This window comes from Moraxella atlantae NBRC 14588 (assembly GCF_001591265.1).
GTDB lineage: Bacteria > Pseudomonadota > Gammaproteobacteria > Pseudomonadales > Moraxellaceae > Faucicola > Faucicola atlantae.
The window spans coordinates 1-57,671 of the sequence record NZ_BCUL01000011.1; the positions used below are offsets into that span (position 1 = coordinate 1).

Below are 57,671 nucleotides of genomic sequence, written 5' to 3' on the forward strand. Positions count from 1 at the left end.
CACACGGTGGTTGATGGTTGGTGCTGGTTGCTGTTTGTTGGCTATATGTGCTGGACAGTGGCGTATGACACACAGTACGCCATGGCAGACCGTGAAGACGATTTAAAAATCGGTGTCAAATCAACGGCGATTTTATTTGGTAAATATGACGTTGCTATTATCAGCCTGCTGCAAGCGGTATTTGTGGCAAGTTTGGGCGCGGTGTTTGGGCATTATTTTGGCGGTATATCAGTGCTGCTACTGTTACCACTGATTGGTATGTTTTATCAGCAAAATCAAAAATGCTTGACCTATCAGCGCACGCTTTGCACAGAGGCATTTTTGGATAATGTGTGGATCGGGCGTTATTTATTTGTTTGTATTGTGGTGCTGACGGTATGGCAGTTTGGCGCATAACCGTAACCGTGTAACCGCCAAATTTTTATCATTCGTTGCCGTAAACCTGCGACTTCAGGCGGTGGATATAAGGCAATTGTTAAATGCGATGAGTTTTGCTATACTCATCTCACTATATTCAATGTCTTACATTCCACAGTTAAGTTAAGACTAAATTGCGAGTACGCAGTAACTTAACTGGTAAGACGTTTCCAAACACACACTTAAGCTAATTCGTGTCTATGACAATCCTAACGGTAGGATTAGCTTAAAATAAGAACCTAAGATGTACGGTGTGTCGTACGGGCGGTTGCCATTGTCTTAGGTTTGCGGTCGGGCTTGACCGTCTTGTAGAAGGAATCCCCTCACTTTAGGGAGGGGAGGAAGTCAAAGCGTTTAGTCCAACCACAATCGCAACGGCATTGGCAAACCTGATTGATTGATCAATGTACCGCTTTGCCATACCACTAGCCGCCGCGCAAATAAATTCACCACCAGTGGCAACAGCTGGTATTCTAAACCGTGCACGCGTTGTTGCAGCTGTTCGGCGTTTTCGTGAGGTGTGATGGCGGTGACGGCTTGCGCAATCACCCTACCTGCATCAAGCTCACTGGTTACCATATGTACGCTACAACCGTGAAATCGTTCACCCGTTTGTAGCACGCGTTGGTGGGTATTTACGCCCTTATACGCAGGCAAAAGCGAGGGGTGTAGATTAATCATCGGCGCGTTTAGCGTTTGGCTCACACCGTCAATGAATAACGGCGTTAAAATCCGCATAAAACCTGCCAACACCACCAAATCAGGCTGCCACTCACCCAAAACCGCAAGCGCGCGCTGCTCAAAGCCCACACGGCTATATTTTTTGCCGTTGTTATCGCGGTCGATGATGGCAGTTTGAATTGCGCTGTGGTGTTGCGCATTGGTCAAGCGGACACGCTCAAGCGCGTAGGCATCAGCTTTGTTGCTAATCACACCGACAAGCTTGATGGGTAGCGCATCTGCCAACATTTGGTCAATCAGCACTTGCAAATTACTGCCATTGCCTGAGACTAAGACAGCGATTTTTAGAGGTTGTTGGTTGGGCATATTCTTAAAATCTAATCAACCAAATTCATGGGATATTGAGCAATGCGTTCATCAACCGTTAATAACGTCAATAATAACGTCAAGTTTTCGGCCATGGCTTGTGAAATTAACAGACGGTCAAAAGGGTTGTTTGTCGTCAATCAATGGTATATCGCGCCGCTTGCTCAGCCAAAATTTTAGCGATACGTCACCGCGTCAGTATCGCGCGCAACGATCTCACCGAGTCTCCACGCGGTTTCGCCATTGTCATTAAGTAGCTTAATGGCTTGCTCAGCTTGGTCACTGGGTAAAATCACCACAAAACCCACCCCACAATTAAACGTGCGGTACATCTCGCTTAGCGCAATGTTGCCGTTGGTTTGTAGCCAATCAAATACGACAGGCATTGTCCAGCTTTGGGTATCAATGCTGGCGGCTAGATCATCGGGTAGCACGCGTGGTAGGTTTTCGGTCAGACCGCCGCCTGTGATATGCGCCATCGCATGAATATTGGCATTGCCCAAGGCGTTTTGTAAGGCTTGAATGGCTTTGACATAGATTTTGGTCGGCGCCATCAAGGCATCTTTGAGCGGCTTGTCGCCAAGCTGCGCGCTTGTCACATCAACACCACTCACCTCGATGACTTTACGCACCAGTGAATAACCATTGGAATGCACACCGCTTGAGGCAAGCCCGATGAGCACATCACCTTGCTGCACGTTTTTGCCTGTGATGACCTCAGATTCTTCGACCACACCAACGCAAAACCCTGCCAAGTCATAATCTTCATCTTGATACATGCCGGGCATCTCGGCAGTCTCGCCACCAATCAGCGCACAATTTGCCAGACGGCAACCTTCGCCAATACCTGCAATCACCGTCGCGGCGGTATCGACATCAAGTTTTCCCGTGGCATAATAGTCCAAGAAAAATAGTGGCTCTGCGCCACATACCAGCAAGTCATTGACACACATGGCTACCAAGTCTTGTCCGATGGTGTCGTGTTGGTTAAGCTGCAAGGCTAGTTTGAGCTTGGTGCCCACACCATCAGTACCTGAGACCAACAAGGGCGATTGATAGCCTGTAGGAATGCGGCACAAGGCACCAAAACCGCCCAAACCACCCACAACTTCGGCCCGGGTAGTGGCTTTGGCAACCGATTTGATCCGTTGTACCAAGGCGTCGCCTGCGTCGATATCAACACCTGCGTCTTTATAGCTCAATGAGGTTGGGGCAGAATTTGGTGTGTTGGGTGATTGGGTCATGGCAGGCTCGACTGGTTGGTTCAGAAAATAGGTAAAAAAGGCAGTTTGGCATGGGTAGCTACGTAACACAACACATGATTGCGCTACAAAGCCCATACGTTTAGGCAGATCGTGTACAAACCGCTAACACGGCGTTACGCTACCTAAAAAAATTGTTTATTACTTAACAAAAAAATCAGTACAATAACGCAAGTTTTATACCGCGATATCTGAGTGTTTTTGTCAAGCTTGAATGAGCGCATGCGCCGCGCTTGATCACTGCCGTTATGGCGTTATTCAGCACAGGCAATCTTGCGGCATTATACCCAAGTTTGTGGCAAAATACCAATCTTGCGCCTTCGTGTGATGGCGTATTTTAGCCATGTGTTAGCGGTCGCCTGTCTGCCCGTTATTCATCTGTCAAGGGGGGTTTATGCAAACTCATTACCGTTTTTCCCAAGACCCGTTTTTTAAGCGGCTGTTTTATCTGGCGGCAATTGTTGTTGCAGGTTATGTGCTGTATCAGCTACAAACCGTGATTATGCCGTTTGTGGTGGCATTTATACTGGCGTATTTGTTCAATCCACTGGTGCGCGGTCTGCAAAACAAGCTACATTTGCGCCGTTGGTTGGCAATTTTGCTGGTGTACTTGGGGGTGATTGGTGGGACAGTCGGTTTGTTGTGGTGGCTGCTACCGATTGTGTGGGAACAGTTACAGGCGATTTGGGATTTTGTTCCCAAAGGCATTGCTTATTACAACCACACTGTGCGCGATTGGGTAGCCAGCAATACGCCTCTGCGTTTGCCAGTGTTTCAGATGAAAGATATGTCACGCGGTGTGTTTAGCTACTTGCAAAATAACTACAATTTTTCTGATGCAAGCTCGCTTGCGCTTAGCGTGTATAGTTCAAGTATGAGCGTGATTAACATTGCAGGGCTTGCGGTGCTTGTGCCAATTTTGATGTTTTACTTTTTGTATAACTGGGATGAGCGTTTGCTTGAGTGGCAACATGCTATTCCTAATCGCTATTTAGGCAGCGTGTATACCATCGCTACCGAAAGCGATGAGGCGTTGATGTCGTTTGTCAAAGGTCAGCTGCTAGTGATGATTTTGCTGGGCATTGTGTATGCCGTGCAGCTACAGATGATTGGTCTGAAGGTCGGTCTGTTGATTGGTATGTTCGCAGGCTTGGCAAGCTTTGTGCCGTATATGGGCTTCGCCCTAGGCTTTATTGCCTCGATTGTGGCAGGGATTTTCCAATTTGGCTTTGACTGGTTGCATCTAGCGTTGATTGTCGGCGCGTTCATGGTTGGGCAAGTGGTTGAAGGCTATATTTTACAGCCATTGCTACTGGGCGATAAAATCGGACTGTCACCAATTTGGGTTATGTTTGCCGTATTGGCAGGCGCAGGGTTGTTTGGTTTTGCTGGTATGTTGGTCGCTTTGCCCGTAGCAGCGGTGCTCAATGTGTTTGCCCATCATGCCTACATGGCATATCGCAACAGCGAATTTTATCAAGGCAACCGCCAAATCCCACTGTTTGAACAACAAACTTTGGAGCAAGCCAAACGTAAACAGCGCATTAAAGCCGCTGATGAAGCCGCCGCCAAGAAAAAAGACAGTTGGCTTAGCAAGCTCAATATTTTTAGCGGTAAAAACAGCTAATCGGCTTTGTCATCGCCGCGCCAGACGCGCGTGCTGCCGCTCAATTTGTGTTAAAATAACGGTTTGTCCATCGCGGGCAAGCCGTTTTTGGTTGCCCGTTTACACGCGATTAGCCAAAAAGGTTGCCGATGTCTGAGTTTGTTACCACTGTGCCGCCGTCTGCCAAAACCCCTGAAACCCTGCCCACCCACGATGACGGGCTAAATTCTGTCCGCTTTCGTAAGCTACAAAAAAAGCTACGCAAATTGGTGTCGTGGGCGATTCGTGACTATAACATGATTGAAGATGGCGATATCGTCATGGTGTGTATATCTGGCGGCAAAGATAGCTTTACACTGCTGGATATCTTACTGTTTTTAAAGAAAATTGCGCCAATTCATTTTGATATTGTCGCGGTCAATCTTGACCAAAAACAACCAAATTTTCCTGCCGATGTATTGCCCAATTACCTCAACCAGCACGGCATTCCGTACTATATTTTGGAAAAAGACACCTACAGCATCGTCAAAAGCTTGGTACCAGAGGGTAAAACGTACTGTTCAGCGTGTTCGCGTTTGCGCCGTGGCTCGTTGTATGGCTTTGCCAAACAAATCGGCGCGACCAAAGTGGCATTGGGGCATCACCGTGATGACATCATGGCAACGTTTTTTCTCAACTTGTTTCATGGCGGTAGCCTCAAAGCCATGCCACCTAAGCTGTTGTCTGATGATGGGCAAAATGTTTTGATTCGCCCGTTGGCGTACGTCGAGGAAAAAGACATCATCAAATACGCGCGTTATAAGGATTTTCCGATTATTCCGTGCAACCTGTGCGGTAGCCAAGAAAACCTGCAACGCGCGGCGATTAACAATATGCTGCGTGAATGGGACGCGCAGTTTCCCAAACGCTTGGATTCGATTTTTGCCGCCTTACAAAATGTTGCGCCGTCACAACTGGCAGACCGTGAACTGTTTGATTTTGAGCACTTGAGCTTAGCGCGCGATGATAAAATTCGCGCGTTTGAAGGTGAGCACATTCAGGCAGGGCAGATTACGCCCGATTTACAACAAAAAGGTGTACCTCTTGCGCCAAAAGTGCAAACCTTTAATCCAAATACCAACGATGACAAGCCAAAAACCGTTAAAATTCCAACCATTAACCCGTTGGTTTAACGCGGCAAGATTGGTGTCAATTCTGCACTAACGGGGAGGTGATCGGACAGCACCGACCATGGCAAGCCTGTATGTACCCATGCATGGTGTACGGTGAGGTTACGCACAAAAATTCTGTCCAAACTCAACACGGGTAGGGCAGCAGGAAACGTTGGTGGCAGCCGCCCATGCGTTGCCAACAATGCCTCTTGCATGCCGAGTGTCTCACCAAGCCGCCCATCTGAGCGTTTACGCCAGTCATTAAAATCGCCTGCTAAAATCAACGGCTGCGCAGGGTCAATGCTATCTAGCACATACTGCGCAATCGCGTCGTATTGCTTAATGCGGTCATTTTCTAGCAAGTTTAAATGGGCACATAGCACCACAATCGGCATATCCCACCCTGTAGGCGTGACCTCACAATGCAGCACGCCACGCTGTTCCAAACGATTAACCGTGATATTGACATTGTGCTTGGGATCAAGCGGGTGACGGCTGAGCACTGCGTTGCCGTGGTGTCCGTGGCGGTATTCGGCGTTTTTGCCATAGCTGTGTTGGTACTGCAAAAATTCCCCAAACAGTTCATGTTGCGATTGGTCGGGAAATTCATTGAATTTGAGCACGCGCTTAAGATTTTGCCCTTGTACCTCTTGCAGGCACAAAATATCGGGATTGACTGCACGCAGCGCGTCGGCGATACCGCGCACCTTGACCAAACGATTAAGCGGTGACATACCCTTATGAATGTTGTAAGTGGTTACGGTGATGGGCGAGTAAGCTAAATTTGTACGCTGATTGGGCATAAGGTTGCCTCTGGTTAGAATCCATGCATGAGAGTAAACGTTGTGGCTATTGTAACGGTTTTGCACCAGAATTGGAAAACTGTCTTGGCTGGAATGTCAGCCAAACGATCGGGCATAAAAAAACACCCACCAAATCATGGATGGGTGCTTACCAAAGAACTTAGCATGTGCTAAATCTTATAATCGGCAGATCAAGCCAACGTTAATCAATAACGCGTGATCAGTATAACAGGTTCTTTATCCATGCGATCGGCAGGCATGAATACCACATTCGCGCCATTTTGTTTAGCAAGGTCAATGATTTCACCTACTGCGTCATCGGTAACATTGGGTAAATTTTCATCGCTTTGATCCACCACTTGCAACGTTTGCGCGGTCTCATCAATACGCGCAGGCACACGGTAACCTGTTTTGACCAACAAGGTTTGAGCATTGCCTTCAAACGCGGCACGATAAACTTCTTGCAAATCTGTGCGCAGCATGTTCTCATTACGCGCTTTTTCTAGCTCACCTTCGGCTGTGGTATAGCGTGCTTCGCGCTGCTGCTCAACCAGTGATTGCACCGCATCGATAAACGCTTGTGGATTGGCGTCGTTCATATGATCGATGTTATCAATTTTGCCTGCAATGATTGAGGGATTGTCACAAACTTGTTCATACACACCGATGTTTTGGCTATCTGCCATGACAAAAACAGGCTTAGGCGCAACCCCATGGATTTCTTGCATACTTTTATCCACGCGGTTAAAGAATTCTTTTAGATACTTGTCATCATCTGATGAACCTGTACGGTCTGCCTTGCTGTTGGTCGGCAAGGTGGTGTTGTGAATCGGGAAGGGAATATTTTTCATATTCTGTTGGCGCGCGCTGCCTTCTTTGATTTCTTTGACCAAACGGTCATCAACACCTTCAATCAAGCGCGCTGAATCATTGGTCACTGCCAACACATAATAGTTAAGCGATTGCGACAAATTGCGCATCAGATCACGGATGGCAAATTTGTCCCCAACGATGACGCGCTCAGGGGTATCAAACGGCAAACGCAACACTTGCGCACTATCAGGGGTAGCAAAAATGGCTAAAGTATCAAGGTTATAGTTGTGGTCAATATCAGCAATCTGCGCATCGATGGCATCAAGCATGGCTTGCGCTGTGCGTTTATCATACTCTTCACCAACGCGTTCTTCGACCACTTTAAGCTGATTTTTGAGCGCAATATGGTCTTGTTCATTATCGGGAAATGTGCGGTGCGTCGGTACAAACACACTGACAGCAGGATTACCTTGAGTTTGACGTAATTGTTGTAAGGTAGCTTGTAAGTCATCGACCATAAAATCTGCCATTGATTTTCTCCTTTTTAAAAATGCTAATTTAAAAATATCAAAATTTATCAACACTTATTTTTAAATCAAATAAAGTAAGTAGTTGACTTCCTCCCCTCCCTAAAGTGAGGGGATTCCTTCTGCAAGACGGTGAAGCCCCACCGCAAACCTAAGACAATGGCAACCGCCCGTACGACACACCGTACATCTTAGGTTCTTATTTTAAGCTAATCCTACCGTTAGGATTGTCATAGACACGAATTAGCTTAAGTGTGTGTTTGGAAACGTCTTACCAGTTAAGTTACTGCGTACTCGCAATTTAGTCTTAACTTAACTGTGGAATGTAAGACATTGAATATAGTGAGATGAGTATAGCAAAACTCATCGCATTTAACAATTGCCTTATATCCACCGCCTGAAGTCGCAGGTTTACGGCAACGAATGATAAAATATCGTTCTTGAAAACTGTCACCTCAACTATTACTGTATATAAACGAGATCACGCTGTTTAGGCAGTGATTGTTTAGAATGATTGTAATTTTACTATATGGTAGGCAATATGCGTTATCAATCTAGTCAAACCAAACGGCAATTTTTGGCAGGGGTAGCGTGCCCTAAATGCGGTGCAATCGATAAAGTGGTGCAAGTGCGTATATTTAGCCCCGATGTTGATGAATATATCGAATGTACAGCGTGTGGACACCAAGAGCGTCGTCCGACACGTGAGGATTTGGCAGCCTTAAACCAAGTAGTACCTACCGATGGCATAGGCGTAGGTGTGGTACGTTTTAAGACCTAAAAGCATACCGCTCATCCTAAAAGATCTGTGCTTGTCATTACCCGTTGTTTGCTTTTTTGTCAAGGTTTGTTATATTAGCCACAATCACGATTTCCACGCCAAATCCGCTTAGCTGTATTGGCATTTAAATTTGGCTAAACCAATCAGGCGGTATATCGTCTTGTGGTCATATTCTATGAAATGGTTAAAGCAGAAAAAAAAGCCCAGTTCGCCTGCACAAGTTTTATCAAGTACACCAAACACGGATACCAAAACCGTACTGTCCTCTACGCAAACACAGCCAAGCGCAGCCCACTCAAGCCAAGATGATAGGGCGGCTGATCATTTGCGTAAAGATGCACCAGCTGAGCAAATGGCGGCAGACATAGCAAAAGATTTAGAGTTTAAGAACCATGAGTCTGCAGACAGCTGCGCACCTACCAGTCCCAGTGCTGCTGCATCTGCAAAACGGCAAGACAGCCTACCTCAAACTGGAACAAACCCAAAAGCGGCTCCAATCAATAAAAAATCACCCTTTGATTTATCCAACATCGCACGAACCAAGGCAAGATCAGCGGATGTCCAATCTCATACAACCAAGACTTTTGATGCTGCGACATCGAACAGTCAGCTAACGTCTGCCAGATTTGGCTTGGGCAAACGCCAAAAGACTTCTGCCGAACCAACCGTGAGTACGACACAAACCAACATACAGCGCAAAGCACTGACAAAAATCGGTGGTCAATCAAACACCAACTCAGCGCTGTATGTGCTGTCTTTGTTATTGGTGATTGCTGGGCTATGGTATTGGTTCAATCGTGAGCCATCACAAGCACCTGCCGAGCCTACAACCGTTGCGTCTGTACCTGCTGCACCTGCTGCCCGCAATGCGATGGCACAAGCCCATGATAGCACTGATAGCACTAAGACCACTGATAGCACTGAGACTGGTGCAGCTGCAACCGCCAGTGCACCTGTACAAACTATGATAGTGCCGCGCGCAGCAGAGCAAGTGCCACAAGTGGCTAACGGAATCAACCTTATCACACCTGAAGAAATTCTTGCGCCTGAGCTGCCGCAAGATCCCGCACTTGCCAAAGAAGAGCTTGACCGCCTTGATGAACAAAGCAGCCAACTTGCCGACCAACAAGCAATGATGAATGAGCAGCTTGATATGATGCATGAACTAAGCAGCAAAAAAGCTGAGCGTATTCAGCTACTTGAGCAGCGCATTGCCGAGCTTGAGCGACAACAAGCTGCACCAAAGTCTGCACCTTAAACGACGAATGCGATGATTGAGCTGATCTCTAAAAACACCTTGTGGCAAGACCGTTATCAAGCCCTGATCCTACCTGTGCCAACGTCGGGCGTATTGCGTCATCGCGCGTTGCTCAAAAGCCAAGCGCTGTATCCTAGCCATGCTAGCCGTTACCGTACCGCTTGCCAACGTGGTGAGCTGGCATTAGGTGGTGTGTTAGTACACGATGTTGAGCGTGATTTGGCAGGCGTGGGGGTCAGCCCTGCGCTGTCTAAACCAAAATTTATTGTAGATGTGGCGGTGACGGAATTTGCCGAAAACGCGCCACATTTGAGCGCGATTGAGCAGGCATTGGCGACATTTGCACCGACATTGTACGATTGGGCGCGGTATGGTGGTGTGCGGCGCGTGGCATTACTTGCCAATGATGCGCTGATGTTACCTGCTAACACAACATTTGATGACACCATTTTGCCATTATTAGAAAAATACCTGCAGCCGACACGCACGCTAAATTTATGGGTATATCGATAAATTTTTTCGCGTTTAGGTGCAGCATATAAACCGTACCCGATAAAAAAACCAGTCACAAAGACTGGTTTTTTGTTGCTAAAGCGCGCATCACTCAGCACTGGTTGTGTCCGCCAATGGGCTTTGATCCACACCGCGCATGGTAAGCTTGATGCGTCCGCGGTTATCCACGTCTTGCACCAAAACATTGACGATTTGCCCTTCTTTTAGCACATCGCTGACATTGTCAATACGCTCATCTGAGATTTGCGAGATATGCACCAAACCATCAGTGTTTGGCAATACGGTAACGAATGCACCAAATTCTGCCAAACGCGCCACCTTGCCGCTATAGATTTTGCCAATTTCAACTTCAGCGGTGATGGCTTCAATTTTGGCAATCGCAGCACGGGTAGAGGCTTTGTTCTCACCAAAAATACGGATCGTACCATTGTCATCAATATCAATAACAGCGCCGGTTTCCTCAGTGATTTGGCGAATCGTTGCACCGCCTTTACCAATTACGTCACGGATTTTGTCTGGATCAATATCAATCACAGCGAAGTTAGGTGCATGCGCATTGATTTCTTTGCGGCTAGCTGCTAGCACTTCATTCATTGCATTTAAGATATGAATTCGCCCTGCGTGCGCTTGGTGTAGCGCTTGTTCCATGATGTCGGCAGTGATGCCTTCAATTTTAATATCCATTTGTAGCGCGGTCACGCCTTTGGCAGAGCCTGCCACCTTAAAGTCCATGTCACCCAAATGGTCTTCATCGCCCAAGATATCTGACAACACGGCAAAACGTTCACCTTCTTTGACCAAGCCCATGGCGATACCTGCCACGGGGGCTTTGAGCGGTACACCTGCGTCCATCAATGACAAACTTGCACCACACACCGATGCCATCGATGATGAACCATTTGATTCGGTGATATCTGATACCACACGGATCACATAAGGAAAACGCTCACTATCAGGCAACACGGCTTGCACACCACGCCGCGCTAGGCGACCGTGTCCAATTTCACGGCGTTTTGGCCCACTATCACGTCCTGTCTCACCCACCGAATAACTTGGGAAGTTATAATGCAGCATGAAGTGGTCTTGTTTGGTGCCTGCTAAGGTATCAATCAAATTGACATCACGAGTGTTACCCAACGTGGTGGTAACCAAAGCTTGCGTCTCACCACGGGTAAACAGGGCTGAGCCATGCGTATAAGGCAACACGCCAACTTGGATATCCAACGCACGTACAGTTTGTAAATCGCGGCCATCAATACGCGGTTTACCTGACAAAATATTATCACGCACGGTGCGGTATTTGAGCGTTTCGTACAATTCGCCGATTTGTTTGACGTTTGCCTCATAATCCGCGCTTTCGGCATCGCCTGCCAACGCGGTGATTGCCGCTTGCTCAATTTCTGCCAGACGCGCATAACGTTGTTGTTTGTGGCTGATGGTGTACGCCTGAGAAATCGCCTCGGCAAACTGATCTTGTAGCTGCTGTTGCAACGCTTCATTGACCGCAGGTGCTTCAAACGGCATTTTTTGTACACCAACGGCAGCAGCAAATTCGTTGATCGCGTCAATGACCACTTGCTGCTGTTGGTGCCCATACAGTACCGCACCTAGCATTTGGTCTTCACTCAATTCTTGCGCTTCAGACTCAACCATCAATACCGCAGATTTGGTACCTGCCACCACCAAGTCCAACGCGCTTTGCTTGAGCTCTTCATGGCTTGGGTTTAGCACATACGCATCGTTGATCAAACCGACACGAGCCGCGCCAATTGGACCACCAAACGGTGCATTAGAGATTGCCAACGCTGCCGACGTACCAATCATCGCCGCAATATCAGCATCATGCTGCTTGTCTGATGACAACACCGTTGCGGTCACTTGGATTTCATTGTAATAACCTTCGGGAAAAAGAGGGCGGATCGGGCGGTCAATCAAGCGTGAAGTTAAAGTCTCATGCTCGCTGGGGCGACCTTCGCGCTTGCCATAACCGCCAGGGATTTTACCTGCGGCGTACATTTTTTCTTGGTAGTTCACCGTCAAAGGAAAAAATGACTGCCCAGGTGCAGCTTCATCTTTTACCACCACCGCAACCAACACACTCACGCCGCCCATGTGCACCAACACCGAATTGGCCTGGCGGGCAATACGCCCTGTTTCAAGGGTCACCTGTTGGTTACCATATTGAAATTCTTTGGTAATCGTATTAAACATAATTTTCCTATATAAATTTTTAAAAATCCAGCAATCGTCATGCCTCTAATGCTTGCTTTCTGCCTACAAAAACCAAGCATTAGAAGCAGTTTTAACCATTGCTTTGGGTTGAGCGTTATCGTTTTTAACATCGTTGACCGCTCACGTTGACCGCTCACGCAGCCAATAACTACATATTTTAGCTTGTTTTGTGGCTAATAGCCATTACAAATTGTCAAGCATCCAAATGAGCAAGACTTATAATAAAAAAGTGACTATCCAAGCGGACAGCCACTTTTTATACAAACTCAGCAAGCAAGCCTGTTAACAGTGATTAGCGACGCAAGCCCAATTCGTTGATCAGTGCAGTGTAGCGATTGGCGTCTTTTTTCTTCAAATAGTCAAGTAGCTTACGGCGTGAGTTTACCATACGGATCAAGCCACGACGGCTGTGGTGGTCGCCTTTGTGGGCTTTGAAGTGTGGTTGTAAGTCGTTAATACGGGCAGTCAAAAGTGCGATTTGCACTTCAGGAGAGCCTGTATCGTTATCAGATTGCTTAAATTTTGCGATGATATCAGCGCGATCTTGATTGGTTAGCATAGCAGTTCCTATGAAAGAGAAGCGAACGGATATCAGGTTTACCACGCCTCTCAGGAGTAAACCTGTTTGTTGCTGCTATCTAAATGGGTATAGACCAGCACACAACAAAATTAAGGGCGTTATTTTAGCAGAATTTTTGCCATAAAAAAACCCCAATGCGTTATTGGGGTTTGGGTACCACTAAGCTTATTTAGGCATTGTGGCTATTGCCCACTGGCTGCTTTGGTGTGTCGCTGTCTAGCTGGTTAAGCTGTGCTTGCGGAGCAGTAACCACTTCATCGAGTGTATCGGGTTCAACCTCAGTGGTGGTAACAGATTCGCGGTTAAGCTCAGCATTTTCAACCAGTTGCTCAGCCCGATTTTGTAGCTCATGAATATCCATTGAAGTAGTAGGTTGCATAATAAAATCCTTTTTATAGTCGGTTATTTATAGTCGGTTAGCCAATCTAAAATTAAGCCTTAAGCGCGCTATCAATGGCGTCGGCAAAATCAGGGATGTCATCAGGTTGGCGGCTTGTGATGATATTGCCATCAACAACAACCGACTTGTCCTCAAAGTTTGCGCCTGCATTTTTCAAATCAATCGCAATGGTTTTATAAGCTGTCAGATGCTTACCGTCAGCAATTTTGGTATCCACAAAAATCCAAGGTGCGTGACAAATTGCCGCTACAGGCTTGCCACTGTCAACAAATTGTTTGACAAATTGCTGAGCAGAGTCTTTAAAACGCAAAGCATCGGCATTAGCACCACCACCTGGCAATACCAACGCGTCAAAATCGCTGACACTGGCATCACCAATCAACAAATCCGCGGTGAAATGATCGGCAGGGTCCGTGTGGTTTAATCCGCGCACTTGCTTGTTATCTTGGGTGGTAATCAACACGGTGTTGTGACCTTTTTGTTGTAGCAGATCACGTGGTTGGGTGTATTCGACTTGTTCAAAATCGGTATCAACTAAAAAAGCAATCTTCGCCATGGTTATTATCCTTATGTGATTAAAATATAGATAAATTTATTGGTTGATAAAGACTGGCAGCATAAAATTTAGCTGTATTTGCGTCTTCATTGTTATCATAGGCGATAATGCTGTTTTACAATACAGGCAAAGCGTGACAGTTTGTGTGGGAGTATAAAAACTTAGCCAAGATTGTAGTAAGTTGTTAAGCGAATGTAGCGCTAGGGCATACTAAGGCGTCAGTTGAACCAATTTAGTCGGCTGTAAGCGTCCGTGAGCGGCAAACTCACCCAACCCAAGAAAACACCCACCATAATACAAACGCACGACTTGTGGTGTATCGGTTGCGCGAGCTTGGCTAAAAATTCTAGCCAGTTGGTGGCGTTGATCGCTAAGATTTAGCCGCTGTCCATGTCGAATTCGAGCGGCTTGTTCATCTGTGAGCATTAAGACGGGCAAGGTCGCCACGCACGCATCGACGGGTAGCAATTTGGCTAGACGTTCAGATGAGCTCAGTGCCTCAAAATCTGCCAATGTAATGGCATGATCAAGCCTAAAATCACCCGTCGCCGTCCGCCGTAACGCCGTCAGATGTCCCACTGTGCCGAGCGCGTGCGCGATATCTTCACCCAACACACGCACATAAGTACCCTTGGAACACGTCACATTCAGCGTCAAGGTATCAGCGGTTGGCGCGTGCAAATCAAGCGCTTCGATGGTAATGCTGCGAGGTTCACGCGCAACTTCAATACCTTGACGAGCAAGCTCGTACAGCTTTTTGCCATCTTGCTTGAGCGCTGCGTACATCGGCGGTGTCTGTAATTGTTCACCACAAAAGCTTGCCGCCAAGGCTACCAAATCAACTTGACTTAAATCGGGTAGGGCAGCGCGTTCGGTAATCTGTCCGTCTGCGTCGCCTGTATCGGTCTTTGCGCCCAGTTGAATGGTCGCTTGGTAGGATTTGACAGCATTAAGCTGATAATGGCTAAATTTAGTCGCTTCACCCAAACAAATTGGTAGTAAGCCTGTCGCCATTGGATCAAGCGTGCCTGTGTGTCCTGCCTTACGACTGTCGTGCATGGGTGATTTGAGCAACCACTTAACGCGGCTAACGGCTTGCTGGGATGTCATGCCTTGTGGCTTGTCCAACAGCAGTACGCCATTGACAGGTGTTTTGGCGGTAGTGGTTGTTTGGGGGTTAAAAAAAGCGTGCGTCATTGACCAACCGTTTATCATTCGTTGCCGTAAAACCACCGACTTCAGGCGGTGGATATAAGGCAATTGTTAAATGCGATGAGTTTTGCTATACTCATCTCACTATATTCAATGTCTTACATTCCACAGTTAAGTTAAGACTAAATTGCGAGTACGCAGTAACTTAACTGGTAAGACGTTTCCAAACACACACTTAAGCTAATTCGTGTCTATGACAATCCTAACGGTAGGATTAGCTTAAAATAAGAACCTAAGATGTACGGTGTGTCGTACGGGCGGTTGCCATTGTCTTAGGTTTGCGGTGGGGCTTCACCGTCTTGCAGAAGGAATCCCCTCACTTTAGGGAGGGGAGGAAGTCAAGACTCATCAGACGTTTGGTTTTGCTCGCTGCTTTGCACGGCTTGCGAGATTAGATTTAGCATGTGGTTGGTGTTGGCAGTGATTTCATCGTAATGAAAACGTAAGCGCGGCGTGGTGCGTGTTTTTAGAATATGGCTGAGTTCGGTGCGCAAAAATCCTGCCGCGTTGTTGAGCACAGCCAGGCTTTCTTGGTGAAAATCTTTTGCCATCGCGTCGCTCATATCGCGCTCCATCACGGTAACATAAATATCCGCATAGCCCAAATCGGGGCTGATTTTGACGCTTGAGATGGTCACCAAACCTGTTAAACGTGGGTCATTGATTTCATCACGAATCAACACGGCAAGCTCGCGCTGAATTTGGTCGGCAAGGCGTTGTAAGCGTTGGTTCATGGTATTGTCCTTATCGTCTGGTAAATTGATTCAACGGGCTTAAAAGGTTACACAGCAGTTTGCCTACAGTACGATTTAATAGTGTAACCAACTTTGTCGCGCTAAACTGTAGCGTAACGTTAAGCCGATGTTTAAAGGGAAAAATAACGGGTAAAAAACAAAACGGTTTAAACCAGTACCAGCGTTTAAACCGTCTTCTTAAAGGCTAAACAAGCTTAGAGCGTGCGTTGAACCTCATGGATTTCAAACACTTCGATCAAGTCGCCGACCTGTACTTCATAGCCCTTAACCGCTAAACCGCATTCCATACCAGCGCGAACTTCATTGACATCGTCTTTAAAGCGGCGCAAAGATTGCAGCTGCCCTGTGAAGATAACTTGGTTATCGCGCAACACGCGGATTGGCTTGTTGCGTACAATGGTACCTTCGGTCACCATACAGCCTGCAGCCGCACCAAAACGGCTTGAGTGGAAGACCTCACGCACCTCAGCGATACCCAAGATCTGCTCACGGTGTTCAGGCGCAAGTAAGCCGCTCATGGCCGCCTTGACATCATCAATCAAGCCATAAATCACGCTGTAGTAGCGGATATCAATACCAGCCTCATCAGCTTTACGCTTAGCTGCGCTATCGGCGCGTACGTTAAAGCCTAAGAGTACCGCTTCGCTAGATTCTGCCAGCACCACGTCAGATTCAGAGATCGGACCGACACCTGATGAGATGACTTTAACTTTCACCTCATCGGTTGATAGCTCATCAAGCGCGCTAAGCAAGGCTTCAAGCGAACCGCGAACATCGGTTTTCAAAATCAAATTTACGCTTGGTAGCTTGGCTTCACTCATTTGGTCAAATAAGTTTTCTAAGCGCATTTTGGCCTGACGTTCAAGTACGCGTTCACGCTCACGCACGGCACGGTATTCAGCGACTTCACGTGCACGTTTTTCATCGCTCACCACCAAGAACTCACTACCTGCTGCAGGGGTATCGGGCAAGCCCAAGATCTCTACAGGAATTGATGGCCCAGCAGATTTGACTTTCTTACCGTTTTCATCGGTCATCGCGCGTACACGACCATAGAACTCACCTGCCAAGACCAAGTCACCTTGATTGAGCGTGCCTTGCTGCACCAGCAAGCTAACCACTGCACCACGTCCGCGCTCAAGGCGTGATTCGATCACCACCCCTTGCGCTGCGCCGTCGGTAGGTGCTTCAAGTTCCATGACTTCAGCTTGTAGCTCGATGGTTTCAAGCAAATCATCGATACCTTCACCAGTTAATGCCGATACGCGTACCACAGGGGTATCACCGCCCCATTCTTCAGGCACCACTTCTTTGGTGGTTAGTTCATTTAACACGCGGTCAGGGTCAGCGCTGTCTTTGTCAATTTTATTGATCGCGATAATCAGCGGTGTACCTGCGGCGCGCGCATGGTCAATTGCTTCAGCGGTTTGCGGCATCATGCCGTCATCGGCTGCCACCACTAGCACAACAATATCGGTTGCTTTGGCACCACGTGAGCGCATGGCGGTAAACGCCGCATGCCCAGGGGTATCCAAAAAGGTGATCACGCCGCGATCCGTTTCAACATGGTATGCACCAATATGCTGGGTAATCCCACCTGCCTCGCCTGAGGCAACCTTGGTTGAGCGGATTTTATCGAGTAAGGAGGTCTTACCGTGATCGACGTGACCCATGATAGTAACCACAGGCGGACGTTGTTGCACATTGCTGCTACGTTCATCCACGGCTTCACGCAATGAATCTTCAACTTGGGTTGAGCTTACCAAGATCGGATTATGTCCCATCTCCTCGACCAACAAGGCGGCAGTCTCTTGGTCAATGGTCTCATTTTCCCGTACCAATTCGCCCATTTTCATCAAAGTCTTGACGACTTCACGCGCTTTAATGGCCATTTTTTGCGCAAGGTCAGACACGATGATAGACTCGCCAATCTCAACATCATGCACAATGCGATCAACAGGTTTTTCAAATTTGTGGCGGTTTGCCTGTGATGATTTTAGCCCTCGGCTGCGGCTTCTGACTTCGTTTTCACCGTCATCATCACGGCGACGACGGCGATTACGGTTGGTATTACCTGAACTGCCGCGTTTGATTTCACGGCGTTCTTGCTCAAATGAGTCTTCTAACGCAGCACCCACCAAGCCTTCTGCTAATGGCTCATCTTTACGTACCACCGTGGTGGCAGCCACATCGTTGTCGGCATATTTGCTTGCCATTTGGCGCATTTGCTCAAGCGTGCGTTGTTGCGCTTCTTCAGCGGCTTTGCGGCGGTTTTCTTGCTCAATGTCGCGTAAGCGTTGCTCTTCGGCTTCGCGTGCACGGCGTTGGGCATCGGTTTCTTTTTTCGCTGCAGGTTTGCTGGTAGTAGAAGTTTTTTTGGCAGGCTTTTTCACCACGACCGCATCAGTGGCTGCGCTGCCTTTTTTCACCACCACACTGGCAGACTCAATAGCTGATTTTTGACCGTTGCTTGCGCCCGTATTGGCGCGCATAGCGGCTAATGTCGCCTGTTGGCGCGCTTCAGCTTCACGCTGTGCTTGCTCTTTGGCTGCTTTTTCTGCCGCCGCTTTTTCGGCAGCAATACGTGCTTTTTCTGCTGCTGCTTTGGCAGCTTGCTCGCGAGCGGCTAGCTCTTCAGCAATTTTTTGTGGATCAGGCTTGTCAAAGACCATTTTTTTACGCACTTCGACATTGACGTTTTTGGCTCTGCCTGAGGTACCTGTCACCTTAGCGGTGGTGGTGGTTTTGCTTTTTAGGCTAATACGGGATTTGTTTTTTTGCCCGTGACTTTGCTGCAAAAACGCAACCAACTGCTCTTGTTCTTGGTCGGTGACGATGTCGTTGTCGCCACGCGCAGACAGCCCTGCACTGACAAGCTGTTGTTTAAGATTGTCAGTGGTGGTTTTGGAAGCGGCTGCCAGTTGTTTGACGGTTTTATCTGCCATTCATTCACCTTTAATTTTTAAATGTGTTAAGCACGGTTATACGAATAAGTTGGTACTAAATGTTGTCTAGGTAGGTAAATTAAACCAAACTTTAGGTATACTTAATCAAACCAAGTTTCACGGGCTTTCATGATCAGCTCACCTGCAGTTTTTTCGTCCAAACCGTCGATATCATGTAAATCAAAAATTGCTTGTTCTGCCAAATCATCGACAGTAACAATGTCGCGCGCCGCCAGTTGAAACGCCCAAGCAGGGGTCATGCCTTCTAACGCCAACAACTCGGCACTTGGCTCTTTGATGGTTTGCTGCTTTTGCAATTCATCGGCAATCACCGCTTCTTTGGCGCGCTCTTGTATTGCGTCAATCGCCTCATCGTCTAGCCCGTCGATGTCATAAAATGTTTCGGCAGGTACATACGCCACTTCCTCAAGGGTTGTAAAACCGATATCTACCAATGCTTGCGCCAAGTCTTCATCAACTTCTAAGCGATTATAAAACAAATCGCGATACACCTTGGTTTCGTTTTCAATCTGTGCGTTGTACTCGTCTTCAAGCAGCATGTTGAGGCGATAGCCTGTTAGTTCAGAGGCTAGGCGCACGTTTTGCCCTTGCGAGCCAATTGCGCGTGCCAACTGGTCATTGGTGGCAAAGATGATATCCGCAGTTTTGGTGTCTTCGTCCAAAATAATGCGATCAACATCGGCAGGCTCTAAGGCACTGATGATGTATTGCACAGGATCATCTGACCACACAACAATATCAACACGCTCGCCTTCAAGCTCTTGTTGCACCGCTTGGATACGTGTACCACGCATACCGATACATGCACCAACAGGGTCAATACGGTGATCTTTGGTTTTGACAGATACTTTGGCACGTAGACCTGGTTGGCGTGCGACGTCTTTGATATCGATGATCTGTTCGGCAATCTCAGGCACTTCTTTTTGTAGCAGCGCGGTAAGCATTTGTGGCGCGGTGCGTGATAAAACCAATTGTGCACCACGGTTATCACGATTGACTTGGGTTAAAATAGCATTAACGCGCGATTTAGGGCGCAATACCTCACGCGGTAGGGTATTTTCTTTTGGCAAATAACCTTCAACATTCTCACCCAAATCAATGATATAACCGTCACGCGCAGGTTTTTTGACCTCACCGACAATCAGCTCACCGATACGTGGCTCAAATGCATCAGCAACCAAGGCACGCTCTGCTTCACGGATTTTTTGAATGATTACTTGTTTGGCTTGGGTGGCAGCAATTCGCCCAAAATCAATCGATTCGATTTGCTCTTCTTTGATATCGCCGATTTGCCATTCATTTGGATCAAGATCGCTGATGGCTAGCTGACAAGCAGGCATTTCGTGGTCTTCATCTGCCACTACAGTCCAATAGCGATAGGTGTCATAATCACCCGTTTTGCGATCAATGTGCACGCGTAGGGCAACCTCGGGCTGCTCACTGTAAATCTTTTTTTTGGTTGAAACTACCAGCGCCTGTTCAATCGCCTCAAAGATATCCTCAGGGCTTAGACCTTTTTCGTTACTGACGGTTTCTACAACCGTTAAAATTTCTCGATTCATATTGTCACCTATTGCCCAATGGCAGGTAGTATGGTCAGGTTTTGACACACTACCCACACAGGATGTAAACTTAAAACCAACAATCGCTTAACAAGCTATTAGTCATCAAAACTATATACCAAATTCGCTTTATCAATATTGTCAAGACGAATGGTATAATCATGCGGATTGGTATGGGGTTCAGCAGTCACGACCAAATCGTTCTCACCGATGCTTTTAAGCGCTCCTGTCACCTTACGGCGTTTATCGCTACCTGTACCAATCGCTTGGATTAAACGCAAGCTTAAAGTTTGCCCGATATAATCGTGCAACTGCTCGGCATAAAAAAAGCTGCGATCAAGCCCTGGTGAAGACACCTCAAGCAAGTATTCACCTGCAATGGGATCATGAACATCAAGTACACCGTTAATTTGGTGTGTGACCGCAGCGCAGTCCTCGATTGTCACGTGCTTGCCTTGTGCTTTGTCCTCAGGCATTGCCTCGATAAATACGCGCAGCAACGAGCGTCGCCCTTGTGGCAAAAACTCAATACCCCACAATGCAACATCACAAGCGTTTACCGCAGGTTCAATCAGTTCGGTCAATTCCGCAACTTTGCTTGATAGCTTCATAACTGTCAATAATACTGATAAAAATTAAAATGCAGTGTAGGTAAATCTACATGAAATCAACTGCCAACGCCAGAATTTACAATCGACAAATACAAAAAAACCCACAATCTGATGGGTGGGCTATAAAAAAATCCAGCGTCCAACTTCGCTTATGCCAACCTTATATTTTAAGGTAAAAATATAAGCTAAAAGTGGTAGCGGGGGCTGGATTTGAACCAACGACCTTCGGGTTATGAGCCCGACGAGCTACCAGACTGCTCCACCCCGCATCAATTTAGGTTGCCTATTATACGCATATAAATCGGCTTGTCAATACTTTTTGCTAAAAAATTCAGCAGCTAGTTAATAAAACACTTGGTGCGATTGGAGGGACTTGAACCCTCACGCATAAAGCACTACCCCCTCAAGATAGCGTGTCTACCAATTCCACCACAATCGCAGATCAAACAAGCCTAGCGTGCGCTAAGGCTGATCAAGTAGGCGAAGTATTTTAACAAAACTTTGTCAGAATGCAAGCAAAATATGCGCCGCTGTGTGATTAAGGTGCAGGCGATGGCGCAGTCGGTGCTGTTTTGGCAGGTGCCACACCACTGATATCAAGTGTACGGCTATTAAGTGCTTGTTGCTTAGCAAATACAGCAAGGGTAAGGCTGGTGATAAAGAAAATCGCCGTTAAAACCGCGGTGGTGCGGGTCAAAAAGTTTGCCGTACCTGCCGCTCCAAATACCGTACCTGACGCGCCACCGCCAAACGATGCACCGGCATCTGCGCCTTTGCCGTGTTGAATCAAAATCAAGCCAATCATGGCGATTGCCACAATGATATGAAGGGCTAAAATTGCATTGTACATCGCTGTTTAACTCGCCGTTGCTTTTTAAAAAGTTATTAGGGCGTATCCCTAATTAATTTAGAACAAAGTACTTTAATGGTCTAAAAATGCCCAAACTTGGCAAAATTGCTTGCTGATATTGCAATATCATCTACATAATTTGCCTTATTTTGCTGCTAATTTCGTCAATTTTTAGCCATATCATCCAAATCACATTATCCAAATAAGGACACGCCCAAGATAAAACGCATTATTATAGCTAAAATTTGCCGCAGATGCTAAGCGAATGCTTGGATAATCTGATAAAAACTTGCGGCATCCAGTGACGCACCACCGACCAGCACGCCAGCGACATTGGCCGCTTGGGCAAATGCTGCCGCGTTATCTGCTTTGACACTACCACCATATAAAATCGGCGTATCCGCTAGCGATTGGTCGTAACTGAGCAGTGTGTCATGGATAAAACTATGAATGGCGCTGGCTTGTTCGGGACTGGCAACCTGCCCGCTGCCAATCGCCCAAACAGGTTCATAGGCAATCAACAAGGACAAGTCATGGTTGTTTTGTACGCTGTCCTTTAGTACAGCAAGTTGCTCGGCAAGCACAGCATGAGTTTGTCCTGCTTCAAATTGCGCTTGTGTTTCACCAACGCACAGCACCACGCCCAAGCCTGCTTGTTGGGCATTGGCGATTTTTTGCGCCAAGATCGTGTTATTTTCACAGGCATATTCTCGGCGTTCAGAATGCCCGATAATCACCCATTTTACGCCAATATCGGCTAGCATTTGAGCCGATATATCACCTGTAAATGCCCCTGTATCTGCGCGGTGGGCACAGACATCTTGCGCTGCCAAGGCGAGCGGGCAGTGCTCAAGCTGCCGCCCAACTTGCGTTAAGTGAAGAAAGCTTGGCGCGATCACAACCTGCACATGATCAGGCAACGTATCGGCACGCTGGCAAAGTGTGTTGGCAAGGTTGGTTGCTGCTGTTTGGTTGGCAGGGTACATTTTCCAATTGGCAATGACCCAAGCAGTGGGTTGAATGGCAGAAATAGACATACAGACTCACTTGATGATGTATTTTAATTCGGCTTAAAATAAGAACAAGGTAAAAATAAGTAATGCTACGTGTGTTTGGCATATCGGCAACAGTAGCAGACAACGCATTGTAGCATTATTTGTCATCGGTATTGCAGAATTTATTTGCCTGATATATGCCAACAGGTTGTTCGACAAACTTTTATGCTAAAATAATGTATTCATGCGGTTTTTGCCGTGGGCGAGCTTTATTTACCCAAAATAGGTTGAATGTCCAAGCTGATGGCTGTGGTTTAACCATAAAATTCAAAAATCTACACAAGGGGGCAGTATGTCGGCTGCGTTTCCAAATTTTGGTGGTATCGCGCTGCGGTTGGTGCAAGAAGGGTTGGTCAAAGAAGCAGCCATGCAAACCGCGTTGGCACAAAGTCAGCAAGAGCGCGCAAATCTCATCGCCTATTTGGTCGATAACAAATTGGCGAACTCGTCACAAATCGCTTGGCTGATTGCGCGTGAGTTTGGCGATCCGCTGATTGATCTAGACGCCCTCAACCCCGATTATGTGCCCAAAGACGCGATTGAAGAAAAAATTATTCGCGAATTTATGGTGCTGCCGATTTTTGAGCGCGGTAATCGTTTATTTGTCGCGATGAGTGATCCAACGCGCGTCGATGCGCTCGATGCGTTGCGCTTTGCTACCCGTCAAACGGTTGAAACGGTTGTTGCTGAACATCACAAAATCAAAGCCATGATTGATAAGTTGTTTTCGTCGGCGATGGCAGATTTTGGTGAGGTTGGCGATTTAAATTTTGAAGATGAAACGCAAGCTGAAAATAGTATTGCTGAAACCACGCTTGATACCGCCGATGAAGCGCCTGTGGTCAAGTTTGTCAATAGCATGCTGATTAAAGCCATTACAATGGGCGCGTCGGATTTACACTTTGAGCCATATGAAAAATCCTACCGCGTGCGCTTTCGTATTGATGGCGTGTTGCAAAAAATTGCCAATCCGCCTGTGCAGCTAGCAGGCAAATTGGCAGCGCGACTTAAGGTGATGTCACAAATGGATATCTCTGAGCGTCGTGTACCGCAAGATGGACGTATCAAGCTTAAAATTTCCAAAGACCGTGCGATTGATTTTCGTGTCAATTCTATGCCAACGCTATTTGGCGAAAAAGTGGTGCTGCGTATTCTTGACCCATCGTCTGCGATGTTGGGGATCGACGCGCTTGGCTACGAGCCCGACCAAAAGGCACTGTTTATGCAAGCACTTGAAAAACCGCAAGGCATGCTGCTCATCACAGGCCCGACAGGTTCAGGTAAAACTGTATCGTTATACACGGGGTTAAATATTTTAAACACCGTTGAAACCAATATTTCAACCGCTGAAGATCCTGTAGAGATTAACCTTGAAGGGATCAATCAGGTTAACGTCAATAACAAAGTCGGCTTGACCTTCGCCAGCGCGCTGAAAGCCTTTTTGCGCCAAGACCCCGATGTGGTCATGGTCGGTGAGATTCGCGATCTAGAAACCGCCGAAATTGCCATCAAAGCGGCGCAAACAGGGCATATGGTGCTCTCAACGCTGCACACCAACTCTGCGCCCGAGACGCTAACGCGTCTGCGTAACATGGGCGTGGCATCGTTTAATATCGCAACTTCAGTCAACCTAGTTATCGCCCAGCGGCTGGCGCGGCGACTGTGCAAAGTGTGCAAAAAACCTGCTGATATTCCAGCACAAAGCTTACTTGAAATGGGCTTTACCCAAGAGGATTTGGATAATCCCGATAACGTGATTTATGAACCTGTAGGCTGTGCTGAGTGTCGTGAGGGCTACAAAGGACGGGTGGGTATTTATGAGGTCATGAAGGTTACACCCGAGATTTCACGCATCATCATGGAAGATGGCAACGCGATTCAGATCAAAGACGTTGCCATGACCCAAGGTTTTCGTGACCTGCGTCGTTCGGGCATCATGAAGGTGCTACAAGGTGTGACTAGTATCCAAGAGATGTACCGCGTCACCAGTGAATAATTGTAACCAGTCAATAACTTACTGACAAACTTAAAAGAGGCACCTGCATGGCAAAAGTACAAACCGAGATGTTGCTTGATTTTGTCTATGATGGCACCAACCGCCGCGGCGAGCGAGTAAAAGGCGAAACCACCAGTCGCAACATCGAGCTTGCTAGAGCGCAACTGCGCAAACAGGGCATTGCTGTCAAAACCATTAAGAAAAAACCCAAACCTTTGTTTGCCATGAAAAAGTCAATCAAACCGATTGACATTGCAATTTTTGTGCGCCAGCTGGCAACCATGATGAAAGCAGGCGTACCGCTGACTCAGTCATTTGAAATCGTTGCCGATGCGTTAGACAATCCTAGCATGAAGGATTTGGTGCTACAGATCAAAGCCGACATCGAGGCAGGCAGCACGTTTGAACAAGCCTTGCGCAAACACCCGCGTTATTTTGATGACCTATTTTGCTCATTGGTCGGCGCAGGCGAGCAGTCGGGCGCGTTAGAAACCATGCTTGAGCGCGTGGCGACTTACAAAGAAAAAAGCGAGCTTTTGAAAGCCAAAATCAAAAAAGCATTGAAATACCCGATTGCGGTCATCGTGGTGGCGGTCATCGTGACGGCAATTTTGCTGATCAAAGTGGTGCCTGTATTTGCCGATTTGTTTCATTCATTTGGCGCAGAACTGCCTGCTTTCACCCAAATGGTTGTCAATATGTCAGAATGGATGCAAAAATATTGGTGGATTTTATTATTCGGTATTGGTGGCGCAATCATCGCATTCTCAGAAGCCAAAAAACGCAGCAAAAAATTTCGCGATAGTTTGGACCGTCTGACGCTCAAAGTGCCAATTTTTGGTAATATTGCTTATCAAGCGATTATTGCGCGTTTTTCGCGTACGCTTTCGACCACATTTGCCGCAGGTGTGCCATTGATTGACGCGCTTGACTCGACGGCAGGGGCGACCAACAACGTGGTGTATTATAATGCCACCCAAAAAATCAAAAATGACGTTGCTACAGGGCAGCAGCTGCAGTTTTCGATGCGCTCTACCAATTTATTCCCCAGTATGGCGATTCAGATGGTGGGGATTGGTGAAGAAGCTGGTAGCCTTGAAGAAATGCTTGATAAAGTTGCCACTTATTATGAAAACGAGGTAGATAACGCGGTTGATGGCTTGACCAGTCTGATGGAGCCGATGATCATGGCGTTCTTGGGCATAGTGGTTGGTGGTTTGGTCATTGCCATGTACTTGCCAATCTTCCAGATGGGTAGTGTGGTCGGCTAATGACAATGTTAAATGATTGGGTTGAGCTGCTGCGCCAGCTGCCTGTGTTGGCGTATGTTTTGGCAGCTGTTTTGGGGCTGTGTGTTGGCAGTTTTTTAAATGTGGTGATTTATCGCCTGCCGCGTATGATGGAGCTACGTTTTCGGCAAGAATGTCAGTTGTTTTTAGCTGCCGATCAAGACGCGCCGACAGATGCACCAGATACGCCACCAAGTGTGCCTGTGATGACGCTCAGCCAACCTGCGTCAAGCTGTCCGCATTGCCATGCCAAGATTCGTTGGTACGACAATATTCCATTGATCAGCTGGCTTGCGCTGCGCGGACGTTGCCGACGTTGTGGTGCGTCCATCAGCGTGCGTTATCCCTTGGTTGAGCTTGCCACTGCCTTGTTATCGGTATTGGTGGTCTGGCAATTTGGCGTTGGGATACAAGCACTGACAGGACTGATGCTCACGTGGGTGTTGATTGCGCTGACAGGCATTGATTTTGATACCCAGTTGTTGCCCGATAGCTTAACCTTGCCACTGGCAGGCTTAGGCTTGTTTGTCAATGCGTTTGGTGTGTTTGTCTCGCCCGTGCAGGCGATTTTTGGCTATGTGGTTGGCTTTTTGTGCCTGTGGGTGGTGTACAAACTATTTTTGCTTGTTACAGGCAAAGAGGGCATGGGCTATGGCGATTTTAAATTGCTGGCTGCGCTGGGCGCGTGGCTGGGCGTAGCGATGTTGCCGCTAATCGTGTTTTTATCGGCGGTGGTGGGCTCAATCATCGGGGTGATTTTGCTCAAACGTGCAGGCGAGAGCCGCCCGTTCGCGTTTGGACCATTTATCGCGATTGCAGGTATGGTGGCGCTGTTGTTTGGACAGGATATTTTGCAGTGGTATTTGGGCGGCTGGCACTAGCCGCTTGACGTGTGTGACTAAAACAAAGACGGTTTAAACACTTTGGTGTTGGTCAGTCTTAAGATGGGGTGATGACGCGGTATGTTTGTTTTGGGTTTGACAGGTGGTATTGGTAGCGGTAAATCAAAAGTGAGCGAGTGGTTTACCAAACAAGGTGTGGTGGTGGTCGATGCCGATGTGCTGGCAAGACAGGTGGTGGCAGTGGGCTCAAAAACCTTGCGCCAAATTGTGACCAAATTTGGTGACTGGGTGTTGACGGCAGAAGGTGAGCTTGACCGCCGTGCGATGCGTGAGTATATCTTTGCACGTCCGCAGGCTTTGATGGATTTAGAACAAATTACCCATCCTGCCATTCGCCATGCCGCCAAGCAGCAAGTGGCTGCCGCCACCTCGCCGTACGTGGTCTTGGTTGCACCGCTTTTGCTTGAAGCCTCTGAGGCAGGCTTGGCAAATTTGTGCCAGCGCGTGTTGGTGATTGATAGCCGCGAAGATTTGCAGGTGGCGCGTGCCAGTACACGCGACGGGCAGACAGTTGCGTCCATTGAGCGTATCATGGCAAACCAGCTTTCGCGCGAGGCGCGACTTGCCCAAGCTGATGATGTGGTGACCAATAATGCCAGTCTTGCCGAGTTGTATGCTCAGCTTGAGCCGCTGCATCAGCGTTATTTAGCCATGGCGGCACAGATTGCCTAATTTTTATCCTAAAACTTACCAAATGTGGAATGTAGTTGTATGAATATGACGATGATTGCAGGCTTACCGTGGCTAACGGATTTTCAAACCACCAAACTATTAGCGCAGCTTAATGCTGTGTCGACGGATATCCAATTTGTCGGTATTAAGTGCCAGCAGGTGTATCTGGTTGCCCCTGCTTTGCACGAACATGATCTGCACAAAGCCGAGCAGCTACTCAATGATGGCAACGTGTGTACGCTCAATCAGCCCAACCATGACGCGCTACAAGTCTTTGTCAGCCCGCGTTTTGGTACAATCAGCCCATGGGCAAGTAAGGCGACGGATATTTTTAACAACTGCGGTATTGCCATAGAGCGCGTTGAGCGCGTGTTGGCGTATACCCTGTACACAGCAGCAGGGCAGCTTGCTAGCCCGTTGCCACAAGCGGTCGAACAGTGTCTGTATGACCGCATGACCCAAAGCGTATTTTATGATTTAGCGGCGGCGGAGCGTTTATTGCAAGATGCCGCGCCTGCGCCACTCAATCACATTGATGTCATCGGGCAAGGGCGTGAGGCACTAGAGCGCGCCAATCTTGAATTTGGCTTTGCATTATCAAGCCAAGATATCGATTATCTGATGGATGCGTATGTCAATCAGCTTCGGCGTAACCCCACCGATGTTGAGTTGATGATGTTTGCCCAAGCCAATAGTGAACATTGCCGCCACAAGATTTTTAACGCTGAGTGGACGATAGATGGTAACGTGCAGCCCAAGTCGCTGTTTGGCATGATTAAAAATACCTTCCAAAAAAATCCCAACCAAATTCTGTCAGCGTATAAAGACAACGCGGCGGTGATTGCAGGTTTTGATGGCTTGCGTTTTTATCCGCTGCCCAGTCAAGATGACGATGGCACAACTTACCAGCGTTATGGCTTTCATGATGAAATGATTGATATTTTGATGAAAGTTGAAACGCACAACCACCCAACAGCGATTGCACCCTATGCAGGCGCAGCGACAGGGTCAGGTGGGGAGATTCGCGACGAAGGTGCGACAGGACGTGGTGGTAAACCAAAAGCAGGGTTAGCAGGATATCATGTGTCGCATTTGCATCTGCCCAATATGCCTGAAAAATGGGAACAAAGCGGTCAGATAACAAGCGCGGCATATGGTAAGCCTGCGCGTATGGCATCGGCGTTACAAATCATGACAGACGCGCCGTTGGGTGCAGCTAACTACAGCAATGAATTTGGTCGCCCCAATTTGGTCGGTTATTTTCGATCGTTTCAGTTGGACACCTCAGCGGCGCAAGATGGCAGCCAAATACGCGGCTACCACAAGCCGATTATGATTGCAGGTGGCTATGGCAACATCAAACGCAATTTGATTGAAAAAAATGCCATTCAAGCAGGTGATCTGCTGATTGTCCTTGGTGGGCCCGCCATGCAGATTGGTTTGGGTGGCGGTGCAGCAAGCTCTGTCGATAGCGGTGCGTTGGATGCAGGCTTGGATTTTGCCTCGGTGCAACGCGACAACGCGGAGATGGAACGCCGCTGTCAAGAAGTCATTGACCGCTGTTGGGCATTAGCAGGCGCAGACGGTGATGGTAACCCGATTGTGTCGATTCATGATGTTGGGGCAGGTGGGCTGTCCAATGCCATGCCTGAATTGGTCAATGATCATGAGCTGGGCGCGCATCTCAACTTGCGCCAAGTGCCATCTTTAGAAAATGGCATGTCACCCATGGCGATTTGGTCAAATGAAGCGCAAGAACGCTATGTGTTGGCGATTCGTCCGCAAGATGCCGAACGCTTTGACGCGATTTGTGCGCGTGAGCGTTGCCCGTATGCGGTGCTTGGTACGGCGACCGAGGTGCGTCAGTTGGTGGTTGATGATGAGCTACTCAACCAAAACGGCGATGCCCAGCCTGTTGATATGCCCATGCAGGTACTGCTGGGCGGTACGCCACGCATGCAGCGCAGCTTTACGCGTAGCGCTCCGACATTGCGCGCGCTGGATTTGACCGATCTTGATCTTGAGCAAGCGGTGTATGATGTGTTACGCCATCCAACGGTTGCCAGTAAGTCATTTTTGATTAGCATTGGAGATCGCTCGATTACGGGTATGGTCGTGCGCGACCAATACGTCGGGCGTTATCAAGTACCCGTTGCTGATTGCGCAGTGACGGCAACCGCGTTGCTGCCGCATGAAGATAAACCGATGACAGGCGAGGCAATGAGTATGGGCGAGCGTACGCCTGTGGCATTGATTAGCCCTGCTGCGTCGGCACGGTTGGCAGTTGGTGAGGCGATTACCAATATCGCCAGCGCGCGCATTGACAAGCTTGCCGATATCACGCTATCAGCCAACTGGATGGCGGCGTGTGGTGAGGATAGCGAAGACCAAGCTTTATTTGACGCGGTGTATGCTGTCGGTGAAGCGTTATGCCCTGCCTTGGGTATCGCAATTCCTGTGGGCAAAGACTCGCTCTCTATGCGTGCTAACTGGACAGATAACGGCATAGCAAAGTCAGTGGTGTCACCGCTGTCGCTGATTATCACCGCGTTTGCTCCCGTGCAAGATGTTGCCAAAACCTTAACACCTGAATTGGTCAAGACCGACAGCGCGTTGTATCGTTTGGACTTATCGCGCGGACAATACCGCCTAGGTGGGTCAATCCTTGCGCAAACGCTGAGCCAATTAGGTGATCAATGCCCCGATTTGGATACGCCTGACGACTTACGCGCGCTGTTTGATTTTATCCAACAGGCCAACGCGCAAGGTTTAATTGCAGCTTATCACGACATCAGTGATGGCGGATTGGTTGCCACGGTGGCAGAGATGCAGTTTACCAGCCGTCAAGGCGTCAAACTGGTGCTCGATGATGCCAACTTGATGGGGCAATTATTTGCCGAAGAATTGGGCGCGGTGATACAGGTATTGCCCGAAAATGTTGCCGAACTGATGGCACTGGCTGAGCAAACAGGGGCAAGCGAACTGTTGGCATTGGTTGGACAAACCATCGATGAAGACAGCTTGCTGATTCAGACTGCTAGCCAAACGCTACGCTTTACCCGTGTCGCACTAGAGCAAGCGTGGAATAAAGTGGGCTATCATATTGCCATGGGGCGCGATAACCCCGATTGTGTGCAGCAGGCGTTTGATTTAATCGCCGATGATGCACATAGCGGCTTGATCGCACAGGCGCATTTTGACCTCAACCAAGCCATCGAAGCGCCGTATCTCAATAGCCGCACCGTCAAGCCAAAAGTCGCGATTTTACGCGAACAAGGTGTGAACGGACAGCTAGAAATGGCGGCAGGCTTTAGCCGTGCAGGGTTTGATGCGATCGATGTGCACATGAGCGACCTGATGAGCGGACGTGTCGATTTGCGTGACATGGACGGTCTGGTAGCGTGCGGTGGCTTTAGCTATGGTGACGTACTGGGCGCAGGCTCAGGTTGGGCAAAATCAATCTTGTTCCACGATGCCTTGCGTATGCAGTTTGTGCGCTTTTTTAATCGTCCCGAAACGTTTGCTTTAGGTGTATGTAATGGCTGTCAGATGATGGCACAGCTCAAAGACTTGATTCCAGGTGCAGAAAACTTCCCGCGCTTTATCGCCAACCGTTCGGGACGTTTTGAAGCACGCACGGTCAATGTTAAAGTCGAGCGCACCAAATCTGTTTTGCTCAAAGGCATGCAAGACAGCATTTTGCCGATTGCGGTGGCGCATGGTGAAGGCTTTGCTACCTTGAATGCTGATGACATTGCAGGCATGAGCGCGCACGGACAAATTGCGCTGCGCTATGTGGATAGCCACGGACAGCCAACCGAGCAGTATCCGCTTAACCCAAATGGTTCGGCTCAAGGCGTGACGGGTATTTGTAGCAACGATGGGCGCGTGACCTTGATGATGCCACACCCCGAGCGCACCTTGCTTGCGCACAACCACAGCTGGAAGCCTGATGAATGGCAGGGTGATGGCGCGTGGATGCGTTTATTCCGTAATGCGCGCGCATTTTTGCGCTAATTTGGAGGCGTTCAACCAAAAAATCGCCAGTAGTTACGATCATTGGCGGTTTTTTAACAACCGTTATGAACGATTTTTATTAAAAAATCTTATCAACAATCGTTGCCAAAAAAATTTAACTTAAAAGTAATACGCAAGCTTGATGAAATTTGCTAGACTAATGTTAGCATTTCATCAAAAAAGGAGTGTTTTAGATGCAAAAATTCAACAAAATCGCTGCCTTAGCCAGCGTATTGGTCTTCGGTACCGCCACCGCGCATGCCGAAACCTACCAAATCGACCCAAATCACGCCAACGTGTATTTTTCTATTGACCATTTTGGCACATCCACCAATCACGGTGCATTCACAGGGGTGAAGGGTACAGTGGATTTTGACCCTGCCAATCGCACAGGCAGTGTCGATATTGACATTCCCGTAACGAGCCTAGAGACGGGCAACGAACAATTTACCAATCACCTAAAAAGCGCGGAGATTTTTAACGTCGAGCAATATCCGAACGCGCATTTTAAATCGACCAAATTTTATTTCAATGGCAAAAATAAAGGCGGTGTCAATCGCGTCTCACGTGTTGATGGGCAGCTAACTTTGTTGGGTCAAACACACCCTGTGACCTTGACCGCAACCAAATTTAACTGCTATCAAAGCCCGAGGCTCAAGACGCAAGTATGCGGCGGTGATTTTGTCACCAGTATTGACCGCACGCGCTGGGGCTTGGATTATGGAACCAAAATGGGTATTTCTAAATACGTCAAACTCAATATCCAAATTGAAGCAGCAAAACCGCAAGTCAAATAACTTTGCCCCCTGCTGTACCTAAGCCTATTGCCTTGCAATGGGCTTTTTGTTGCGCAATGTATAGGCATTTAGACTATTGTTTGATCGAGGTAAAGATACAAACCACAAACGGCTTTACACATTTTTTAGCTTTACATTATACCAAAGCGTCGCCATAATCGCGCTAAAGGGTGATTAACTAAAGGAACTATCATGCAACACACAACGATGTCGAGCACAATCATGCCAACATTCAAAGCCGCGGTTTTGGGGCTGGTCTTGCTGACAGGTGGCGCAAACTTGACTGGCTGTAGCTACAACAAAATGCAAGCGCAAGACGAGCAGGTCAATGCGTCGTGGTCAGAGGTGGTAAACCAATACCAACGCCGCGCAGATTTGATCCCTAACCTTGTGCGCACTGTTGAGCGCTACACCCAGCACGAGCAAGATACCTTGACACAGGTGGCGCAGGCGCGTGCAGCGGCAACCTCGATGCAAGTCACGCCTGAGGTGCTCAACGACCCGCAAGCGTTTCAACGTTTTCAACAAACCCAAGACCAATTGGGCAGCGCATTGTCGCGTTTGATGGTGGTGTCAGAACGATATCCCGATTTGAAAGCCGACCGCCAGTTTCAAGAGCTGCAGGCGCAGCTAGAAGGCACAGAAAACCGCATCGCTGTTGCGCGCAAACGCTATATCGATGACGTGCAAACGTATAATACCACCGTGCGCTCATTCCCTGCCAATTTAGAAGCCAAAGCGTTTGGCATGAAGCCGCGTCCAAACTTTACAGTAGCTAACGAAGCGCAGATCTCAACCGCGCCAACGGTGGATTTTGGCAATGACCGCGCGCCAACCACCGCACCTGCGACCAATACCGCAACCGCGCAATAACTGTGCAATTATGCCACGTGGTGGTTAAAAAGCAAGTCAGTGACAGATAGGCAACGCGGTAGATAGGTTGGTCAATGAAACAACAAGTGTACATGGCAACACATGCAAAATGCTTACAAAGTGAGCGTAAAGGCAAATTTTTAGGCAGCCTGTTATTGGGTGGTTATTTGGCAATATCTGCCTTGCCTGCTGTTGCCGATCCTGCGGTCAATACCGACCCAAATCGCCAAAGCGGTGCGCTACCGACCTACAGCGTGGATGACATGGTATCCGCCGCGCAGGGCAGAGGGGCAAACACCATTGCCCCAACTCGTGATACACCAAACGCTATCAATCCCGATTACACAGGTGCTAATACAAATAGCATCAATGCAAATAATACCGCCACAGCCAGCGCGCCAACCACGGCAAACGCGCAAGCGGATGCCACCAGCGCGGTAACGGCTGACACCACGACCGCCACGCCGCGCACCTCCACGGCAAGCAACGTACCGCCCAACCAATTGGTGCTCAATAATCCCATCATTGACCAAGCAGATGTACTAAGCGCGAGCGAAAAACGTCAGCTTGAAACCAAGCTACGCGCTTTGTACCAAACGGGTATGGCGCAAATGGCGGTAGTCGTTGTGCCAAGTACCGATGGACAAGACACATTTGACTATGCCTTACAAGTTGCCGAGCGTTGGGGTCTGGGCAAAAAAGGCACAGACAACGGCATTTTGATGTTGGTGGCAGTCAATGACCGTAAAATGCAAATCCTCACAGGCTATGGTGTGGAGGGCGTGCTACCTGACGCCGCGCTCAAACGTATAATCATTGAGGACATCACGCCATATTTTAAAAAAGGTGATTATGCAGGCGGTATCACCGCAGGCATTAACCGCATTGAAGAACGTCTACAAGCCGACCCCGATGTGTTGCGTCAAGCTGATGCCGAGCGCGCGCGTAACGCCAATACCACCACAAATGCCAACGCTGTCTCAGGATTTGAAGCCATCATTCCGCTGCTGATTGTTGGGTTTATTTTTGGGCAATTTATATCGGCGATGGTTGGGCGGTTTATCGGCGCATTGCTAACATCCATTGGCGTGGCAACGTTTGGTTCTGCCATTGCTGGGGGTAGTGCGCTGGTTGCTGCATTTATCGTGTTCTTTTTGCTACTATTTTTTGGCGGCGGCGGTGGCGGTAGTCGAGGCGGACGCGGTCGCCGCGGCGGTGTGGTATTCTTCCCGATGGGCGGTGGTTTTAGTGGTGGCTCAAGCGGTGGTTTCGGTGGTGGCTTTGGCGGCGGCGGCTTTGGCGGCGGTGGTTTCGGTGGTGGTGGTGGCGGCTTTGGTGGTGGCGGTGCAGGTGGGTCGTGGTAATGCCAAAACAAATACCGCTGAATGATTAAAAGTCGATGACAAAAGGAAGTTTCATGACCGATTCAAACTTACCGCCTTCTTCATCTAGCCAAGTTTCTAACGCTCAGTCAAAACCCAGCTGGGCGCGTTGGTGGCGGCAGGTTGCGTTTGTACCCATGCGCCATAGCCATTGGCTACCCAAATCAGCGCAAGATGCCCTGACCCAAGCCGTTGCTCAAGCTGAGGCAGGGCATCGTGGTGAGATCGTCTTGGTGGTTGAAAATACCCTACCACTAAAAATGGCGCACCGCTATGACTGTTGGGATCGGGCATTAGAGCTGTTCGGGCGTTACCGTGTATGGGATACGGCGGATAACACAGGCGTGTTGGTGTATCTTAATGTCTGTGAGCGACGACTAGAAATTGTCGCTGATCGCGGTATCAGCCGTCATGTAGCAGACAGTACGTGGCAGGCGATGTGTGACCGCGCGATTAGCGGTATTCGCGCCAAACGCCAAGTCACCGCACTAACTGAGCTATTGCACAGTATCGGCGAGATACTGCGCCAACATTACCGCCTAGCCGATGATCCACAAGGCAACGAGCTGCCCGACACAGTCGTGTTTATCCGCTAAAGTTTGCCGTCTAATGTGCCAGATGGACACAAAAATCCGCCACACGCGCCTGTAAATCTTGCCATTGCGGCAGTTGGACAGCAGTGGATTGCAAATCACCCTGCCAAGCAGGTATCGCGCCTACCATACGGCATAAACGCTGCTGACTGGCTGGGCTTAGTAGCTTATGCGGTTGATCTAAATTCTGCTGGCGTAGACTATCGAGCGCCAACATTGCTGCCGCGCGGTCATTACATATCACGCCCATGTCACAGCCTGCGCCCAACGCTGCCGCTAATCGTGCGGCGGCATCACCTGCCACATGTGCCGCTTGCATCGACAAATCATCAGAAAACAGCACGCCATCAAAGTTTAACCGCTTGCGAATGATATCTTGCAACCATACCGCCGAGAAACCTGCAGGCTTGTCATCGACTTGGCTAAAAATCACATGGGCGGGCATCAGTGCGTCAAGTTGTGGCAAATTTTGTATAAACGGCAACATATCCTGCACCACAATTTCATCAAACGTGCGCGCGTCAACGGCCTGTGCCACGTGCGAATCGGGTGCGACCGAACCATGCCCTGGAAAATGCTTGCCTGTTGTCGCCATGCCAGCCGCGTGCATACCGTGCATAAACTGTGCCGATAACGCCGTCACCACCACAGGCGTGCTATGGAACGCACGGTCACCAATCACTTGGCTAATCCCATCGATATCCAGCACAGGCGCAAAACTAAAATCAATGCCAACCGCCAATACCTCTGCCGCCATGACATACCCACAAGCATACGCCAGTGACAATGCCTCAACGGGTGATTGTGTAAAATATGCCCCCAATCGTCCCATCGCAGGCAATGGAGTAAAACCTTGGCGCAAACGTGCTACCCGTCCGCCCTCTTGGTCTACTGCCAATAGGATATTGGGCTTGATCGCGCGTATACTATCGGTCAAAGCGCGGACTTGAGCAGGCGTCTCAACGTTACGTGCAAACAAAATCACGCCGCCCACATTGGGGTCGGCAAGTAGTTTGCGGTCAGCATCGGTCAGTGTGGTGCCTGCCACATCAAGCATGAGTTGCCCAAAGGATAAATCAGGTGGGACAGCGCGTGACGTGCGACGGCTTTGGATAACAAATGACATACGAATTCTCTGATCAAACTTGGATTACTGACGATTGAGCCGACTAGGCGCAGGCAATAGACTGCCATCACTTACCCGACACGGATTGATGTCAATCCCACCGCGGCGCGTGTACCATGCCCGCACCAACAACGACTTGGGCGCAAATGTTTGTGTCAAATCATTGAAAATTTGCTCGACACATTGCTCATGAAAGCCATTGTGCGTCCGAAAGCTTAAAATATAACGCAGCAAATCAGCAGGGACTAGTGGTGCGCTATCAATCTCAATCGCCACCGTACCCCAATCGGGCTGATTGGTTACAGGACAATTTGAGCGCAGCAAGTGCGAATAATACGCTTGTGGTTGGCTTGCTTGTACCAAATTTTTTGCAGTGTGTGTCGAACTGGCAGCGCGCAATAAACCAGCATCGACATCACTGACCAATGCTACTTTTTCATTAGGCGATAAATCATCTAAAGCATGATCGATACAAATCCCCTGTGGTGCGGACAACGGCAGCGAGTTTGGCGTATCGACCGCAAACAACTCCACCGTCACCGCCGCCTGCACGCATGCACCAACATCATGCGCAATGGTTGTAATCAGTGCATCATGATTGGCAAAAGTGGTGAAATTTAAACTATTTAAATACAGCTTAAGCGATTTTGATTCGACCAAATACGGTGAGTCGGCAGGTATGGTCAAACGCGCCATTGCTACCTGTGACACGCCTTGCGGATTAAGCCATGACACCTCAAACGCCTGCCACCAGTCTACGCCAATGCTTAGCTGCTTAACAGGCAACGTCAAATTTGCCCGACCCAACGCGCGCGTAATTGCATACAATACCTCGGGCGCATACGTTGTCGGATACACCGTGGTTTGTCCCAACGCGCTATTAAGCGGTGAATTTTGTGGTGAATGATCATCATTAACATCTGTCATAATCGCACCCGAGAACCGTCTTTTAACAAATAATACGCCACGCCATACAACAACGCAGTAAATCCTGCAATTGCCACCAACGCACCCCACACATCAACGTCCGAATGACCCAAAATACCATAACGAAACGCATTGACCATATATACAATCGGATTGAGTAGCGACACTTTTTGCCAAAACGGCGGCAAATCCTGCATCGAATAAAACACCCCACCCAAATACGTCAGCGGTGTAAGGACAAAACTTGGTACAATCGAAATATCATCAAACGAACGCGCAAACACCGCGTTGATCATGCCACCTAAAGAAAACAGCGCCGACGTCATTACCACCGTAAACACCGTGATAAACGCATGCACCAACGACAACTTGGTAAAAAATAGCGCAAGCAACGTGACAATCAGCCCAATTGCCAGCCCCCGAAACAGTCCGCCGACAATAAATCCAAGCAAAATTGCATGCTTAGAAATCGGACTCACCAACATCTCCTCAATACTACCATGAAATTTGGTGCTAAAAAAACTTGACACCACATTAGAGTAGCTATTGGTAATCACCGCCATCATAATCAGACCTGGCACGATAAACTGCATATAGCTGACGCCGCCCATCTCACCGACGCGCGCGCCAATCATTTTACCAAAAATGATAAAATACAGACTCATAGTAATGGCAGGCGGCAGCAACGTCTGCGGCCAAATACGCAAAATCCGCCGCACTTCTTTGATGGCTAAGGTGCTAAACGCTACCCATTGTTTTTGAAAATCCATGCTAAACTCTAATGCAAAATTAAATTGATCATTCGTGATCAACGAATAAAAAACAACACTGGCTAAAACTGATAAACCCCACTCCATTTTATGAATTGGTCAATTTTTGTGTCAAATTATGCTCAACCAAATTTAAAAACAACTCTTCTAAGCGGTTGGACTTATTGCGCATACTGGCAACCTCAATACCCAATGCCGATAGCTGATTAAACACCGCATTAAGGCTTTGTCCTTTTTTGAGCGTCACTGTAAGGCTGGTCGGGTCAGGCAGCTGCACATTTGCCACATCAGCCAACACAGGTGGGCTTGCCAATGGCGCAGATAAATCTAGCACAAATGTCTCAACATCAAGGCTTGCCAACAGGCTGCGCATATCGGTATTAACCACAATCTCGCCGTGATCAAGAATCGCGATATCGCGGCATAGCTGCTCGGCTTCTTCCAAATAATGCGTGGTCAAAATAATCGTCGTGCCTTCTTCTTCATTGATGGCACGCATAAAATCCCACATCGAACGGCGTAGCTCAATATCCACCCCTGCCGTTGGCTCATCCAAAATCAATAGCTTAGGGCGGTGCATCAGCGCGCGTGCAATCATTAGCCGCCGCTTCATCCCACCCGATAGCATGCGCGCCTTGTTTGCGCGTTTATCCCAAAGCCCTAACGCCTTGAGCAGCTGCTCGGCACGTGGACGCGCCTGCTTGGCAGGAATACCAAAATATCCTGCCTGCGTAATCAAGATATCCTCAACGCGCTCAAATTGCACAAAATTAAACTCTTGCGGTACCACGCCCAAATACTGCTTGGCAAGCTGTGGCTGGCGCAACAAATCCACCCCAAAAATCTTAATGTCACCTGTCGTTGGCGCAAACAGCGAGCTGATCATACCGATCGTTGTGGACTTGCCCGCACCATTTGCACCCAATAACGCAAAAAATCCGCCCTGTGGCACCACCAGATCAATGCCCTTAAGTGCGGTAAAGCCATTGGGATAAGTCTTTGACAGATCATGTAATGCTAGGGCAGGTACAAAGCTGGGCATGGTACTGGACATGGCAGACGGTATCGACATAACGTAAGTGTTCCGATTTTAAAATAAAGCAAATAAGCGCATCAACACAACGGCAAAAAAATACAGCCTATTGATGGCGACAAAATGGACAAATTTAAAGCCACGATTGGGTGTATCTGATGCCGCACGCTGGTGCACAGCCGCTTGGCATAAAAAAAGCCCAGCTAAACTGGACTTTTTGCGGCACACATCACGTCAGCCACTGCCGTAATTATTTGGAATTTTCTACCATATAATCCACCGCGTTGGTGACTTCAACGTCAAGCAAATCCGCGTTACCACCTTTGGCAGGCATAGCGTTAAAGCCGTGTAGCGCATGATCATGCAACGTGTTAATGCCCTTGGCAATACGCGGTGCCCAATCGGCTTTGTTACCAAATTTTGGCGCACCCAATAGCCCTGCTTCGTGACACGTGTGGCACACACCTTCAAAAATCGTCTTACCATCACGTGGGTTGTCTGCATCAGCAGCACCCAAAGCCGCGGTAATGCTGATATCACATTCCTGCCCTTCAAAACACACTTTGCCTTGCGGCGCAATGCGTGCAATGAGGTTTGGATAAAGCGCGATCAGCTTTTGCACTTGGGGTGGATCTTGAGGAATTTTAGGCTTGTCGTCTTTGTCGGCAGCGGCAGTAGAGGCAGCAGCACTTGCCGTCTCAGCCGACGCGCTGGCTGTTGCACTTACTGCACTGGCAGTAGCTGTGGCAGCGGTGGTTGATGCGGTGGTGCTGGCTGTATCAGCCGCTTGGCTGACCGTTACGCTGGCAAGCCCCAATAAGCTGGCAGCAGATAATACGATGGCTTGATGGATTCGGTTCATACGACCATTCTCTTTCATGCTCAATGAACACTTAATCGCCAAACACAGGCGCAAGTGTTTGTGTCAGGGTGGTACACGTTGGTACAACAAACGTTACGAAATCTTATTTTCCACACTATTATAAGGGAAAATCAAACAAAAAAGCTATCATTGAATCTGACTAAATGCGATTTGTCGAAGAATCTATGCCAGCGCTGGTGTGGTTGATTTTATCGGCTAAGTTTTGTAAACTATGCCGTCTTATCTTAAGGGTTATCTATTCATGCGCTAAAAATTTTAGCCGCATCGTCTATGCGTTCGTAGCTCAGTTGGATAGAGTATTGGTTTCCGAAGCCAAGGGTCGTGGGTTCGATTCCCGCCGAGCGCACCATTTTTTAAAATAAAATTCTAAAAAATCAGCCACTTCAAAACTATCAAAATGGCTGACTGCTACAAATGGTAAAGTAAACGTGCTAGGGCAGCCGCGCACAAACGACTGCCTTTGCTAGGTCTTAGCCTTACTAATCAATGATATGCACATTATCTACTTGCATGATTTTTTCGCCTTGATCTTGCCAAGCCTGTAGTTCTTCGGGCGTGGCTTTGGGTGAAAAAATTCCTGCAAAGGCATAGGTGATGCCCAAAATCGGCGCAATCCAACAGCCAAATGCCAAGGGAATGTACAATAGATTTTCCATATGCGTGCCATCGATAATCCCTAGACCTAAAGCCGTGATACAAAACGCGCCGCCTGCATTCCATGGGATCAGCGGACTCATGAGTGTGCCGCCTTCTTCTAAGGCGCGTCCAAGATTGAGCGTGGAGTAGCCCAACCCACGATACAATGGCGAATACATTCGACCAGGTAGCGCAATTGCAATATACGGGTCACCTGCAATGGCATTGGTCAAAAATGACGTACCAATCGCCGAGGTCTGCACCATGCCAAAACTTTTGACCTTGCTAACAATGGCATACACCACCGCCTCAAGACAGCCCGTTTTTTCTAGCGCACCGCCAAATCCCAATGCCAATAGCATTAAAGAGATGGTCCACATCATGGACTGAATACCGCCTTTATTAAGCAGATGATCAATATCTTCTACACCTGTCGAAATATTAAAGCCATTTTGCGCGTATTCAAATAAGTCACCAATGCCAACGTGCGGTTGGGTTAATAAACCAACAATGCCACCAACAAGCACGCCTGCAAACAACGAAGGAATCGGCGGTTTTTTGGTAACAGCCAGCGCCAACACCACAAGCGGCGGCAACAGCAGCCAAGGCGACAAATTAAAATTTGCCTCAAGCACCTGTGAAATCTGTTCAATCTCTGTCATAGAAACAGGCTGGTCACCTGCCAAGCGAAAGCCCATCACCGTATAAATAATCATCGCAATTAACATAGCAGGGATGGTCGTGGGCATCATGTTTTTGATATGATCAAACACATTGGTGCCTGTCACCGCAGGCGCAAGATTGGTCGTATCGGACAAAGGCGACACCTTGTCACCAAAAAACGCGCCCGAAATCACCGCGCCTGCCGTCCAATACATCGGGATATTAAACCCTGCACCGATGCCCATCAAGGCAAGCCCAACCGTACCCACAGCACCCCAACTGGTGCCCAGCGATACCGATACCACCGCACACACCAACATCGCGGTGAGCAAAAAATACTCAGGCTTAATCAAATTTAAACCATAATAAATCAATGACGGCACGGTTCCCGAGGCAATCCAAACCCCGATCAACATACCGACAATAATCAACACCGAAAGCGACGGCATTGACACATGAATCACATGAAAAATACCCTTACGTGTGCGCAGCCAAGGCACACCCGTAAAATAACCCATCGCCGCCGTAATCGCGATACCAAACACCAACGGCACATGTGGGGCAAAATGATCAAAAACAAACAATTGGGTCATTAAAATCGCCAACGTGAGCACAATCGGGGTCAGTGCTAGCCACAATGGCGGTAATTGTGTAGAAGTATTAGCTGCAGCTGAATCTGTCATAAGTCCATTGTTTAGAAAAATGAATTAAAATAATAACAAATTAAGCCTAAAAAATCAAACTAAAGTCAAGCTAGCGTAAGAAAATCTTACAAACCTTAAGATCATATCGCTGAATAACTAACTGCTATTGACAACAAATACTGACCAATAAAAACCATTTTAAAGGTTATTAAAGGTTACATAGGTGAGCGACACGGTCTTAAAGCCACTACGCCTCAGTAATCGCCAGACTCAATATAAAAAATCGGTCGAATCACCAATTTTGTGCTAGGTTTTTTGCCAAAGTGTGCTAGGATAAACGTTTGCTGACTTTGTTATAAACAAGTGATCGTCTGCCACTTATGCACCCAACCAAGCATCCCACCGCGATTAAATTTTGTGGCTTTACCCAAGCCGATGATATCCAAGCCGCCGTTGCCCTTGGCGTGGACGCGGTTGGATTGGTGTTTTATCCGCCAAGCCCACGGGCGGTGACGGTGGAGCAGGGGGCGGTACTTGCCCGACTTGTGCCACCGTTTGTCAGTGTGGTGGCATTGGTGGTCAATATACCCGAGCAAGAGCTGGTGTATTTGTCGCACCACGTTGGCTTTGATATCGTGCAATTTCATGGTGACGAATCAGCATTAGCGTGTCAGTTGATGGCAAACCGTGTAGGCAAGCGTTGGATCAAAGCATTGCGTGTGCGCGAAAATGACACAGCCGAAACGATCGCTGCACAAATTGCTGAGTACCATGCGTATGGTGCCAGTGCGATTTTGCTAGATGCCTACCATGCTGATCAATTTGGTGGAACAGGGCAGGTGTTTGATTGGGGCAAACTACCACAAACCCTTGATATACCGATTATTTTGGCAGGTGGCTTGACCGCGGAGAATGTAGCCAAGGCGATCGCCCAAACGCGTGTGTATGGCGTGGATGTCAGTGGTGGGATTGAGTACGCCAAGGGGCAAAAAGATAGGGTAAAAATGCGTGCGTTTGTGCAAACGGTACGCGCTGCCAATTTTTGAAACTAAAATCAAGGTTATTACATGAACATCCTAGTGACAGGCGCGACGGCAGGATTTGGCAAGGCAATTGCCGAATTGCTGATTGCCAAAGGGCATACCGTGATTGGCACAGGCAGACGACAAGCCAACTTGGATGAATTAGCCCAACAACTTGGCGACCAGTTTGTGCCACTTGCCTTTGATATTGCTGATTTGTCCGCGACCCAAACCGCTTTAGCCAGCTTGCCAGCGGATTTTTTGGCTAACCTCGATGTGCTCATCAACAATGCAGGGCTTGCCTTGGGGCTTACACCTGCCGATACCGCCGATTTTGCCGACTGGCAGCAGATGATTCATACTAACGTGATCGGCTTGGCGCATATGACGCACGCCATTTTACCGTACATGACAGCCAAAAATTCGGGCTATATCATCAATATCGGCTCAATCGCAGGCAATTATGCGTATTTTGGCTCGAATGTGTATGGCGCGACCAAAGCGTTTGTCAAGCAATTTAGCCTCAATTTACGCGCAGATTTGGTTGGCAAAAACGTGCGCGTGACCAACCTTGAGCCAGGGCTATGCGGCGGCACAGAATTTAGCAATGTGCGTTTTAAAGGCGATGATACACGCGCTGCGGCGGTGTATGAGGGTGTTGAGTATGTCACGCCGTCGGATATTGCCAATATCGTCGGTTGGCTGATTGAGCAACCTGCCCATATCAATATCAATGTGCTAGAAGTCATGCCGACCGCACAGACGTTTGCAGGGCTAAAAGTGGTCAAGAATTTGCAGGGGTGATACGATGCAGCTTGCCGTTTTAGGTACTTATTATCAAGGGTAAATTCAGCTAGCTGAACTACCTGCCCTTGATGAGCCAAGCGAGGTCATGGGGGTGTTTTTACCAAAAGCTGCTCAGCCAACACATAAAGGCAAAACTGCGCGTCTGTTTGGCATCGTACAAGCCGCTCATCAGTGGTGATATTCATCAAATTTGAACCTACATTTGATTTATCAATGTTTCAAATAGCATTTAAAATTACTAATATCATAGAGCTATATAGCCGTTTAACCACAGGTGTTATACAATACTTGAATTTACCGCTTTTAACCAATGCCGCTGTCGTCAAAGCTGACCGATTCGTTACTTGCATTTAATAGTAAGAATATAGGAAAACCAATGAATACCCAAAACCCCACCGAAGTCAAAGACTTTGCACAATATCCCGATACCAACGGCCATTTTGGCGTTCACGGTGGACGCTTTGTATCCGAAACCTTGATGGCAGCCTTAGAAGAGCTTGAGCGCATCTATAACACTGCCAAGGCAGACCCAAGTTTTTGGCAGGCATTTCAAGATGACTTGGTCAATTATGTTGGTAGACCGACACCGCTGTATCATGCCAAACGCTTGAGTGATGAGATTGGCGGCGCGCAGATTTATTTTAAGCGTGAGGATTTGAACCACACAGGCGCACACAAGGTTAATAACACGATCGGGCAGGCACTACTTGCCAAAATGGTCGGCAAAAAACGTATCATCGCCGAAACTGGCGCCGGACAACACGGCGTGGCAACGGCAACGATTGCCGCGCGACTGGGGCTAGAATGTGTGGTGTATATGGGCGCGGACGATGTCGAGCGCCAAGCTATGAACGTGTATCGTATGCGGCTATTGGGCGCGACGGTGGTGCCTGTTACGTCGGGTTCACGCACGCTCAAAGATGCGATGAATGAAGCCATGCGCGACTGGGTGACCAACGTTGATACCACTTATTACGTCATCGGTACGGTTGCAGGACCTCACCCATACCCAATGCTGGTACGTGATTTTCAGGCAATTATCGGCAAAGAAGCCAAACGCCAACACTTACAAAAAACAGGCAAACTGCCTGATGCATTGGTCGCTTGTGTCGGTGGCGGTAGCAACGCGATTGGGCTATTTTATGATTTTCTCAATGATGAATCGGTGAAAATCTATGGCGTGGAGGCAACGGGCTACGGCTTGGATACAGGTTTGCACTCAGCACCCTTGGCGGCAGGGCGTGTGGGCGTGTTGCACGGTAACCGCACATATCTGATGGCAGATGACGACGGGCAGATTTTGGCGACGCATTCAATTTCAGCTGGGCTAGATTACCCCGGCGTTGGGCCTGAGCATAGTTTTTTAAAAGATGTCGATCGTGTGCAATATGTCGGCTGTACGGATGAACAGGCGTTGCATGGTTTTCGGGAGTGTACGCGCAAAGAGGGCATTATTCCTGCCCTTGAGAGCTCACACGCGGTTGCCTACGCGCTTGAACTTGCCAAAACCATGCAACCACACCAGTCGATTATCGTGAATTTGTCAGGGCGTGGGGATAAAGATTTGCACACCGTCATGCAACATGAAGGCATGCAAATAGACTGATGTTGGCTTTACCATGCCGACCAGTTTGACCGAATGTTGTCGGCTCAGGCCCAACTAAAAAATTTGCTATGGTTGAGCGATGCTAGCGAAGGATCGGCTGTTCTGATTACGATTATTTGGTGAGATAAATGTTAGACAATACGCAAACTCGAATTGAAACTACTTTTGCCGCGCTAAAACAGCAAAACAAAAAAGCCTTGATTCCCTATATCATGGCAGGTGACCCAAACCCAAATGTCACCGTTGAGCTACTGCACGATCTTGTCGCACATGGCGCGGATATTATCGAAGTCGGCTTGCCGTTTAGTGACCCGATGGCAGATGGTGAAACCATCGCGTTGGCAGGGGAGCGCGCGCTGGCAGGCGGTACGAGCACGCGCCAAGCGTTGGCTATCGTCAAGCAGTTTCGCGCCACCAACCAACACACGCCTGTGCTGGTGATGGGTTATTTAAATCCCGTTGAGATTTTAGGCTATGATAACTTCATCGCACTGTGCCAAGAGGCAGGCGTAGATGGCGTGTTGATGGTGGATTTGCCACCCCAAGAGGCAGGCAATTTTACCCAAAAACTTGCCAATTCACAGATGAATGAGATCTTTTTACTTGCGCCAACCACCTTGCCTCAGCGTCGTCAGCAGGTATTACAGCACGGCGGCGGCTTTATTTATTACGTATCGGTCAAAGGCGTGACAGGCTCAAAGGCGCTTGATACCGCCGAAGTCGGCACACAGGTGCAGCAAATCAAAGCGCAAACCGCCTTGCCCGTGTGTGTGGGGTTTGGCATTCGTGATGGTGAGTCTGCCAAAGCCATTGGGCAGTATGCTGATGGGGTGATTGTTGGTAGTGAATTGGTACGCCAGTTCGCCGATGTGGGCGATAATGCCGATCAAATTGCGGCCGCAAAACAGCGCGTGTTGGCAAAAATGGACGAATTGCGCCAAGCCTTGGACAGTCTAACACCCAATCCATAAACGTATGCTGTTGATTTTTTTATAAGATTTAGCTGTATTTGTCTGCTATGAACCAAACCGCCCCACAAAACACCGACACGCCTACCAAGTCCGATGATTTGGCAGGTACGTGGCTGACGCGCCCGATTCCCACCGTCAAGCCCAGAACCAAAGTCACGCTAACCGCTGTTGAAACCGAACCGTCTACCGAATGCCCCAATTGCCATGCGGTGATTACTAACACCGCGCTGATTTTTAATGCGTATGTCTGCCCGCATTGCGATGAGCATTTGATCATGTCAGCGCGAACACGGCTAAAATGGCTGTTTGATGATATCGATGAGACGTTGGGCGGTGAATTGGTAACGGGCAATCCGATCGATTTTGTCGATAGCAAGCCGTATCCACAGCGCTTGCGTGAGGCACAGACCAAAACGGGTGAAAACGAAGCTTTGCTTGCCATGACAGGACGCGTGCGCGATTTGGCACTGGTGGCGTGTGCATTTGATTTTGGCTTTATGGGTGGCTCGATGGGCTCGGTGGTTGGCGATCGTTTTGTCTTGGCGACCAAAACTGCGTTGGCACGGCGCATGCCACTGGTGTGTTTTGCTGCGTCGGGTGGGGCGCGGATGCAAGAGGGCTTGTTGTCATTGATGCAGATGGCACGCACGGCAGCGGCGATTGAGCGGCTTAAGCAAGCGCAAGTGCCGTATTTGGTGGTGCTGACCAACCCTGTGTACGGTGGCGTGACGGCAAGCTTGGCAATGCTTGGCGATATCCAATTGGCAGAGCCTAAGGCGATGATTGGCTTTGCAGGCAAGCGCGTGATTGAGCAAACTGTACGCGAGGTGCTCGATGAGCCGTTTCAACGTGCCGAATTTTTGGCAGAGCACGGTGTGATTGACCAGGTGGTGCATCGCCATCAGCTCAAAGATACGATTTATCGCTTATTGAGCAAATTGACGTTTTACCAAACTTTATCCAATCAGCCTGTTTAAGCATTGATTTGAAGTAATAATTGCCAGCGTTTGTCAGCGCTGGTGTTTTTTTGATCATAAATTTTTTTGATGATAAGTTTTTTAGCCGCATTAATCCAGTGAATGAAACGAGAACGATATGCAAACTAAACCTTTAACCGCGCAAGATAGCCTCAATGACTGGCTGATCTATGTTTATGGTATTCATGTGTCGGCGATTGACTTGGGTTTGTCGCGTGTGTTGCCTGTGTTTGAGGCGCTGAACATCGGGCAACCAAACGCGTATGTGTTCACTGTGGCAGGCACCAATGGTAAAGGCTCAACCACCGCTACCTTGGCAGCCATTTGCCAACAGGCAGGCTACAAAACCGCGTTGTATCAATCACCGCATTTGCTGGTTTTTAATGAGCGTATCAAAATCAATGGGCAAATGGTCAGTGATGAGGCGTTGGTAGCGGCATTGTATCGGGTTGAGCAAGCGCGACTGGCGTGTGGGGTGACGTTGTCGTTTTTTGAGATGACCACGCTTGCTGCTATGCTGATTTTTGTCGAGGCTGACTGTGATGTTTGGGTGCTTGAGATTGGACTGGGCGGACGGTTGGATGTGGTCAATATCATTGACCCAAACTTGGCGGTGATTACCAACATCGGCATTGATCATGTTGAATGGTTGGGCAATACCCGTGAGCAAATCGGTGTGGAAAAAGCAGGGATTTTGCGCGACGACATCACGCTGGTGTATGGCGAAGCTGACATGCCAAGGACTATACCGCCGATTATTGCCAAGCACCATGTCCACGTGTTGCAATACGGGCAGGATTATGCTTATAGCAGCGAGCAGGATGCAATCCACTGGCAATACAGCCAGGCAGGCGTGACGTTGTCGTTACCATTACCCAATTTGTCGTTGCATAATACCGCCACTGCCATCACCGCAGCATTGGCAAGCAACCTGACCATCACGCGCGCGCATATTGCGCAAGCTTTGCCACAAGTGCATTTGGCAGGGCGTTTTGACCGCCGTCAAATACAAGGGCGGCAATGGGTGTTTGATGTGGCGCACAATTCGCACGGCATTACGTTTTTGCTCAGCCAATTTGTGCCATATTGGCAGGCGTATCGCGCCGACCACCCCGACGCGCAACTGTATTTAATCATTTCGATGTTGCTTGATAAAGACATCGACAGCGTGTTGCACCACTTGCAAACTTTGCCAGTTGTGCAAGTATTTAGCGGTGTGCTGGATAATCCACGCGCAGCGGATCAACAATTGTTACAAAATAAACTAAACCAGTATTTTACCACTCCCGTGACGGTGTTTGATGAGCTAACCGATGCCGCCCAAGCCGCGTTAGCAAACAGCCGCACCGATGACTTGATACTGGTCTGTGGCTCGTTTTATACCATCAGCGGTGTGTTAAAAACGCTGGCGCAGGTTTAGGCGTGCGTATGGTTGAGCTTGATACAAGCTTGTGTTTATCATCCGTTGCCGTAAACCCACCGACTTTAGGCGGTGGATATAAGGCAACTTTGAAACCATGCTTACACACAGAAACTTATTAAATATGTTAAACTAACCCCATGAAAACCCTCAAGCTACGCATAAAAGACAAACACACAGCAAAGCTAAACCGCCTAAGCGGTTTGGTCAATTTTGTGTGGAACTATGTGAATGACTTGAGTTTTAAATACCTACAACGTACTGGTAAATTCTTTAGTGCCTATGACCTAAACGAATACACCAAAGGTAGCGGTGAACTGCTAGGCTTGCATTCTCAAACCATACAAGCTATCAATGAAACCTACGCCAAATCGCGACGCCAATTCAAAAAGGCTAAATTATCATGGCGAACCAACAACCCAAATTCAAAACGTAAATCACTTGGTTGGCTACCATTTAAACAATCCGCTATTAAGCACATTGCCACCCACCAAACAGGCAAAAAAGGCTTAAAATCAACCCTACAGCTTAGTTTAGCCAAAGGACAAAAGCTAATCATCGATCTATGGGACAGCTACAATCTTGCCCTGTATGACCTCAATACGGTTGAAGTGGTGCAAGACAGCCGTAACCGTTGGTATGCCTGTATCACCGTTAAAGACTATCCTAAAACACCATGCGGAGCAGGTAGTGTCGGTATTGACTTAGGCTTAAAAGACAGTGCCACCACCTCAAACGGCGATAAACTACAAATCAAGCAAACACAGGCATGGGCTAAAAAATTGGGTGTCGCCCAACGTGCCAAAAATAAAAAACGTGTTAAGGCTATCCACGCCAAAATCAAAAACACACGTCAAGACCTCATACACAAATTCACCACAGGGCTAGTTAAAAACAATGCCCTAATCGTGGTCGGTGATGTTAAAACCAGTCAATTTAGCAGTAAAAAAGGCAAACTAGCCAAATCGGTTTACGATGCAGGTTGGTTTGAACTCAAACGCCAACTGACCTACAAATGCAAGCATGCAGGTTGCCGTTTTGAAATCGTAAATGAGAAATACACTACCCAAACTTGCTCGTGTTGCGGTCAAATTGACAGCAATAGTCCGAAAGGTAGCGCAGGTTTGCGAATAAGAGAATGGACTTGTGCAAAGTGTGGCACATGGCATGATAGAGATATTAACGCCAGTAAGAACATTCTTGCGGTCGGGCTTGACCGTCTAGCAGTAGGAATCCCCTCACTTTAGGGAGGGGAGGAAGTCAAAATTGCTTAGTTTAAGGGCAAAATCGCCGCAATATCATAATAGCAATGCAATAACAGCGACGACACAGTGGGGTAGCGTGATGAAATTTTCTAAACAAATCTTGCTTAGCGCGGCTATGATGGTTGGCGGTAGCGTACTGTTGTACGCCACCGTGCACCAAATTTTGCAAAATGATGACACACCTGCTGTCGTGCAAGCCCCTGCCATGCCCACAGCCAATCAAGCCGCTGTCACTGCCAATCAGCCTTTGACCGTAGACGCCGCCACCGAGCAACGCTTGCTGGTTGAAAAACAACGCCAACGTGAGGCACAAGTCGCCGCCCAAGAGCGTGCCGCCCAGCAATATCTCAACGAACAACAACGCATTGAAGCCGAAGCCCTAGCGCGTAGCCGTGCCGAAAATGAACGTTATGTACAGCGCGCAGCAAGCAACACCAACACACCAACAAGTGCGTCCAGCTCACAGCCTGCCCACACGACCAGCTATTCTAACAACACAGCCACCACTAATCCAAAGATCACCGCCACCGTTGTACGCCCTGTCGTCACCCCACGCCCTGTTGAGGTGGTTGAGGTCATCGAGCCAAGCAAACCTGCCAAACCCGCAACCCAAGCCAACCTACAGGCTAACCATGTAAAGACCAACCCAAAGCCAGAGACGCAAGCACCACCAATACAGTCTAAGCCAGCAACCAAGCCCAATCCTGAACCCGTTGCGGCAAAACCGACGCCCAAAAAACCTGCTGAACAACTTACAGCCAAAACCGCCACCAAACCTGAAACCAAAAACACGATCGAATCGGCCGCTGCAAGCAATATCACACACACGCGCGCTGATCAGCATCAAGTTAAAGCAGGCGAAGGCTTGATCAGCCTAGCGCGGCGCTATGACATGCCGACATCGGTGCTTGCTGCCGCCAATGACTTGCCTGCCAATGGACAACTGCGCGTAGGACAAACGCTAAAAATACCGTCACAAGCGCAGGTTCAACGCATCAAACGTGAGGCTGAACAAGAGCAAGCGCGTAAACAGCGCGAAGCTGAGCAAAAAAAACAACAGCGTGAACAATTTGCGGCGGCGCAACAAAAGCTGCGTGATGCCCGACGCAACGTCAAAGAAAACGACGCTAAAGGTAACTTTGGCGTACAAGTTGCGTTAGCGGCTGACGATGAGCGTGCCGATGCCATTGTCAAAGAGCTTAAAGCTGCAGGCTATAAAGTCAAAACCAGCCAAACCAGTCGCGGTGTGCGCGTCGTCGTTGGCCCTGAAACAGGCAAAGAGGCCGCCTTAGCGCTCAAAGACAAAATCAACGCCGACCCGCGCGTCGATGCCAAAAACGGATGGGTGCTATACTGGTAGTAAAGCCGCTTAACCATTTTTTAAGCGACATATCCTGTCGCTTAGTGCAATTACTGCCTTGCGTCTACTGCCTGTCTTGGCAATAATAGCTTGCATTAACAATACAAAAATAAGGTAAAAAGGGCGGGTGATGACTAAGGCAGTGGCAGCGATCATGATACTGGCATTTTTGGCGGTTGCGCTGTTATTGTGGCTAAGCCGTGCTGCTCACACACCTGCTTACAGCCACCATCAACGCACCCATAACCGCCGCAAAAATCACCCCGTCAAAGGAGATGAGCTTGCTGTCTGGCCATTTCAGCCCATGCCGCTAATGACCAACACTGAAGTTGCGTTTTTTGTTCAGTTACAACAGGCGTTGCCTGAATACTTAATTTTTAGCCAAGTGCAACTATCGCGCATCATCGCCCCACTTGATGATACCAATGCCGCGTTTTGGTTCAACCGCATTTGCCGCATGAGCATCGATTATGTCATCGTAGATACCGATGGGCAGCGCGTACTGCTTGCCATTGAGCTTGATGACCATACCCACAACACCGCCAAACGCCAACAACAAGACCGCAAAAAAGACAAAGCCTTAACCAGTGCAGGCCTGCCAGTCGTGCGGTTTGACTGCACCCAGCTACCTAACATATCCGTATTGCGCCAAACATTGTATGATGCCATGACTCGCGCGTGAGACGCCGCTTGCCATCCAATGACGCAATAATTGATAAAAACAGTTGCATTCAGTGCTAAAATCGCTATAATACGGATTCTCAACCACCAAAGGCGATTGGCTCAATTGGTAGAGCATCGGTCTCCAAAACCGAGGGTTGGGGGTTCGAGTCCCTCATCGCCTGCCAATCTTGGCATGATATGGTCAAACTTATTGGCAAATAAACAACTGTCGATACAACAAACCATATAGCCTATCTAAAACGTATTTCTAGTTGCCCACTGCCAGCGTTATAAGCGTGATTTTTTGGCGGCTTTTGTTGTAGACTAAAACATTAAACATCATTGGGGTAGTGAACGTTTTAGGTACAAGATAATCGCGTGTGATAGCGCGTATATACACAGATCAATTGAACACCGCCAAATGGCAGCAAATAGCGCGACAGTTAGAGATTAACCCATGAAAAAAATGCTAGAAAATAAACTCGCAGCCATGACAGGCGATCAGTTTTCTAGCCCGACGGCAAAACGTGCTTTAAGTCAGCCAGATGCGGCAATCACGCTGGCAAAACAGTCTTCGCCCAAAGATATTGTGCTATGGGTGCTTGCTATTGCTGCTTTGATTGCTGCCACACTGACCAATGCGTATTTACCGCAGTATTGGCAGCCTGCTAGCAGTGTGTGGACGCGGATCGCAGTTATTGTAGGTCTGGTTGTGTTTGCTGTGCTTTGCTTGGCTTTGACCCAACAGGGACGCGCGTTTAAGACGTTGTTGGCAGATTCACGAATTGAGCTGCGCCGTGTCACGTGGCCAAGTAAAGCAGAAGTCACCCACTATACATGGCAAGTGATCGTCATGACGGGTCTGTTAGCACTGTTGGTTTGGCTGATGGACATGGCATTTAGCGCGGTTATTCGTTGGATCATCGGTTAATCACTCGATTTTTTGAGCATGAACCCGCCTCGGTGGGTTTTTATTTATTCTGATTTTGCTTAGTGGTCACAGCGTTGGCAAGCTAAGTTTTGACTGGTAAAACATAGGACACATGGCTATGCGTTGGTATATCGTACAGGCGTTTTCAGGCTTTGAAAAACAGGTGCAGCGTTCGTTGATTGAGCGTATCAAGCGCAGTGACTACCAAGATTCTTTTGGGCAGGTACTGGTGCCAACCGAAGAAGTCATCGAAATGCGCGACGGCAAAAAGCGCAAAAGTGAGCGCAAGTTTTTCCCTGGTTATGTACTCATTGAAATGGATATGAATGATCACACCTGGCACTTGGTCAAGGATTGCCCGCGCGTGATGGGCTTTATCGGTGGTACGCCCGAAAACCCTGCACCGATCACGCCAAAAGAGGCTGAAACCATCTTAAACCGCTTGACCAGCAATGAAAACCGCCCACGCCCCAAAACCTTATTTGAACCAGGTGAAGAATTGTTGGTCATTGACGGCCCATTCACCGAGTTCCGCGGCTTGGTAGAAAAAGTTGATTATGAAAAATCACGCTTACAGCTGACCGTCAATGTCTTTAACCGCCCTACACCTGTCGAGCTAGAGTTTACCCAAGTTGAAAAATTAAGCTAATCATAAGCTTATTGTTGGTCTGCACCTCGATGAATTGTGACAGCTAGGTGCATTTTTTACTTGCGTTTTATAAGATTTTGGCTATAATATTTGCCTTTTAGTGCGTAGGCTGACTATATAGGTCTTTGGCGCACGCTAAACGGGGAGCCTCACGGCGTTTGCACCCATCTATCGGAGTCTATCATGGCTAAGAAAATTGACGGCTATATCAAGCTGCAAGTGCCAGCAGGTAAAGCCAATCCATCACCACCCATTGGTCCTGCGTTGGGTCAAAAAGGTGTGAACATCATGGCGTTTTGTAAAGAATTCAACGCCGCTACCTCAAGCATGGAACCTGGCTTGCCAATTCCTGTTGAAATCACAGTTTTCAACGACAAGTCATTTACCTTTATCATGAAGTCGCCACCTGCGGCATTCTTGCTACGCAAAGCAGCAGGTATCCAAAAAGGTTCTGGCGTACCGAATAAAAACAAAGTTGGTAAAGTAAATCGCGAACAGCTTGAAGAAATCGTTAAAACCAAAGACGCAGACTTAACCGCAGCAGAGATTGAAGCGGCTGTACGTACCATTGCAGGTACGGCGCGTTCAATGGGTATTGAAGTGGAGGGCGTGTAATGGCAAAACTTACCAAACGCCAAAAAGCGATTGCTGAACGCTTTGATGAAACCAAACAATATACTTTGGCAGAAGCTGTTGAAATCCTAAACAGCTTGCCACCAGCCAAGTTTAAAGAATCAATCGACATTGCAGTAAACTTGGGTGTAGATCCTCGTAAATCTGACCAAGTGGTACGCGGTGCAACCAATTTACCAGCAGGTACTGGTAAAACCAAGCGCGTTGCAGTATTTGCACAAGGTGCGGTTGCTGATGCTGCTAAAGAAGCAGGCGCTGATGTGGTGGGTTTTGAAGACCTTGCTGAAAGCATTAAAGCAGGTAACCTTGACTTTGACGTAGTCATTGCCTCACCAGATGCAATGCGTGTGGTTGGTCAGTTGGGTACCATTTTGGGTCCACGTGGTTTGATGCCAAACCCAAAAGTTGGCACAGTAACACCAAACGTTGCTGAAGCGGTACGCAATACCAAAGCAGGTCAAGCACAATATCGTGTTGATAAAGCAGGTATTATCCATACCACTATTGGACAAGTGGGCTTTAGTGCCGATCAAATCGAACAAAACGCCCGTGCGTTGATCAATGATTTGAAACGCGCCAAACCTGCGACTTCAAAAGGTATTTACATCAAAAAAATCACCTTGACCAGCACCATGGGCCCAGGGATTGAAATTGATCCAATGCCTTATCGCCCTGCATAAGTTTTAACAGATTTTGCTAACTGTTTTTCATCAGTTAGCCGTATTTAGCGCAGCACAACGGGTTGTGCTGTCTAAGACCGTAGGTTCAAGTGAAAGTGGCGGTTAGCCCCAAACTTGTTTAATTGCCTTTTAGGTAGCCTACGCAGACGGTTGGTTAAGCAATTAACACCGTATTCCTGATAGTCTGTGGTCTAATAGGCAACCGACTATTTAACAAGGCTTATTATTGTTAAGTGTTTAATAGCAATAATAAAATGGAGACAACCCATGGCATTAAATCTTCAAGACAAACAAGCGATTGTTGCTGAAGTGACTGAATCTGCCCAAGGTGCCTTGTCTGCTGTGGTAGCTGACGCGCGTGGCGTGACAGTTGCCAAAATGACCCAACTACGCAAAGACGCGCGTGCAGCGGGTGTTGAGATGCGTATCGTGCGTAACACGTTGTTGCGCCGTGCGTTGCAAGACACTGAGTACGCCGTGCTCAATGACGTATTTGTGGGTCCAACGCTGATTGCATTCTCAAAAGAACATCCAGGTGCTGCGGCACGTTTGTTCAAAGAGTTTGCTAAAGCCAATGACAAATTTGAAGTCAAAGGCGCAGCGTTTGGTGGCGAATTTATCGCTGCCAACCAAATCGACCGCCTAGCGACATTGCCAACTTACGAGGAAGCAATCGCACGCTTGATGGGTACGATGAAAGAAGCAGCAGCAGGCAAATTGGCACGTACCTTGGCAGCTTTGCGCGACCAAATGCAAGCTGGTGGCGAAGCCGCTTAAGTCATTGTTTGACAGGTACAACAGATTTTTTAATTACTTTGAGCCTAGTTTAGGCATAATTTAGGATACAGATCATGGCATTGAGCAATCAAGAAATCCTTGACGCAATCGCAGAAAAAACAGTAATGGAAATTGTTGAGCTTATCTCAGCAATGGAAGAAAAATTCGGCGTATCAGCAGCAGCAGCAGCGGTTGCTGTTGCCGCACCTGGTGAAGGTGGTGGCGCGGCCGCTGAAGAAAAAGATGACTTCACTGTTATGCTAACTTCATTCGGTGACAAGAAAGTTGGTGTGATCAAAGCAGTTCGTGAAGCCACAGGTCTTGGCTTGAAAGAAGCTAAAGATTTGGTTGAGGGTGCACCTTCAGCTGTTAAAGAAGGCGTTGGCAAAGCTGAAGCCGAAGAACTTAAGAAAAAACTTGAAGAAGCCGGCGCAACTGTCGAGCTTAAATAAGTTTTATCTTATTGTCTATCACAGGCGCGTTAAGCAGCCAAGTGATGGGCAGCAAAAATCAGCAGGGCTTGCCTTGCTGATTTTTTTTTGCTATACTAGCAGTCTTGACCTTGCGTGTCAGATACAACACCGCGGTACTGTGGTGCTGAGCGCGTAAAAAAGGACATCATGGCTGTATGCACGCTAAAATATCTTGTAGTTAGCAACACGCTGGGCTAAATACCTTGGCAGGTATTTGGCTTTTTGTCGTTTGCTGATTTTGCTACACACTGTGTTTAATCAGGCTGTGCTAATTTGCGTATCATACACCCAGCGGCATGATTCGACAAGGCTTTGAGGCAAAATTACACGTTTAGGATTAAGCCATAACCGTGATTTTGCGCAAAGCTGATCTATTTTCTAACCAATGCGTCACCGTCTATAAGCAATGCTTAGCCGCACGGTGAACATTGAAATCTCTTGGCTTTAACTGTTTAAGGATTGTGAATGGCATACTCTTATACTGAAAAAAAACGCATCCGTAAAAGTTTTGCAAAATTGCCCACGGTTATGGATGTGCCTTATTTGTTGGCAATCCAAATGGACTCGTACGAGCAATTTTTGCAAGAAAACAAAAAGCCCAAAAGCCGTGAGAACGTTGGTTTACAAGCCGCGTTTACCTCAATATTCCCGATTGAAAGCCATACGGGCAACGCTGAGCTACAGTTTGTTGAGTACTATTTGGGTGCCCCAGAATTTGACGTGCGTGAATGTATTACCCGTGGCTCAACCTATGCCGCGCCTTTGCGTGTCAAGATTCGCTTGGTGATTAAAGATAAAGATGCCAAAGACAAAAACAGCAAGGCGGCGATTAAAGATATTCGCGAACAAAGCGTCTACATGGGCGAAATTCCGTTGATGACTGAGAACGGTACGTTTGTTATCAATGGTACTGAGCGCGTGATTGTGTCTCAGCTGCATCGCTCACCTGGTGTGTTCTTTGACCATGACAAGGGCAAATCACATTCAAGCGGCAAGGTATTGTACAATGCGCGTATTATTCCTTATCGTGGCTCATGGTTAGACTTTGAATTTGATGCCAAAGATTTGTTGTTCGCGCGTATTGACCGTCGTCGTAAGCTATTGGCCACGGTGATTTTGCATGCTATTGGTATGACCAACCAAGAAATCTTGGACACGTTTTATGACAAAGTGCGTGTGTATAAGGGCGCTGAGCAGTTTGAAATTGATCTAGTGCCAGAGCGGTTGCGCGGTGAAATGGCGCAATTTGACATTACCTCGCCTGATGGTGAAGTGAT

Annotated in this window: 52 protein-coding genes and 4 tRNA genes (1 of these 56 running past the window's edge); 33 read left to right on the forward strand and 23 right to left on the reverse strand. The window is 48.2% G+C overall.

Annotated features, from left to right (window positions below; genetic code table 11):
* Positions 1-396: UbiA family prenyltransferase (locus tag MA2_RS07355; RefSeq protein ID WP_169795166.1), on the forward strand; the 396-nt coding region annotated here is incomplete at its 5' end.
* Between the two features lie 375 nt (positions 397-771).
* Here the strand turns inward: MA2_RS07355 and purN are convergent.
* Both purN and purM read right to left on the reverse strand, forming a co-directional pair.
* Positions 772-1,464 carry a phosphoribosylglycinamide formyltransferase gene (gene purN, locus MA2_RS07360; RefSeq protein WP_067058432.1) on the reverse strand — a complete coding sequence of 231 codons (693 nt, stop codon included), beginning with the start codon at positions 1,462-1,464 and terminating at the stop codon, positions 772-774.
* A gap of 176 nt (positions 1,465-1,640) precedes the next feature.
* On the reverse strand, positions 1,641-2,708 hold the full coding sequence (gene purM / locus MA2_RS07365) for a phosphoribosylformylglycinamidine cyclo-ligase (protein WP_067058520.1): 1,068 nt from the start codon (positions 2,706-2,708) through the stop codon (positions 1,641-1,643).
* A 412-nt stretch (positions 2,709-3,120) separates the two neighbouring features.
* On the opposite strand from purM, the gene MA2_RS07370 reads away from it, so the two are divergent.
* Positions 3,121-4,353: an AI-2E family transporter gene (locus MA2_RS07370; RefSeq protein ID WP_067058434.1), complete on the forward strand. Its 1,233-nt coding sequence runs from the start codon at positions 3,121-3,123 to the stop codon at positions 4,351-4,353.
* Positions 4,354-4,532: 179 nt separating this feature from the next.
* A complete protein-coding gene (ttcA, locus tag MA2_RS07375; RefSeq protein ID WP_067058522.1) occupies positions 4,533-5,504 on the forward strand; it encodes a tRNA 2-thiocytidine(32) synthetase TtcA in 972 nt (323 codons plus the stop codon).
* Here the strand turns inward: ttcA and MA2_RS07380 are convergent.
* Complete coding sequence (locus MA2_RS07380) at positions 5,501-6,286, reverse strand: endonuclease/exonuclease/phosphatase family protein (protein ID WP_067058436.1); 786 nt, start codon at positions 6,284-6,286, stop codon at positions 5,501-5,503. The genes ttcA and MA2_RS07380 overlap by 4 nt on opposite strands.
* Positions 6,287-6,492: 206 nt before the next feature.
* The gene (locus tag MA2_RS07385) at positions 6,493-7,629 is read right to left on the reverse strand and encodes an AOC03_06830 family ribosome hibernation factor (protein ID WP_245945297.1); all 1,137 of its coding nucleotides are present in this window, start codon (positions 7,627-7,629) and stop codon (positions 6,493-6,495) included.
* Between the two features lie 538 nt (positions 7,630-8,167).
* Between MA2_RS07385 and MA2_RS07390 the strand changes: the two genes are divergently transcribed.
* From MA2_RS07390 to MA2_RS07400, 3 genes are all read left to right on the forward strand, one after another.
* The gene (locus tag MA2_RS07390) at positions 8,168-8,407 is read left to right on the forward strand and encodes a YheV family putative metal-binding protein (RefSeq protein ID WP_067058527.1); all 240 of its coding nucleotides are present in this window, start codon (positions 8,168-8,170) and stop codon (positions 8,405-8,407) included.
* Between the two features lie 175 nt (positions 8,408-8,582).
* On the forward strand, positions 8,583-9,665 hold the full coding sequence (locus MA2_RS07395; protein WP_067058438.1) for a hypothetical protein: 1,083 nt from the start codon (positions 8,583-8,585) through the stop codon (positions 9,663-9,665).
* Positions 9,666-9,677: 12 nt separating this feature from the next.
* Positions 9,678-10,178: a hypothetical protein gene (locus MA2_RS07400; protein ID WP_067058440.1), complete on the forward strand. Its 501-nt coding sequence runs from the start codon at positions 9,678-9,680 to the stop codon at positions 10,176-10,178.
* A gap of 87 nt (positions 10,179-10,265) precedes the next feature.
* Here the strand turns inward: MA2_RS07400 and pnp are convergent, their stop codons facing one another.
* From pnp to tpiA, 13 genes are all read right to left on the reverse strand, one after another.
* Positions 10,266-12,389 carry a polyribonucleotide nucleotidyltransferase gene (pnp, locus tag MA2_RS07405; RefSeq protein ID WP_067058442.1) on the reverse strand — a complete coding sequence of 708 codons (2,124 nt, stop codon included), beginning with the start codon at positions 12,387-12,389 and terminating at the stop codon, positions 10,266-10,268.
* Between the two features lie 313 nt (positions 12,390-12,702).
* A complete protein-coding gene (gene rpsO, locus MA2_RS07410) occupies positions 12,703-12,969 on the reverse strand; it encodes a 30S ribosomal protein S15 (RefSeq protein WP_067058444.1) in 267 nt (88 codons plus the stop codon).
* A gap of 190 nt (positions 12,970-13,159) precedes the next feature.
* A complete protein-coding gene (locus MA2_RS07415) occupies positions 13,160-13,369 on the reverse strand; it encodes a hypothetical protein (RefSeq protein WP_143821833.1) in 210 nt (69 codons plus the stop codon).
* 52 nt (positions 13,370-13,421) lie between these two features.
* The gene (locus tag MA2_RS07420; RefSeq protein WP_067058448.1) at positions 13,422-13,946 is read right to left on the reverse strand and encodes a type 1 glutamine amidotransferase domain-containing protein; all 525 of its coding nucleotides are present in this window, start codon (positions 13,944-13,946) and stop codon (positions 13,422-13,424) included.
* 210 nt (positions 13,947-14,156) lie between these two features.
* Positions 14,157-15,143: a tRNA pseudouridine(55) synthase TruB gene (gene truB, locus MA2_RS07425; RefSeq protein WP_067058450.1), complete on the reverse strand. Its 987-nt coding sequence runs from the start codon at positions 15,141-15,143 to the stop codon at positions 14,157-14,159.
* Between the two features lie 353 nt (positions 15,144-15,496).
* Entirely contained in the window at positions 15,497-15,892 is a 396-nt protein-coding gene (locus MA2_RS07430; protein WP_067058452.1) for a ribosome-binding factor A, read from the reverse strand.
* A gap of 215 nt (positions 15,893-16,107) precedes the next feature.
* The gene (infB, locus tag MA2_RS07435; RefSeq protein WP_067058454.1) at positions 16,108-18,858 is read right to left on the reverse strand and encodes a translation initiation factor IF-2; all 2,751 of its coding nucleotides are present in this window, start codon (positions 18,856-18,858) and stop codon (positions 16,108-16,110) included.
* A gap of 101 nt (positions 18,859-18,959) precedes the next feature.
* A complete protein-coding gene (gene nusA, locus MA2_RS07440; RefSeq protein WP_067058456.1) occupies positions 18,960-20,441 on the reverse strand; it encodes a transcription termination factor NusA in 1,482 nt (493 codons plus the stop codon).
* A 98-nt stretch (positions 20,442-20,539) separates the two neighbouring features.
* Positions 20,540-21,052 (reverse strand): ribosome maturation factor RimP, encoded by a 513-nt coding sequence (gene rimP / locus MA2_RS07445; RefSeq protein ID WP_067058458.1) that lies wholly within the window; start codon positions 21,050-21,052, stop codon positions 20,540-20,542.
* 192 nt (positions 21,053-21,244) lie between these two features.
* Positions 21,245-21,321: transfer RNA gene (locus MA2_RS07450), tRNA-Met, on the reverse strand.
* Positions 21,322-21,407: 86 nt separating this feature from the next.
* Positions 21,408-21,491: transfer RNA gene (locus tag MA2_RS07455), tRNA-Leu, on the reverse strand.
* A gap of 99 nt (positions 21,492-21,590) precedes the next feature.
* Positions 21,591-21,902, reverse strand: coding sequence for a preprotein translocase subunit SecG (gene secG, locus MA2_RS07460; protein WP_067058459.1), 312 nt, complete (start codon positions 21,900-21,902; stop codon positions 21,591-21,593).
* 257 nt (positions 21,903-22,159) lie between these two features.
* Positions 22,160-22,939 carry a triose-phosphate isomerase gene (gene tpiA / locus MA2_RS07465; protein WP_067058462.1) on the reverse strand — a complete coding sequence of 260 codons (780 nt, stop codon included), beginning with the start codon at positions 22,937-22,939 and terminating at the stop codon, positions 22,160-22,162.
* A 310-nt stretch (positions 22,940-23,249) separates the two neighbouring features.
* Between tpiA and pilB the strand changes: the two genes are divergently transcribed.
* The 9 genes from pilB (at position 23,250) to MA2_RS07510 (ending at position 35,481) form a co-directional block, all read left to right on the forward strand.
* A complete protein-coding gene (gene pilB / locus MA2_RS07470; protein WP_067058464.1) occupies positions 23,250-24,953 on the forward strand; it encodes a type IV-A pilus assembly ATPase PilB in 1,704 nt (567 codons plus the stop codon).
* 47 nt (positions 24,954-25,000) lie between these two features.
* Positions 25,001-26,224 (forward strand): type II secretion system F family protein, encoded by a 1,224-nt coding sequence (locus MA2_RS07475; protein ID WP_067058466.1) that lies wholly within the window; start codon positions 25,001-25,003, stop codon positions 26,222-26,224.
* A gap of 5 nt (positions 26,225-26,229) precedes the next feature.
* Positions 26,230-27,123 (forward strand): prepilin peptidase, encoded by an 894-nt coding sequence (locus MA2_RS07480; RefSeq protein WP_067058529.1) that lies wholly within the window; start codon positions 26,230-26,232, stop codon positions 27,121-27,123.
* Between the two features lie 81 nt (positions 27,124-27,204).
* On the forward strand, positions 27,205-27,816 hold the full coding sequence (coaE, locus tag MA2_RS07485) for a dephospho-CoA kinase (RefSeq protein WP_067058469.1): 612 nt from the start codon (positions 27,205-27,207) through the stop codon (positions 27,814-27,816).
* A 45-nt stretch (positions 27,817-27,861) separates the two neighbouring features.
* Positions 27,862-31,833 (forward strand): phosphoribosylformylglycinamidine synthase, encoded by a 3,972-nt coding sequence (gene purL / locus MA2_RS07490; protein ID WP_067058531.1) that lies wholly within the window; start codon positions 27,862-27,864, stop codon positions 31,831-31,833.
* A 194-nt stretch (positions 31,834-32,027) separates the two neighbouring features.
* Positions 32,028-32,630 (forward strand): YceI family protein, encoded by a 603-nt coding sequence (locus MA2_RS07495; protein ID WP_067058471.1) that lies wholly within the window; start codon positions 32,028-32,030, stop codon positions 32,628-32,630.
* A gap of 222 nt (positions 32,631-32,852) precedes the next feature.
* Positions 32,853-33,503, forward strand: coding sequence for a LemA family protein (locus MA2_RS07500; protein ID WP_067058533.1), 651 nt, complete (start codon positions 32,853-32,855; stop codon positions 33,501-33,503).
* A gap of 74 nt (positions 33,504-33,577) precedes the next feature.
* Positions 33,578-34,867: a TPM domain-containing protein gene (locus tag MA2_RS07505; protein ID WP_067058473.1), complete on the forward strand. Its 1,290-nt coding sequence runs from the start codon at positions 33,578-33,580 to the stop codon at positions 34,865-34,867.
* 53 nt (positions 34,868-34,920) lie between these two features.
* On the forward strand, positions 34,921-35,481 hold the full coding sequence (locus MA2_RS07510; RefSeq protein WP_067058475.1) for a TPM domain-containing protein: 561 nt from the start codon (positions 34,921-34,923) through the stop codon (positions 35,479-35,481).
* A 10-nt stretch (positions 35,482-35,491) separates the two neighbouring features.
* Here MA2_RS07510 and nagZ read toward each other — a convergent pair whose 3' ends face one another.
* The 5 genes from nagZ to MA2_RS07535 form a co-directional block, all read right to left on the reverse strand.
* Positions 35,492-36,604 (reverse strand): beta-N-acetylhexosaminidase, encoded by a 1,113-nt coding sequence (gene nagZ / locus MA2_RS07515; protein ID WP_067058477.1) that lies wholly within the window; start codon positions 36,602-36,604, stop codon positions 35,492-35,494.
* Between the two features lie 24 nt (positions 36,605-36,628).
* Positions 36,629-37,531 carry an NADPH-dependent 7-cyano-7-deazaguanine reductase QueF gene (gene queF, locus MA2_RS07520; RefSeq protein ID WP_067058479.1) on the reverse strand — a complete coding sequence of 301 codons (903 nt, stop codon included), beginning with the start codon at positions 37,529-37,531 and terminating at the stop codon, positions 36,629-36,631.
* The gene (locus MA2_RS07525) at positions 37,528-38,301 is read right to left on the reverse strand and encodes an ABC transporter permease (RefSeq protein WP_067058535.1); all 774 of its coding nucleotides are present in this window, start codon (positions 38,299-38,301) and stop codon (positions 37,528-37,530) included. Before MA2_RS07525 ends, queF begins: the two co-directional genes overlap by 4 nt.
* 88 nt (positions 38,302-38,389) lie before the next feature.
* Positions 38,390-39,343 (reverse strand): ABC transporter ATP-binding protein, encoded by a 954-nt coding sequence (locus MA2_RS07530; protein ID WP_067058481.1) that lies wholly within the window; start codon positions 39,341-39,343, stop codon positions 38,390-38,392.
* A gap of 241 nt (positions 39,344-39,584) precedes the next feature.
* Positions 39,585-40,196, reverse strand: a complete 612-nt coding sequence (locus MA2_RS07535) for a c-type cytochrome (RefSeq protein ID WP_373279761.1) — start codon at positions 40,194-40,196, stop codon at positions 39,585-39,587.
* A 293-nt stretch (positions 40,197-40,489) separates the two neighbouring features.
* Between MA2_RS07535 and MA2_RS07540 the strand changes: the two genes are divergently transcribed.
* Positions 40,490-40,566 (forward strand) — tRNA-Arg (locus MA2_RS07540).
* A 130-nt stretch (positions 40,567-40,696) separates the two neighbouring features.
* Here the strand turns inward: MA2_RS07540 and nhaC are convergent.
* Positions 40,697-42,199, reverse strand: coding sequence for a Na+/H+ antiporter NhaC (gene nhaC, locus MA2_RS07545; protein ID WP_067058483.1), 1,503 nt, complete (start codon positions 42,197-42,199; stop codon positions 40,697-40,699).
* Between the two features lie 341 nt (positions 42,200-42,540).
* Here nhaC and MA2_RS07550 point away from each other — a divergent pair, with 341 nt between their 5' ends.
* From MA2_RS07550 to rpoB, 17 genes are all read left to right on the forward strand, one after another.
* A complete protein-coding gene (locus tag MA2_RS07550) occupies positions 42,541-43,206 on the forward strand; it encodes a phosphoribosylanthranilate isomerase (protein ID WP_067058485.1) in 666 nt (221 codons plus the stop codon).
* A gap of 21 nt (positions 43,207-43,227) precedes the next feature.
* Positions 43,228-43,986 carry an SDR family NAD(P)-dependent oxidoreductase gene (locus MA2_RS07555; protein ID WP_067058487.1) on the forward strand — a complete coding sequence of 253 codons (759 nt, stop codon included), beginning with the start codon at positions 43,228-43,230 and terminating at the stop codon, positions 43,984-43,986.
* Positions 43,987-44,365: 379 nt separating this feature from the next.
* Positions 44,366-45,595 (forward strand): tryptophan synthase subunit beta, encoded by a 1,230-nt coding sequence (gene trpB / locus MA2_RS07560; protein ID WP_067058489.1) that lies wholly within the window; start codon positions 44,366-44,368, stop codon positions 45,593-45,595.
* A 128-nt stretch (positions 45,596-45,723) separates the two neighbouring features.
* Entirely contained in the window at positions 45,724-46,566 is an 843-nt protein-coding gene (trpA, locus tag MA2_RS07565; RefSeq protein WP_067058491.1) for a tryptophan synthase subunit alpha, read from the forward strand.
* Positions 46,567-46,613: 47 nt separating this feature from the next.
* Entirely contained in the window at positions 46,614-47,543 is a 930-nt protein-coding gene (gene accD, locus MA2_RS07570; RefSeq protein WP_067058493.1) for an acetyl-CoA carboxylase, carboxyltransferase subunit beta, read from the forward strand.
* 118 nt (positions 47,544-47,661) lie between these two features.
* On the forward strand, positions 47,662-48,963 hold the full coding sequence (locus MA2_RS07575; RefSeq protein ID WP_067058495.1) for a bifunctional folylpolyglutamate synthase/dihydrofolate synthase: 1,302 nt from the start codon (positions 47,662-47,664) through the stop codon (positions 48,961-48,963).
* Positions 48,964-49,103: 140 nt separating this feature from the next.
* A complete protein-coding gene (locus MA2_RS07580; protein WP_067058497.1) occupies positions 49,104-50,210 on the forward strand; it encodes an RNA-guided endonuclease InsQ/TnpB family protein in 1,107 nt (368 codons plus the stop codon).
* Between the two features lie 97 nt (positions 50,211-50,307).
* On the forward strand, positions 50,308-51,588 hold the full coding sequence (locus MA2_RS07585) for a LysM peptidoglycan-binding domain-containing protein (RefSeq protein WP_067338333.1): 1,281 nt from the start codon (positions 50,308-50,310) through the stop codon (positions 51,586-51,588).
* Positions 51,589-51,718: 130 nt separating this feature from the next.
* Positions 51,719-52,270, forward strand: coding sequence for a DUF2726 domain-containing protein (locus MA2_RS07590; protein WP_245945298.1), 552 nt, complete (start codon positions 51,719-51,721; stop codon positions 52,268-52,270).
* A 90-nt stretch (positions 52,271-52,360) separates the two neighbouring features.
* Positions 52,361-52,436: transfer RNA gene (locus MA2_RS07595), tRNA-Trp, on the forward strand.
* 272 nt (positions 52,437-52,708) lie between these two features.
* The gene (gene secE, locus MA2_RS07600) at positions 52,709-53,182 is read left to right on the forward strand and encodes a preprotein translocase subunit SecE (RefSeq protein ID WP_067058501.1); all 474 of its coding nucleotides are present in this window, start codon (positions 52,709-52,711) and stop codon (positions 53,180-53,182) included.
* A 118-nt stretch (positions 53,183-53,300) separates the two neighbouring features.
* Positions 53,301-53,831, forward strand: coding sequence for a transcription termination/antitermination protein NusG (gene nusG, locus MA2_RS07605; RefSeq protein WP_067058541.1), 531 nt, complete (start codon positions 53,301-53,303; stop codon positions 53,829-53,831).
* Positions 53,832-54,014: 183 nt separating this feature from the next.
* Entirely contained in the window at positions 54,015-54,446 is a 432-nt protein-coding gene (gene rplK, locus MA2_RS07610) for a 50S ribosomal protein L11 (protein ID WP_067058503.1), read from the forward strand.
* Positions 54,446-55,144 carry a 50S ribosomal protein L1 gene (gene rplA, locus MA2_RS07615; RefSeq protein WP_067058505.1) on the forward strand — a complete coding sequence of 233 codons (699 nt, stop codon included), beginning with the start codon at positions 54,446-54,448 and terminating at the stop codon, positions 55,142-55,144. Before rplK ends, rplA begins: the two co-directional genes overlap by 1 nt.
* 267 nt (positions 55,145-55,411) lie before the next feature.
* Complete coding sequence (gene rplJ, locus MA2_RS07620) at positions 55,412-55,921, forward strand: 50S ribosomal protein L10 (RefSeq protein WP_067058507.1); 510 nt, start codon at positions 55,412-55,414, stop codon at positions 55,919-55,921.
* Between the two features lie 74 nt (positions 55,922-55,995).
* Positions 55,996-56,373, forward strand: a complete 378-nt coding sequence (rplL, locus tag MA2_RS07625; protein WP_067058508.1) for a 50S ribosomal protein L7/L12 — start codon at positions 55,996-55,998, stop codon at positions 56,371-56,373.
* Between the two features lie 486 nt (positions 56,374-56,859).
* A protein-coding gene (gene rpoB, locus MA2_RS07630) for a DNA-directed RNA polymerase subunit beta (protein ID WP_067058510.1) crosses the window boundary here: on the forward strand, positions 56,860-57,671 show its beginning. It continues 3,307 nt past the right edge of the window; the window shows 812 of its 4,119 coding nt (coding positions 1-812); it begins with the start codon at positions 56,860-56,862; the stop codon falls past the right edge of the window.

Bases quoted from the DNA above. Each gene is read 5' to 3' on its own strand.
- MA2_RS07475 (WP_067058466.1), top strand. From the start codon at position 25,001: ATGGCAAAAGTACAAACCGAGATGTTGCTTGATTTTGTCTATGATGGC.
- MA2_RS07480 (WP_067058529.1), top strand. From the start codon at position 26,230: ATGTTAAATGATTGGGTTGAGCTGCTGCGCCAGCTGCCTGTGTTGGCG.
- MA2_RS07510 (WP_067058475.1), top strand. From the start codon at position 34,921: ATGACCGATTCAAACTTACCGCCTTCTTCATCTAGCCAAGTTTCTAAC.
- rimP (WP_067058458.1), bottom strand. From the start codon at position 21,052: ATGAAGCTATCAAGCAAAGTTGCGGAATTGACCGAACTGATTGAACCT.
- MA2_RS07380 (WP_067058436.1), bottom strand. From the start codon at position 6,286: ATGCCCAATCAGCGTACAAATTTAGCTTACTCGCCCATCACCGTAACC.
- purN (WP_067058432.1), bottom strand. From the start codon at position 1,464: ATGCCCAACCAACAACCTCTAAAAATCGCTGTCTTAGTCTCAGGCAAT.
- queF (WP_067058479.1), bottom strand. From the start codon at position 37,531: ATGACAGATGTTAATGATGATCATTCACCACAAAATTCACCGCTTAAT.
- trpB (WP_067058489.1), top strand. From the start codon at position 44,366: ATGAATACCCAAAACCCCACCGAAGTCAAAGACTTTGCACAATATCCC.
- MA2_RS07505 (WP_067058473.1), top strand. From the start codon at position 33,578: ATGAAACAACAAGTGTACATGGCAACACATGCAAAATGCTTACAAAGT.
- MA2_RS07370 (WP_067058434.1), top strand. From the start codon at position 3,121: ATGCAAACTCATTACCGTTTTTCCCAAGACCCGTTTTTTAAGCGGCTG.
- MA2_RS07590 (WP_245945298.1), top strand. From the start codon at position 51,719: ATGACTAAGGCAGTGGCAGCGATCATGATACTGGCATTTTTGGCGGTT.
- MA2_RS07420 (WP_067058448.1), bottom strand. From the start codon at position 13,946: ATGGCGAAGATTGCTTTTTTAGTTGATACCGATTTTGAACAAGTCGAA.
- infB (WP_067058454.1), bottom strand. From the start codon at position 18,858: ATGGCAGATAAAACCGTCAAACAACTGGCAGCCGCTTCCAAAACCACC.
- MA2_RS07500 (WP_067058533.1), top strand. From the start codon at position 32,853: ATGCCAACATTCAAAGCCGCGGTTTTGGGGCTGGTCTTGCTGACAGGT.
- coaE (WP_067058469.1), top strand. From the start codon at position 27,205: ATGTTTGTTTTGGGTTTGACAGGTGGTATTGGTAGCGGTAAATCAAAA.
- rplA (WP_067058505.1), top strand. From the start codon at position 54,446: ATGGCAAAACTTACCAAACGCCAAAAAGCGATTGCTGAACGCTTTGAT.
- purM (WP_067058520.1), bottom strand. From the start codon at position 2,708: ATGACCCAATCACCCAACACACCAAATTCTGCCCCAACCTCATTGAGC.
- secG (WP_067058459.1), bottom strand. From the start codon at position 21,902: ATGTACAATGCAATTTTAGCCCTTCATATCATTGTGGCAATCGCCATG.
- MA2_RS07395 (WP_067058438.1), top strand. From the start codon at position 8,583: ATGAAATGGTTAAAGCAGAAAAAAAAGCCCAGTTCGCCTGCACAAGTT.
- rplK (WP_067058503.1), top strand. From the start codon at position 54,015: ATGGCTAAGAAAATTGACGGCTATATCAAGCTGCAAGTGCCAGCAGGT.
- MA2_RS07550 (WP_067058485.1), top strand. From the start codon at position 42,541: ATGCACCCAACCAAGCATCCCACCGCGATTAAATTTTGTGGCTTTACC.
- MA2_RS07390 (WP_067058527.1), top strand. From the start codon at position 8,168: ATGCGTTATCAATCTAGTCAAACCAAACGGCAATTTTTGGCAGGGGTA.
- rplL (WP_067058508.1), top strand. From the start codon at position 55,996: ATGGCATTGAGCAATCAAGAAATCCTTGACGCAATCGCAGAAAAAACA.
- MA2_RS07525 (WP_067058535.1), bottom strand. From the start codon at position 38,301: ATGGATTTTCAAAAACAATGGGTAGCGTTTAGCACCTTAGCCATCAAA.
- trpA (WP_067058491.1), top strand. From the start codon at position 45,724: ATGTTAGACAATACGCAAACTCGAATTGAAACTACTTTTGCCGCGCTA.
- MA2_RS07385 (WP_245945297.1), bottom strand. From the start codon at position 7,629: ATGGCAGATTTTATGGTCGATGACTTACAAGCTACCTTACAACAATTA.
- MA2_RS07575 (WP_067058495.1), top strand. From the start codon at position 47,662: ATGCAAACTAAACCTTTAACCGCGCAAGATAGCCTCAATGACTGGCTG.
- nhaC (WP_067058483.1), bottom strand. From the start codon at position 42,199: ATGACAGATTCAGCTGCAGCTAATACTTCTACACAATTACCGCCATTG.
- MA2_RS07530 (WP_067058481.1), bottom strand. From the start codon at position 39,343: ATGCCCAGCTTTGTACCTGCCCTAGCATTACATGATCTGTCAAAGACT.
- MA2_RS07495 (WP_067058471.1), top strand. From the start codon at position 32,028: ATGCAAAAATTCAACAAAATCGCTGCCTTAGCCAGCGTATTGGTCTTC.
- MA2_RS07585 (WP_067338333.1), top strand. From the start codon at position 50,308: ATGAAATTTTCTAAACAAATCTTGCTTAGCGCGGCTATGATGGTTGGC.
- nusA (WP_067058456.1), bottom strand. From the start codon at position 20,441: ATGAATCGAGAAATTTTAACGGTTGTAGAAACCGTCAGTAACGAAAAA.
- nagZ (WP_067058477.1), bottom strand. From the start codon at position 36,604: ATGTCATTTGTTATCCAAAGCCGTCGCACGTCACGCGCTGTCCCACCT.
- MA2_RS07430 (WP_067058452.1), bottom strand. From the start codon at position 15,892: ATGAACCAACGCTTACAACGCCTTGCCGACCAAATTCAGCGCGAGCTT.
- MA2_RS07400 (WP_067058440.1), top strand. From the start codon at position 9,678: ATGATTGAGCTGATCTCTAAAAACACCTTGTGGCAAGACCGTTATCAA.
- rplJ (WP_067058507.1), top strand. From the start codon at position 55,412: ATGGCATTAAATCTTCAAGACAAACAAGCGATTGTTGCTGAAGTGACT.
- rpsO (WP_067058444.1), bottom strand. From the start codon at position 12,969: ATGCTAACCAATCAAGATCGCGCTGATATCATCGCAAAATTTAAGCAA.
- MA2_RS07535 (WP_373279761.1), bottom strand. From the start codon at position 40,196: ATGAACCGAATCCATCAAGCCATCGTATTATCTGCTGCCAGCTTATTG.
- MA2_RS07580 (WP_067058497.1), top strand. From the start codon at position 49,104: ATGAAAACCCTCAAGCTACGCATAAAAGACAAACACACAGCAAAGCTA.
- nusG (WP_067058541.1), top strand. From the start codon at position 53,301: ATGCGTTGGTATATCGTACAGGCGTTTTCAGGCTTTGAAAAACAGGTG.
- pilB (WP_067058464.1), top strand. From the start codon at position 23,250: ATGTCGGCTGCGTTTCCAAATTTTGGTGGTATCGCGCTGCGGTTGGTG.
- secE (WP_067058501.1), top strand. From the start codon at position 52,709: ATGAAAAAAATGCTAGAAAATAAACTCGCAGCCATGACAGGCGATCAG.
- accD (WP_067058493.1), top strand. From the start codon at position 46,614: ATGAACCAAACCGCCCCACAAAACACCGACACGCCTACCAAGTCCGAT.
- MA2_RS07555 (WP_067058487.1), top strand. From the start codon at position 43,228: ATGAACATCCTAGTGACAGGCGCGACGGCAGGATTTGGCAAGGCAATT.
- MA2_RS07415 (WP_143821833.1), bottom strand. From the start codon at position 13,369: ATGCAACCTACTACTTCAATGGATATTCATGAGCTACAAAATCGGGCT.
- tpiA (WP_067058462.1), bottom strand. From the start codon at position 22,939: ATGTCTATTTCTGCCATTCAACCCACTGCTTGGGTCATTGCCAATTGG.
- truB (WP_067058450.1), bottom strand. From the start codon at position 15,143: ATGACGCACGCTTTTTTTAACCCCCAAACAACCACTACCGCCAAAACA.
- pnp (WP_067058442.1), bottom strand. From the start codon at position 12,389: ATGTTTAATACGATTACCAAAGAATTTCAATATGGTAACCAACAGGTG.
- purL (WP_067058531.1), top strand. From the start codon at position 27,862: ATGACGATGATTGCAGGCTTACCGTGGCTAACGGATTTTCAAACCACC.